This window comes from Nocardia abscessus NBRC 100374 (genome assembly GCF_000308455.1).
GTDB lineage: Bacteria > Actinomycetota > Actinomycetes > Mycobacteriales > Mycobacteriaceae > Nocardia > Nocardia abscessus.
In genome coordinates this window covers 1-57,671 of the sequence record NZ_BAFP01000065.1, presented here as the reverse complement: position 1 = coordinate 57,671, position 57,671 = coordinate 1, and the positions used below count along the sequence as shown (strand labels likewise).

Here is a 57,671-nt window from a genome sequence, read left to right as displayed (position 1 = left end):
CGCTCACCCCCGAGTACGCCGACGCCCTCGTCGAAATTTTCCTCAAAGCCATGCGCCCGGACATCGCCGGGTGATGTCACCTCGAATTGTTCAATGTGCCAACACAAATGGCGCAGGACGTTTCAGGAGTCGATGGGCTGGATCGGTGCGGCCGGCACCTCCACCCTGTCCGCAGCAGCATTACGCGAACAGTCCACGGAGGTACCTTCCGTGGACTGTTGCGAACCGAACTCACTCCGGTCGACTACCTGCCTGCGAGCAAGGGCTCGCTACTGTGCGTCGCCGAACGCCAGCCAATCGACATTGACGCTGTACAAGACGGTGTCGCCCCACGCCTTCACCACGAGATCGAAACCCTGGCCCGTGACGTTTTCCGCGTCGACCGCCACCCGAGAATTGGCGCCGTTCCCGATGTCGACCATAGAAAGCCCCACCGTGACTTCCGGTGGCGAGTTGAACGATTCAGCGAATGTGATGGGCTCTCGCCACTCCCGCCATCCGGTACCGCTCGTGAGGGCCCATCCCGGCGAGACCAGGTAGCCCACATAGGATTTGCCCTTTTCGAAGTGGTTGGGGGTGGTCTCGTTTACCGTGACAGTGAAATAGTCGTTTTGGTCGATGTTTGTGCCGCTGCCCGGCGTCGGTGCGACGGTGAAGGTGTGCTGCCCGGCGGCCGCCGGGATGACGATCGCGACCGGGACCAGCGCTTTGTGCGAAGTGGCTTCGTTCGTATAGACCGACGCGGTGGCGATGACGGTCCCGTCCATCAGCAAATCGACGCTGATTTTCCCGGCGCTGCCGCGCCAGCCCGAGCCCGCGAACTGTATGTAGAGCGTCCCCCCGTTGCTGGTCATCGTTTGGCTGAAAGAAGATTGTGCGTTGTTTACCACAGGCGTGATTTGCATGGTTCCTACTCCCCTGAACGCGACTGTATACCCGCATATCCCCGGCGAGGGACTGCGTAGTTTTCGAAACGCTTGTAGAACCTGAGTCATGCGGTGGATCAAAGAAAAGCCAAACCAGCACTCGAGTGGCCACCAACTTCGGTGGAGGATCCCAGCTACCAGGTTAGCGCGAGAGGCGCTGTCTCGCAGCAGGTTTCATTAATAGCTCACCGGCGCAACCACATCTGACGGCAACGGCTTCGGCGCACCGAAGACCGGCGAACCAGCCGCGGGCGGTCGCGGTGATCGACGTTCGGATGGTGTGGCGCCGACCGATCTCGGCGTGGCCTCGGCCTGCCGAACCGACCTCGTCGCCGCCACGCTCGACCCGTCAGGCAGCGTCGAGACAGCCTCCGATGCGGGCGTCAATCCCGCGCGCCCGCGTCCGAGACGGTCGCGTTCTGGGCGAACCCGTCGGGAGGCAGGGAACCACCGACACCGGCGCCGTCGAGGAGTGTGGTGGCGGTGGCGACGGCGAGGCCGTCGAGGTGCTGCGCTTGGACGACAGATCGGGCGCTGGCCCCGTCGAAAACGAGGGTCAGTTGCCGGGCGAGCTGCGCGGGGTCGCGCGCGCCACCGCGCTCGGCCTCGTGCTGAAAGAACGAGGTCAGGCCATCCTTGTGTCGGCGAGCGACCAGGCTGCCCGGGTGTTCGGGTGACTTGAGTTGGACCGCCGCGGCGACATACGGGCAGCCGCGAAAATCTTGGACCGGCTCCAGATACTCCAGCCGTTGGAAAACGTGCAGGATCCGCTCGCGCGGCGATCGGTCGTCGTCGGCCGGTAGCAGGGCGGCCTGATAATCCGGGGCGATGCGTTCCAGGCTGGCGGCTACCAGCTCGTCCTTGCTGTTGAACAGTTTGTACATCGAGCGCTTGGACACTCCGGCCGCTTTGCATAGCGCATCGACGCCCACGTGGACGCCTTGTTCGTAGAACAACTGCGCGGCGGTGTCGAGCAACCGGTCGCGGGTGGAACTGGAACCGGAGGCTACCGGTGGTATCGGGTCGGTCATAGATCTCAGATTAGCCATCCCCTTGCGCTTTGGAAACCGATCTGTTTACCCTGGTGGAAACAGATCGGTTTCCAGAAGGAGTTCAGCCTATGACCAGCATCAAAGATTCGGTAGCACTCGTCACCGGCGGCAGCCGCGGCATCGGGAAGGCGCTGGTGGAACAGCTCTACGCACGCGGCGCCGCCAAGATCTACGCCACCGCCCGAGATCCCCGAACCATCACTCATCCGGATGTGCACCCACTCGCATTGGAACTCACCGATCCGGATGCCGCCGTAGCGCTGGCCGAGCAGGCGCCGGACGTCACGATCCTGATCAACAATGCCGGGGCCGCGCTGGGCTCCTCGTTCCTCGACTCCCCGATCACCGACATCCGCCGCGAGTTCGAGGTCAATTTCTTCGGATCGCTGCACGTCACCCGTGCTCTGGCGCCGATTCTGGAACGTAACGGCGGCAGCCACATCCTGACCATTCATTCTGCGTTGTCGTGGATCGCGGTGCCGGGCACCGATGCTTACGGCGCATCCAAAGCGGCACTGTGGGCGCAGACCAACGCGCTGCGCCTCGCGCTGCACTCGCGTGGGATCAGGGTTACCGGACTGCACGTCGGCTACGTGGACACCGATCTGACCGCCGGAGTCGATGCCCCCAAGACGTCCCCGCACAGCGTCGCGGCGCAAGCTCTCGACGGTATCGAGGCCGACGCGCTGGAAGTCATCGCCGACGACCTGACACGACAGGTCAAGGCCGGGCTCGCCGCCGACCCGGCGATCCTCTACCCCCAAGTCGCCGCGAGCAGCTAGCGGCTCGGATAACTGCCATCTCCGGTGGCGCATGAATCTCGTTACAGCACACCCGAAGCGATGTTCAGGAGCTCACAATGATCACATCACGCCCCGTAGCCCTCGTCACCGGCGCATCCTCCGGCATCGGAAGAGCAGCAGCCCTCGCCCTGGTCGAGTCGGGACTCCAGGTAATCGGAACCGGCCGCAACACCAGCTCTTCGACCCCGCCCGACGGGGTGACCTTCCTCGACCTCGACGTCACCAGTGACGACTCGGTCACCACTCTCGTCGCGAAGGTGATCGCGCAGTTCGGCCGGATCGACATCCTGGTCAACAATGCGGGCATCGGCTCGGCGGGCGCGGCCGAGGAAAGCTCGGTGCAACAGGCACAAAAGGTCTTCGATATCAACGTCTTCGGCGTCATCCGCATGACCAACGCGGTCCTGCCGCACATGCGCGCCCAGGGCAGCGGACGCATCGTCAACATCTCCTCCATTGTCGGATTCATGCCGCAGCCCTATATGGCCGTCTACGCCGCGTCCAAGCACGCGATCGAGGGCTATACCGAATCACTCGACCACGAGGTTCGTGAATACGGCGTCCGGGCCTTGCTCATCGAACCGGCTTGGACCAGTACCGCTTTCGATGCCAACAGTGTGGTGCCCGACCAGCCCTTGGACGTCTATGCCACGCATCGGCAGGTGTTCGAGGAATACATGGCCGAGGCGGTCAAGGCGGGCGATGATCCCGCTGTCGTCGCCAAGGCGATCGTCACCGCAGCCACCGACACCAAGCCGAAACTGCGCTACCCCGTCGGCCAGACCGCTCGGGTCGGCACCATGCGCCGCCTCGTGCCCGCCCGCATGTTCGACCAGCAACTCCGCAAGCTCAACCGGCTTCCCGCCTGACACCCCGCACCACAACAGGAAGCGAGCTCACCATGAGCACCTATCTGTCGGACACCACTGAGAACCTGACCGTGGACGCTCCGTCCGCCCGGTTCACCTATCGGCGCATGGGCCCACGCGGTGGCATCCCACTGATCTTGCTGAACCGTGTCCGCGCGACCATCGACTGGTGGGACCCGCAGCTACTGGACCACCTGGCCGCCGACCGCGACGTGATCATCTTCGATGACATCGGCGTCGGCTACACCACCGGTGAACCCCGTGACTCCGTCGACGGATTCGCCGACGGGGCAATCGAATTCATCGAAGCACTCGGACTGACACAGGTGGATCTGCTCGGCTGGACACTCGGCGGCACCGTCGCCCAGCGGGTGGCGCTGCGGCGGCCCGACCTCGTCCGCAAGCTGGTACTGGCGGCGAGTAATCCCGGTGGGCAGACGCCCGCCGCACCCGCTCCGGACGCGAAGGTGTTCGCCACCATGACCAAGCCGGAGGTCACCGGCGACGACTTGGTGTACCTGTTCTTCCCTGAGACCGATACGGGCCGCGCCGCAGGGCACGATTACCTCGCCAGGGTCGCGACCCGGCTGGCCACCGGTGGGCCCGGCGTATCCGAGGCAGCGGGCAAGGGCCACATCACCGCGATCGGCAAGAACGCCTCGATTCCCTTCGAGCAGGTGCGAGCGGACCTGGAGAACCTCGACCAGCCGGTCCTGTACGCCACCGGCCTGCGCGACATCATGACACCGGCAGTCGTGTCCTACACCGCCGCCGAACACACCGGCCACGCCACCCTGCTCGGATACAGCGATGCCGGTCATGCCTTCCTCTTCCAGCACGCCGAAGCCTTCGCTGTGCAGGTAGCCAACTTCCTGGATGGCTGACTACGCCGCGGCCTGCCTATCTCGCCGGGATCGCACTCTGGAGACCGCCCCCGACCTCGGTGATCTTCCAGCCCGAGTTGCGGTCGATGGTCAGCGAGTAGGTGACGGTCGTCTGAGCACCGTCCGGTGTCTGCGCACTGGTCGAGACCACTGTGAGGTAGGCGTTGACCTTGTAGATTCCGCCGGACTCGGAAATCACGGCCGCGGACAGCGGTGTCGCGGTCGAGGTCCACTGCAAGGGCAGCAGAATCTGCTCCAACTGCGGCGCAGTCGCGTCGAACTTCGCCGATAGTTGAGGGGTGGTAGCGGATCGGAGTCGGCCCAGCCACGCCCCGAGGTCGCGGTAATCGATCGTCGACGCGCCCACCGCGTAATCCGAAGCGACCTGTTCGGCGTGCCGGTTGTCGGCGGCTCGGGCGTCCCGGTCCGCGATGGTCGATCGCGCGGACCAGTACATCCCCGCGAAGGTCCCGGCCACGACCACGAGAACGCCGATCAGGATGGTGGACAGGCGAATCTGCAGGGTGCGCGGGTGTTTGTCATCTCCAGCGGGCTCTGTGGATTCGTCCGTCGCCTCGATCCGGCCTTTGTCTTCATTTGTCGCGGTGGTCATGTTCTGTCCTCACTGTGGATCGGGGCGTCCGAGCCTGCCGAGCTACTTGATGCCGATTCGGAAATGCACTGTGCCGTCGGCGCCGACGCCTTGTAGCGCTTGGTCGATCAATGCGCTGATGTCGAGGACGGGTGTTCGGTTCACCGCATCTCGCACCACGGGCTCCAGCGCCGGCCCCAGTGGCGCGACGCTCGGGCCGATCTTGTTCAGTAGGTCGGTCAGCTCGGCGAGAAAGGGGACGAGCCCGTCGCCGGTGAAGTAGTCGGCTACCGGCGTCTTTCGACGAGTGCCGATCCGGATTCGACGATCGCGCTCAGGGTGATTCCGAAATAGCCGAACTTCGGACCCGCATCGGCGAATGCCGGTCCCAGCCACTCCATATCGCCGCCTATGGCCTGTATATCGCTGAACAGCTGCCGAATGGATTCGGTACGGCTCAGCAGGACGGCTGCGAGCAGAGTGGTCGACCGCTGCAACGTCCGCATCGCGGTATCCGTTCCGGCCAGCGCGCGGTCGAACGTGTCCACCAGATTTGCGATCGCCTCGGGATGAACCTGATCCAGCAACTCGACCAGTTCGGCCGACAGCGCGGTGATGGTCATCGGCATCCGGATCCGGCTCGTCGCGACGACCTGTCCGTCCCGCAGATACGGCCCGCCACTGTCGTCGGGGGCGAAGGCGATATAGGACTCGCCGAGCGCCGACAGCTGTTCGACACGCACGGTGCTGGCCTCGGGTATCCGGTATCGGCTGTCGATCCTCAGTCGGACGAGCACACCGGTGGCTTGTTTGCGCACCGTTTCGGCCCTGCCCACCTGCACGCCGGTGAGCAACACCGGAGCGTTCGGACCGAGTCCACCCGAGTTGTCCAGGTACATATCGACCGTGATGTGGGTCCGTCGCGGATCGAGGTGGAGCACGCCGAGCGACATGTACACGACACCGAGGACCAACACCGCCGCGATCGCGGAGAGTGACACCCATGCGCGAAGGTTCATCGAACGGCTCCGATCATCCGCAGGGTGTCGACGATGCGCATGTTCTGTTCGGCCGGGGACAGCGTGGTAACCCCGGACGACGCGGCTACGGTGACGTCGACCAGGTTGACCTTCGGACCACGCTCGACGAACGGAATGACCCTGGTGTGCAACAGATCGACCAGTTGCCTCAGATTCGACGGCGAACTGGTGTCGAGCGGACGCCCGCCGAACAGCATGGGCACCACGGCCCGCGTGGTGCCATCGAGTGATTGCAGCAGTGGTCCCAGCCACTGGGCGCTGGGGGCGAGCGGCCCCAGCGCCGTCAGCACGAAGATGACGCCGATCTGCGCGTTCACCGAATCGGTGGTCTGCTGGACACCGTAGGGGGTGAGCAGCTCGTCGAAAGTCGAGAGATTCTGCCCCAGACCGTCGTCTACGGTAGCTCGCATACCGTCGAGCACCGCGTCGACCGACTCGAGATGGTCCCCCAGGTCGATCAGATCGGAACCCAGAATCGCGGCGATCCGCGCGGTGTCACGTGGGTCCTCGGGCAGGACGGCATTCATCTCGCGGACGATGCTCTGGATATCGTTCACCACGCCGCTGCCGACGAAGGTGGACAGCCCGGCCAAGATGTCCTCGATCGGCGGCGACTGCGTGGTATCCGACAGCGGGATGGTCGCACCCGGCTCCAGCTCACCCGAGGTCGTGATCTGCGGTTCGGTGAGGGAGATATGCACATCGCCCAGCGGGGTTTCCTGGCGCAGTTCTGCGGTGGTACCCGTCCGCAGCCGCACCGACGCGCGGATGGCGACGTCGGCGACGACGTATCCCCGGCGCGCGGGCCGATTCGGCGTAGCCGCGACAGGATCGACGAGGGTGACCTCGGTCAGCTGACCCACGCGGACGCCGTCGGCGATCACCTTGGCGCCTTGCGGCAGGTTGAGCACATCGGCGAACTCGATCCGGAGGTGATAGGTCGGCCCGCCGACTCCGGCTCCAGGCAAAGGCGCATCGCCCGGCTGGAAGCCGCATCCGGCGGCAGCCAGCGCCACCGTCAGTGCGACGAGCGCGCGCGTCCCGGCCCGCTCGGTGACGAAGGGAATTCGCTTCATTTGCTGCTCACCGCCGCCAGAAGTAGGGGTATGGCAGGCACCGTCACGGCGCCATTCGCGGAGGTCTGGCACCGCTGCGTGGCGATCGCCTCCAACGCCGCACAGATCTGAGCCGCGTCCGATTGCGCCAGTGCGAGTTTCGGCGGTGCATAGCCGATGGTCAGTTGTCTCGTGGCCGGGTCGATCGCCCCGGCGAATCCACTGGCGATGGCCGGTGTGCTGCGAATGATCTCGGCGAGCGAGCCCACGCCTGCCGCGATCATGGCGGCGAGATCGGGAATGGAATCCAACGCTCGCAGCGCCGGAGAACCGACCATCATGATGACATCGTTGAGCTGTGGTAGCAGATCGGCGAGCGCGCGACGAGTTCGATGATCGGTGGAAACGCGAGAGTGTTGATATCACCGAAGGTCTGCGGCAGCCCCGTGATCGAGGCCTCCACCTCCGACCATCCGCCGCGGGCCCGGTGCGCGAGTTCGGCGAGGGCGTCGAGCAGTTGTCCGAGATGGCCGATCGCCGCATCGGGAGCCGCGAGTGCGTCGCCGAGTCGACGGATGATCTCGTTGATCTGGTCACCGGTTCCGGCGGTGGCACGGTCGAGCGCGTCGAGGCCGGCGCCGAAAGCGTTGCGTTGCGCGGGATCTCCGGCGCCGTTGAGCCGATCGGCGAGCCCCGCGAGGGCATCGAAGGTCTGCGACAGGCTCTTGGGTGTCAGAGTCTTGGTGATGCAATGCCGCGAATCCCAGCCTGGGCCTGACGGTTCGGCACCGATGAGCGCAAGTTTCCGATCGGAGACCAATGTGTCACTGACCGTCACGGCTCCGATGTCCGGTGGCAGTGTGCGGTCGGCGCGCACGGTGAAGCGGACACGGGCCGAGGTTCTGATGGGCTGGACGTCGGTTACTCGGCCGACCTGCACACCCATGATGGTGACCGCGCTGCCTTCGTACAGACCGATACTGTCGGGCATATCGGCGCAGTAGTCGCGCATCGGCAGGTGCGGTGTACTGAGCCGCAACCCGATCGCGGCGGCCGAGACAAAGGTGAGAACAACTGCGGTGGACATCATTCCGCGCGATCCCAGGAACCGTGTCAGCATCAGCATCCGCCTCCCGGCACCGGTACGCAGACTGTGGGCAGCTGGACTGTCGCGCCGGTCTGGTCGACGGTCACGCCGCCATCCACGGGCAGCAGCGGAAGCAGTCGCTGCTGGAGGCCGCGCAGGGACTCCAGGAGTGCGCCCAGGCGCCCGCCGAGCTCTTCCAGCCTGGGAATCGCGTCAGCGAGCGGCTGTACTCGCTGTTTCAGCGATTCGTCCCACGCTCGACCCAGTGGGGTGAGGCTCTGCAGAACAGCCGCCAGATCTTGCAGTGCTCGGGCGACCTCCATCTTGTTGTTCTGCACGATCGTGTCGAGGGTTCCCAGCCTGGTCAGCAGCCGCGCCAGCACATCGGAATTCGCGTTCAGGGCGGTGACGTACTCGTCGGCAATGGCCAGGGTGCGGGAGATGTCCGCGTTCTGCCTGTCGAGTATCCCGACCAGGTCACCGGCCGCCCGCACGGCGGCGCGCACGGAATCAGGACTCTTGTCGAGCGAGGCCGACAGTGCCGCCAGGTCCTGACGCAGGACATCGCCGTCGATCTGCCGAAGGGGCCGCACCGCGTCCTGGAACGCCTGAGTCAGGTTGTACGGCAGTATGACCCGTTCGCGCGGAATGACGGCCGTCCCGAGCGGCGCCGTACCGGCGGGTTGGACGGCGACGTAATAACCGCCGACGACGGTCAGCATACGAATGTCGAGCGTGGTCATATCGCCGATGAACACCTCGGCGGCGACGGTGAAATCCATCCGGACGCGATCCGGTAGCAGGGTCAGCGACTTCACCGTGCCCACGGGCACGCCGGCGATCCGGACATCATCGCCGGTGCGGATCGCGCCGGCTTCCGCCATCTCGGCGGAGTACTTTCGCTCGGGCGATGTTCCGTGGACGTAGACCGCACTGATCGCGACTACCAGCAGTACCACCGTGCATAGGCCCGCGACCCCCCAGCGGAGATCAGTGTCATGCGAGTTCCGGCTCACGCCTCCGGCAGAACGGTTCGCCATGGGCCGGCGGAATATCAGCGCTGGCATAAGACGATCCTCTGTCCGGCGATCAGTACCTCCAGGGGTGCGGGCGCCGCGGCGGTGCCGTGCGCACAGGTGAGATCGACCTCGGGTCCGGTCTGGGGAACCGCCAGGGTCAATGCTTGGATCAGGCCCGGCAGGCGCTCGAAAACCGCCACGGCTTCACGCGGTTCGGGGAAAGCCCGGCGCAGCGCCGCATCGAGGTCGCCTCGATGGTCACCGGCGATTCCGAGAGTCGTCAGCATGCTCCGAAGTGGCTGCAGTACAGGTGGTATTGCGATCGAAAAGTCGACCAGTCCGGGCAGCTTGTCGGTGATGGTGGTGAACAGGTCGGTCAAATTCTTCAGAAGTTGGATCGCATTGCCCGATTTCCCACCGAGATGCTCGGCGATCTGGGCCAGGTTGCCGACCAGCGTCGACACCACGGCCTGCCGGTCGGAGGCGTAACGGCTCAACTTCTCGATGGCGCCCAGCGCCGGGCCGAGCCCCGTGCCGTCGCCCTCGATGACGGCGAGCATGCTTGTGGCGAATTGATTGAGATCATCGGGTGAAAGCTCAGCCAATACGGGCTGCAACCCCTTGAACAGAGTGGTGATGTCGAAGGCCGGAATCGTCTCCGCCGTACCGAAAACAGTGTGCGGGTCACGCCGCTCGCCCGGTTGGTCCGGCTGTTGGATGTCGAGATAGCGGAAGCCGGTCAGGTTCTGATAGCGGATGGCGACCCTGCTGTCGACGAACAGCGGACGGTCACGGGTCACCGTGAAACGCACACGTGCGAGCGCGCCGTCGAGTTCGACGGCCCGGACTTTACCGACCCGAACACCGTAGACGCGGACGTCGTCGCCGGGACGCAGGCCATTCGCATCGGTGAACAGTGCTGTGTAATCGGATGTTTCGCCGTCGATGGGTCGTTCGACCAAGCGCAGGACGCCGGCCAGCACGAGACCCATCAGCAAGGTGGCGACAGCGACCCTCGCCATCAGGGAACGAGTTGTCATCAGCGCCCGCCCGGTACTGCTTGTGGCCCGAGCACCGACGCCAGCGGTGCCGCCAGCACCGGCACCACATCCAACTCCACGCTCGCGTCGAGCACCGGCCCCTCGGGCGTGTCGTGGAACGCGACACCGAGCCGGGTCAGTAGTTCGCTCAACTGGCGGGTCGATCGATCAGGTGTGCTGATCGATGCCGAGAGCCGGTCGAGAACCACCATGAGGATGGGCGGCAGATCGCCGAAGTGTTGTCGAGCGGTGCCGAGCAACCGGGTGGCCACGGGCAGCAGTTGATACTGCACGTTGGTCCACATCTCGCTGAACCGTTCGAGGTTCTCCGGGGATCGCAGGTACTGGTTCGTGTAGGCCGCATCCAGCACGTCGACTGCACCGGTGAGCATCGGTGGAAGTCCGGTCAACGCCGAACCGAACTGGTCGAACAGGTAGGACGGCGGCAGTTGCTGCGTCTCGGCGAACGAGCGCACCGTGGAGCCGACGGCCTCGAGCAGCGGTGTGAAGGCACTGAGGTCCCGCGACGTTCTGTTCAGCAGTTCGACCAGTTTCGGCGTCAACACACTGTCGGTGAGCAGGCCCGTCGACTTCAGCAGGGCTGCGAGCGTGGCGTCTCGCACGGAGTCGTCGGCGGTGAGATCGACTGTCGATCCGTCGGACAAAGCGGTACCGCCACCGCGGGCACGTAGTTCGAGGGCACTGACTCCGAAGAGATTGCCCGGCGCGTAGTCGACGCTCACCGCGTCGGTCAGTCCGAACAGCTGAGAACCGCTCAGGGTCACATCGATTCGCTGGCGGCTGTGTCCGGCGAAGTCGATCGCGCTGACCGATCCGACCCGCACGCCATCGAGTCTGACGTCCGTCCCGGGCCCGATACCCGCACCGACATGGCCGACCAGCAGCGTGACATCGATCTCGTCCGCCGGTCGGCTGTCCGGCGCCATGCGCCAGGCCCCGACCACTATTACCGCGAGCAGAATCGCGACCGCGCCGAGTATGCGGGCGCGGCGTGGTCCGACGTCCGTTCCGGGCAATGTGTAGGCAGGCATGAATTCACCCCGTGAATGAAACGGGAGATTGAAATCCCCACAGCACGATTGTCGCGACCATGTCGAGCGCGATGATGGCGACGAGACTGGCCCTGATGGCACGTCCGGAAGCGATACCGACTCCTTCCGGGCCGCCGGTGGCGAAGTAGCCCTGATAGCAGTGGATCAGCACGACGGCGATCGCGAACAGCATCACCTTGATGGTCGCGGCAACGACATCCCAACCGGCCACGAATTGATCGAAATAATGGTCGTATGTGCCGGATGGCGTGCCGTGGATGGTGGTCACGATCAGTTCGCAGGAGAAGTAACTGAGCAGCAGCGCGACGACGAAAGCCGGCGCGACCGCGACCACCCCGGCGATAGCCCGAGTGGTCACGACGAACGGCACCGATCGGATACCGAGCGATTCGAGCGCGTCGATTTCTTCGGAGATGCGCATGGATCCGATCTCCGCTGTCATCCGGCAACCGGCTTGCGCCGCGAATCCGACTCCCGCCGCGATCGGCGCGAGCTCGCGGGTGATGCCGAAGGCCGAGATGAGACCGCTGAGCTGACCGAGTGACAACAGATCGAGCGTGCTGAATGCCTCGATGCCGATGGAACCGCCCATCGCCGCACCCAATAGGAGCATGAGCGGCACCACGCCGCCACCGATGATCACCGAACCGCGCCCCCAGGTCATATCCGTGATCACCGTGATGGTCTGGCGTCGGTAATGCACCATGGTGTAAGGCACGGACGACAAGACCTGCCAGGCGAAGCCGATCACGAATCCGATCGACTCGATCGGCCCCAGCGGACGGACTCGCCGAAGCCTCCGACCTGCCCACCGCAGCCCGGCGGGGAGGTACGGCGATGCGGTCATCACGCCATCCTCACCGGGAAGAACATGGTGACGACCTGCGTGATCGCGATATTCAGGACGGCCACCGCGGCCACCGACATCACGACCGCGGCATTGACCCCGTCCGCCACACCACGCGGTCCGCCCTTCGCCTCGAGACCGCGCTGGCAGGCGATCACCACCACCAGGAATCCGAAGATCAGCGCTTTGACCACGGAAACCCAGACGTCGATCGGTGTGGTGAACGAACCGAACGACTCCCAGTAGCTACCGGGTGTGACATCCAGCGCGGACACCGCGACCGCGAAACCCGACGCGATGCCGACGAAGATGATCAAGATATTGAGCAGCGGCGCGACCAGCATCATCGCGGCGATACGCGGAACGACCAGCCGCTGAATCGGATCGACGCCCATGACCCGCATCGCGTCGACCTCTTCCCGAATGGTGCGTGCCCCCAGATCGGACGCGATGGCCGCGGCGCCCGCCCCGCCGAGCAGCATCGCGGTCGCCATCGGCGCGCCCTGCTTCACCACACCGAGTCCACCAGCGGCACCGATCATCGAGTCGGCGCCGAGCTGCGAGACGATATTTCCGACTTGCGCGGAGACAATGACACCGAACGGGATCGCCATCAAGATGCTCGGCACTGCCGTGACCCGGATCAAGAACCATGCCTGGGCAAGGGTTTCGTGCACCTGAAAACGCAGCCGGATCGCATCCGTCGATCCGATGCGGATTGCGTCGGCGCCGATTCGCAGTGCTCGGCCGAGAGTGGCCAGGCTGGAAATCACTGTATCGGTGAAGTTTCGGCGGAGTACCTGAGCTGCTGTCGCTTCTTCCCTAAGGGCAGCCGTCATCGGCACTCCTCCGTTACGCATGGCCATACCGATTCTTTGTGCTCGGCGAAATGTGGATCCGGGCGCTTGCGCGCACCCCTGCCGATCGGTGCGGCTTCGCGGACCGCGCGTGCTATGCGGGTGACGCTACCAGATGACCTAGACCACATTCCAGACATGGTTCCAGAAATATGATCAGTTGGTATTCCAACTTCTCGAGGCAGTGGTCGACCATGCTGCGGCGGACCATAATCTGCCGTTGCGAGCACTCCTTGGACACGTCGAGGCCGCAACGGCCACCCCAGCGCAGACGGCAGCCTCGATACTGACTGCCGCCCGCGATCCCGTCCTTTCGCGGCGAACTCCCGGCTGCCGAGGGGAAGGTAGCCGAGAGCGTCCGCCGGTTCTCAGGCCGAGGTCGCGACGACCCCGGGCCGGGTGATCAGCGGCAGATCGAGGGTCGTCCGAATCCCCGGCGGTGCGGCGACCACTGCGGGGATCGAGTTCACGATGCGCCCGGCGGCGGCGACGATCGCCGCGTGGTTGTGGTCGCCCTTGCGGCTCGCGGGACGGACATCGACGTGATATGAAGGCTCGCCGACGATCTCGACGCGGTAGGAGCCGCCGCTCTGCGCCGGCTGCGGCCATTCCGGGCAGAGATCCTCCCGGAGTCGGGTGATGTGCTCGATCACGATCACGGGCTCGCCTGCGACAATCCCGCGCACCTCGAAACGCAGAGCGGCCAGACCTCCAGCGGGGATGTGCCCCGCCGCGATATCGAAACCCTCAGGCGCTGGGACCCGTTCGTAGCTCTCGGTAATGGCATCGACGGTGACGCCGAGTCCGGCGCCCAACTGCCGGATCGCGGGCCCCCACGCGAGGCCGAGGATTCCCGGCTGCAGCAGCATCGGCACCTCGTCGAGCGGCTTCCCGAAGCCCATGACGTCGAACATGACCGTCGCCCCGTCGTAGGTGGCGTAGTCGGCGATCTCCATACAACGCACACGCTCGACGGTCTGACAGGTTCCCGCCAGCGCCAGTGGCAGCAGGTCGTTGGCGAATCCCGGGTCGACACCGGTGATGAACAGGCTCGAATTACCCTGCTCCGCGGCAGCTTCCACTGCGGCGATGTACTTGGCGGGCAGAGCCTGCCACGGATACTGCAACATCCCCGGCGCCGAGCCCACCACATCCACACCAGCGGCGAGCAGCCGCCGGCAGTCCTCCATCGCGCCCCGCAGCCGCGTATCCCCCATCGCGCAGTAGACAACACAGTCGGGTCCGGTCGCCAGCAGCGCATCGAGATTTCCCACGGCGGTGATCCCGGTGATGGTGTCGAGCCCGGCGAGTTCACCCGCATCCCGGCCCACCTTGCTCTCCGTCGACACGCACACTCCGGTCAACTCGTAGGTCGGGCTGTCGATCAGACCGGCCAGGGCCAGGCGGCCGACGTTTCCGGTGCCCACATGGGCTACACGAAAAGACATGGATACTCCTCGGGGTACGCGGGCCGAGTGGGACAGATGACCACCCGCCAGTCCGTTCATAGTTCCAGACAGTTGTCTGGATTTCGGTACAGTCGGATGCTAGCGTGACCGGCATGGGACGTGTAGACGGCAAAGTCGCGCTGATCAGCGGTGGCGCGCGTGGAATGGGCGCCGAGCACGCCCGACTGCTGGTTTCCGAGGGCGCCAAGGTGGTCATCGGTGACATACTCGACGACGAGGGCGCGGCGCTGGCCGCATCCCTCGGAGACGCAGCGGTTTTCGTTCACCTCGATGTCGCCGAGCCCGACCACTGGGACGTCGCGGTGGCCCGGGCGGTCGAGGAATTCGGGACACTGAACGTCCTGGTGAACAATGCGGGCATCGTCAACGGTGGACCGATCCAGAGGTTCGATCTCGACAAGTGGCGCCGGATCATCGACGTCAACCTCACCGGGACGTTCCTGGGCATGCGAGCCTCAGCGGAGGCGATGATCAATGCCGGCGGTGGCGGTTCCATCATCAATGTCTCGTCGATCGAGGGCCTGCGCGGTGCACCCTGGGCGCACGGCTATGTGGCATCGAAGTGGGCTGTGCGCGGCCTGGCGAAATCGGCGGCACTCGAACTGGCGCCGCACAACATTCGCGTCAACTCCATCCACCCCGGCCTGATCCGCACCCCGATGACCGCGGGGCTGCCCGAGGACCTGGTGACCATCCCCCTCGGGCGCCCAGCCGAGTCGAGGGAGGTCTCCACCTTCGTACTGTTCCTGGCCAGCGACGAATCCTCGTATGCGACCGGATCGGAATTCGTGATGGACGGCGGCCTGGTGACCGCGGTACCGCACAAATCATCTTGAATCCCAGCATCCCGACCCGTAATCGGATGTGGGCCGCCCGGTCGCGGTGTCAGGCGAGCAGGCGCCGGGCAGACCTCTCCAGTCGGTCGGCGACTTCCGCGTAGGTCAGGTGCCCCATCCCGGCTTGCAGCATCGCTCCCGAGTACAGCATTTCGAGGCATTCCAGGTCCTCGGCGTTCTCGCTACCCAGGGCCTCGGTCAGGCGTGAGCGGATCTCGCCGCCGATGCGTAGGCGCAGATGTGCGACATCGGGGTCGTCGCCGAGCAGCGCTTGGCTCATCGCGGCGGCCAGCGCGGGTTCATCGGCAATCAGCATGGCCGCCTGTCGCAGCACCGCGATCGCACGGGTGGCCGCATCGGCGTCGGGCAGGTCGGCGGGCGTCGTCGCGACCAGTTGTCGCCAGTACACCTCCGCGATCAGATGCTCTTTCGAGGAGAAGTAGGTGTAGGCGGTGGCCGTGCCGACCCCGGCTTCGGCGGCGATCAACCGCATCGTCGTACCGGCGTAGCCCTGGCGAGTCAGCACCTGCACCGCCGTCTTGGTGAGCCGGTCGACCGTCTCGGCCTGTTTGCCGCTCAGGCGGCGGCGCGTGGCTTCGGTGTGGGTCGACATAGGTGCGGACATGTGTCCGAATGCTACACCGACAGTTGTCCAGAACAATTCGACGCGCGCCCTTGTGCCCTTCTTCCGTGGCAGTTGGACAGTCGGTGGCCGACCGCGAGCGTCACCGAGTTCGGCGGAGTCGTTCGTCATAGATCGCGCGCGCGTCCCGGTCCACATCCTCCAGGAAGACGTGATCGATCCCGAGTCGGCGGATCATGAACTCACCGATCGGCCGGGGGGTCACTTTGTTCGCCGCCGCAAGCCAGCCGGCCAATCGGGTGACCGTGACCCTGCGGCGCGGCCGCGCCACCAGGTCTGCGACGGCACGAGCGACATTATCCGGCTCCGCCAGCAACCCGAACGGGGCCCGGGTTCCGGCAATCATCTCCGTGCGAGTGAATGTGGGCAGCACCGCCGAGAAATGCACACCCCGGCCGCGGTATTCGCGCCGCAAAGATTCGGTGAAGCTCGAGACCGCCTGCTTGCTCGCGCAGTAGGTGACCATACCCGGAGTCGGATTCTCACCGGCCAGTGACGAGATATTCACGCAGTGCCCACGCCCGCGCGAGAGCATGTGCGGCAGAACGAGTTTCGTACCGAGCATTACCCCATAGACGTTGACGTCCAGAATCCGGCGGGTGATGTCATCGGACTCGTCGGTGAATGCGCCGATCGGCATGACCCCGGCGTTGCTGATCAGCACATCGACCGAGCCGACCAGCTCGAGCGCCCGAGCCAGGAACGCCTCGAACGAGGCGGGATCGGTGACGTCGAGCGCGAAGCCGCCCGCGAGGCCCAACACGGTGGCGGTCTGCGCGGCGGCCTCGGCGTCGATATCGCCGATGACAACCATCGCACCACGCCGACACAGCTCCGCGGCGATCGCTCGCCCGATCCCGCGTGCGCCTCCGGTGATCACGATGGCGCGTCCCGCTACCGATTGTGTGCTCATCGAACTTCGATACCTCCTGCAAGCCAAGAGCCGGCCGCCGTGGCGGTATCTCGGACGACCCACTATGGCCTTGATCTCACTGCGAAAACCTGGCGCTTGTACTGCTGTCCAGAATATCATCCATACATGTGTCCGATATAGGGTCCACATCGGGGCAACCGAGTTCGAAATCTCTGGTGACGGCGCCGAAACCTTTGAACGACTCCTCGATTCGGCGCCGCGAGCACTGTCTCGAACGGGCTTTCCGAAGTTCCACGTGGTGCGCGGCCGCCGAAGATGCCGACATCGCGACAACCACCGTGTACACCTACTAAGACTTCAAGGAGCAACTCGTGGCCGAAATCGTCTGGCGGGCGGCGTCTTCATCCGAAAGCCTCGATGCCGTCGAGAGCATCGAATCCGTCGCAACACCCGACGTAGGGATCACGACCGGATGGGAACGGGACGCCGAAGCCCACGGCACATTCACAACATTGACGAAGTCATGCGCCGACGACGCAGCGGCCGAGTCGGGCGATTCCCACGACATCGCCCGACTCCGTGATCGCATCACCGACGAGATAAACCGCCGTGTTCGTGCGGCACTGGGACCCGACGCCGACCCCGCCGCGGTGCGGATCCTCGAAGATCTGTACGCGGAGGCGCTGATCGACGCCGAAGTCGGCTACGCCTCCCGCGCTCGTAACGCGGGGAATGCCGGATCTCTCGTCCTGCGCATCCTGCGCCGGTGACCCGCAGACGGGCCCGGGCGGCGGTGATGCGGCCGGACTAGACGTCGCGGTGTCGCGTGGCCGCCCGGTTACCCGTAGCTGACCTGCCAGTGTTTGATGCCGTTGATCCAGCCCGAACGCAAGCGTTCGGGCTCGGCGAGCTGGGTCAGGTTCGGCATGACGTCGGCGATGGCGTTGAACATCAGATCTATCTCCAGGCGGGCCAGATTCGCGCCGACACAGAAGTGCGCCCCGGTGCCGCCGAAGGCCAGATGCGGATTGGGGTCGCGGAGCACATCGAAGGAGAACGGATCGGCGAACGCTTCCTCATCGAAATTGGCGGAGCTGTAGAACAGTCCGACGCGCTGCCCCTCGCGGATGAGTTTTCCCCCGAGTTCGGTATCGGCGGTGGCGGTGCGCTGGAAGGCGGTGACGGGCGTGGCCCAGCGGATGATTTCGTCCGGGGCGGTCCGGGGGCGCTGCTGTTTGTACAGTTCCCACTGGTCCGGGTTGTCGATGAACGCTTTCATGCCGTGAGTGATGGCATTGCGGGTGGTCTCGTTGCCTGCGACGGCGAGCAGAATCACGAAGAAGCCGAATTCGTCGGAGCCGAGGGCTTCGCCGTCGAGGTCGGCATTGACCAGTTGGGTCACGATGTCGTCGCCCGGCTGGGCGCGACGCTGCTCGGCCATGTTCCAGGAGTAGCCGAGGATCTCCATCGACGCGTTGGTCGAGGCGTCGGTGGTGACGGCGTCGCCGTATTCGGGGTCGTCGTAGTTGAGCATCTGGTTGGACCAGTCGAACAGTTTGCGCCGGTCCTCTTGCGGCACCCCGAGCAGTTCGGCGATGGCCTGGAGCGGTAGCTCGCAGGCGACCTGTTCGACGAAGTCGCCGCCGCCTTGCTGTTTGGCGCTGCGCACGATGCGTTCGGCACGGTCGGCCAGTGCCGCGCGGAGCCCTTCCACGGCGCGCGGACTGAAGCCCTTGGAGATGATGCGCCGGATCTTGGTGTGTTTGGGTGGGTCCATATTCACCAGCAACGCGCCGGTGAGTTCGATCTGATCGAGGGTGATCTGTCCGGGTAGGCGGATGACCGCGCCCTTACGCTGCGAGGAGAACAGCCCGCATTTGCGTGAGATCTCCTTGATGTCCTCATGTCTGCTCACCACCCAGTAGCCGCCGTCGCGGAAACCGCCGGAGCTCTCATCGGACTGCTCGTTCCACCACACGGGTGCGGTACGGCGCAGTTGCGCGAATTCTTCGACGGGATTGCGGGTTTCCCACAGTGCCGGATCGGTGAAATCGAATCCGGTGGGTAGCGATGGCGCTGACACAGCGTCCTCCTGGAGGGCCGACGTCGTTGTGAACAGAGGGTGTGTGAAGTGGGATCACCGCCGCCGACGGCGGTAACGGACGCGGCACGGCTGGGCCAGCTGCACCACCATCTTGGAATGGTCGTTGCGGTAGGTGTCCGATGGCTGCGCCAACTCGAACTCCCAGTCCCGCAGCAGGATCGAGAAGATCGCCTTCAACTGCATGAGCGCGAATGCCGCGCCGACGCAGCGGTGGCGGCCGGCGCCGAAGGGAATCCAGGTCCAGCGGTTGACCAGATCCTCCTGCCGCGGATCGAGATAGCGACCGGGATCGAAGGTGTCGGGAGCCGGGAAGTCCTCCGGAATCCGGTTCGACACCGCAGGGGTTGCGGCCACCATCTCACCGGCGGCGATGCGGTGTCCACACACCTCGAATTCGTCACGCGCGATACGCATCAGGATGATCAGCGGCGGATGAAGGCGCAGCACCTCCTTCAGCGTCGCCTCCAGATTCGGAATCTGGCGCAGTGCGCCGTGACTGACCTCGGAACCGTCGGCGTACAGTTCGTCCAGCTCGGCCACGACGGTGTCCATCAGCTCGGGATGGCGCAGTAGCTCGATGATCGTCCACGCGGCGGTGCCGGAGGTGGTGTGGTGCCCGGCGAACATCATCGAGATGAAGATGCCGGTGATCTCACTGGCCGAGAATCGCGGGGCGCCGTGTTCGTCCCTGACCGAGATCAGGATGTCGAGCATGTCGCGGTCGTCCTTGCCTGTGGCTGGGTTCGCTTCGCGCTGATTCATGATGCCCTGCACCAGTTCCACCAGCTGCGCGCGCGCCTCGTCCCGGCGACGGAAGCTGTCGATCGGTGCGTAGGGATCGACGTAGGCCAGGGCGTCGGTGCCCTGCTCGAGCTCGTGGTACAGGTGCGCGAAGCGGGAATCGAGCTGGTTGCGGAATTTGACACCGATCAGGCAGGCCGAGGACGTGTAGATGGTCAGTTCGGCGAAGAAGTCGAGCAGGTCGATCTCCCCCTCCTCGCCCCAGTGCGCGAGCATCTGATCCACTTCGCGCGCGATGGTGCTCGCGTGCCCGCGCATGTGCTCGGCTCGCAGCGCCTGGTTGTGCAGCATCTCCTTGCGGCGTTCCGGCGGGGCGTCGAAGACGACGCCCTCACCGAAGATCGGCTTCATGAACGGGTAGGCCGCCCCCTGGTCGAGGTCCTCGTCGCCGGCGCGGAAGAAGAACTCGTTGGCTTCGGCGCCCGACAGCAGGATTACGTCGCGGCCGGCCAGTTCGAAGGAGCCGACATCGCCGCATTCGGCGCGCACGCGGCGCATCAAGGCGATCGGATCGGTGCGGAACTCCTCGAGGTGACCGTGCTCGCCCCCACCTCCGGACACTTGCTGCGGCTTGACCAGTGCCATGGGAATCCTTTCAGGGGTATCTGTCCAGACATGATATGGACACATGTCCGGACGGTACTACAGTCAGCAATCCGCGACAAGCGCCGCGAACAGTAAGGCCAGAATTTGGCACATCTATCGGGCGCGTGCGGTGGCGACCATGTACTGGACACGAGTGAACTTGACGCGAGGGCGGTCGAGCGCCGCGCCGTTGGCGCGTTCAGCCGCGTCGATCAGCGACCAGCCGGACCTGTCCACGAGGTCCGGGCAGCGGCGTGACAGCAGTGCGAGCAAGTCTTCGCGGTCGCGCCGGGGTGCGACCAGACCTCCGGCAGCGAAATCGTCGACCAACCCAGCGACGGTCTGCTCCGCGTCGCCGCGGTTGGTGCCGATCACCCCGCGCGCGCCACGCTTGATCCACCCGGCGACATAGACACCGGGCACCACTGTTCCAGCGCTGTCCACCACCCGGCCGCGCTCGTTGGGAACGATGCACGCGCCAGGATCGAACGGCACATCGGGTACCGGCACGCCACGATAACCGACGGCACGCAGCACCAAGGAGGTCTCGGCGGATGAGGTGCGCTCGGTCGCCACCGCCACCGGACCCTGCGGCGACTCACGAAGCTCGTTGTGGGCCAAACGTAGTAACTCGACTCGCCCCGCCCCGTCCAGCGCGACCGGTGTGACGCGGAACCGGAAGTCGATGCGGCGGGACGCGCCGGTGGCACCGCGGGCGGCGTACTCCTTCGCCAGGGTCAGCTTGAGGCGGGTCGTCGGATCGGTGGCCGGATCCGACAATGCGGCGGCCACGTCGTCGTCGATATCGGCGGGGTCGATGACGACATCGGTACCGGGCAGTTGCCCGAGCGCGAGGAATTCCGGGCCGGTGTAGGCGGCTTGCCGAAGACCACGCCTGCCCAGCAACAGCACTTCGCGAATTGCGCTCTGCCGCAATGCTTCCACGGCGTGATCGGCGATATCGGTACGCGCCAGATGATCCGGATCGGCGGTCAGCACCCGGGCGACGTCCAGCGCCACATTGCCGTTACCGATAATGACCGCGCTCTCACCGGACAGGTCGAAGTGGCGGTCGACGTAGTCGGGATGCCCGTTGTACCAAGCCACGAATTCGGTGGCGGAGTGGCTGCCGGGCAGGTCCTCACCGGGTATGTGCAGTCGGCCATCGGCGGATGCGCCGACCGCGTAGATCACCGCGTGGCAGTACTCGAGCAGTTCGGTGTGTGAAATATCCCGTCCGACGTCGACGTTGAGGTGGAACCGGATCGAGTCGCGTTTGAACGCCGACGCGAACATGGCGGTGACACCGCGCGTCTCGGGGTGGTCGGGCGCGACGCCGTACCGAGCCAGTCCCCACGGCGCAGGCAGGCGGTCGAACATCTCGATCTCCACATCGCCCCGGCCGAGCAGGTGTTCGGCCGCATAGCACGCCGCGGGGCCGGTGCCGACGATCGCGACGCGCAACCGGCCGGCTTCGCGTGACAGTCGTGCGGGCGCGGTGGCGGCGCTCATATCAATGTCGAGCGGATGGTGCTGGAAATAGGCGGCATTGATCTCGGCGTATCGCAGCAGGTCCACGGGCAGCTCGTCCGCACCGTAGATCGCGCCCACGGGACAGGCATCCATGCAGGCCCCGCAGTCGATACAGGTGCCGGGGTCGATATGCAGCATCTCCGCGGTCGCGAAACCGGGATCGTCGGGCCGCGGCCGGATGCAATCGACGGGGCACTCCGCGACGCAACTCGCGTCGTTGCAGCACCGCTGTGTGATGACAAAGGCCATGAGCACACCTTCCATGGACAGTAGATCGGACAACGTCGCACCCACCACGGGGCGACGTACCGGCTCAGTCGCCGTGCGCGCTGACAATGCGGTGCACGATCGCCGCACTCAGCCGATCGGGCACCTCTTCGGGAATCCAGTGACCAACCCCGTCCAGCGCCAGGAACTCATAGGGCGCATCGACATGGCGTACGCAGCGTTCGGCGGCCCACCTCGACACCGCGATGTCGTCGGTGCCCCACACGAAGGTCGACGGCACCCGCACCGCCGAAATGTCATGCCAGTCCTGCCCTTTGGCGCGATACCAATTCAGCGCGGCGGTCATGGCACCCGGTTGGGACAGCACTTCGATGTGGCTCTGTGCGATTTCCATGGGAACAGCCGCGCCGAATCCGATTCGCAATGCCGCGGCGGCGTCGGCCAGTAGCATCTCTTCGCTACCGGGCTCTTCCAGCAACGCCATGTACCGTGATTTCTCGATTTGCTCCGGATCCGATCGCATCGCTTGCGCGAACGCGGCGGGATGCGGCACCGACACCGCGGTCAACGAGGCCACCCTGGTGGGATACGCGGCGGCGACGCTCCACGCGACGATGGCGCCCCAATCGTGCCCGACCAAATGCACCCGTTCGAGACCGAGCGCATCGCACAGTCCGATGATGTCCGCGGTCAATTCGGCCAACCGATACGCATCGACCGCCGCGGGGCGAGCGCCCGGCGAATAGCCGCGCTGGTTCGGGGCATAACTGGCGATCCCGAAACCACTCAGCCGCTGCGCGACCACAGACCAGGACGCCGCGCTCTGCGGAAACCCGTGCAGCAGTACTGCGACAGTCCGGCCCGCGGTGCCCGGACTGGCGACCTCAGCGTGAACGTCGAAGCGGTAGTCGCCCACGTCGACGGAAAGCGTCGGCGTTGTCGTCGTCATGAACAGCAGGCTAGTGGGCGGAGAGAATGTCGTCCAGACAGCTGTCCATACATTGATTGCGCGACAACTCGCGCTACACCGCCCCCACCATGACGCATGACTCGACGGTTGCCCGCCGAATCTGCCCATAGTACTGTCCAGACAGCTGTACAGCGTTGTGTCCACGCGGGCAGCTACGACGTGGCTGACATCGAATGGCCGCTCGAAGAACGATGAAGGAAGCCGCCATGCGCATCGCCCTGTTGTCCTACCGCAGCAAAACCCACTGCGGTGGGCAGGGGGTCTATGTCCGCCGACTCAGCGCCGGGCTGGCCGATCTCGGCCATCAGGTCGAAGTGTTCTCCGGTCAGCCCTATCCCGAGGAACTCGATCCGCGCGTGCGCCTCACCGAGGTGCCGAGCCTGGATTTGTACCGGGAACCCGATCCCTTCCGCACGCCTCGACCCGGCGAGATCCGCGACCGCATCGACCTGCTGGAGCTGGCGACGATGTGGACGGCGGGCTTCCCGGAACCCCGGACGTTCAGCCTGCGGGTGGCCCGGTTGCTCAGCGGCCGGGCAGCGGATTTCGATGTCGTGCACGACAATCAGTGCCTGGGCTACGGGCTGCTCGACATCGCCCGGGATCTGCCGGTCGTGGCGACCATTCACCACCCGATCACCCGGGATCGTGAAGTCGACCTGGCAGCCGCGCCCTGGCGACGAAAACCGCTGGTGCGAAGATGGTACGGCTTTCTCGGCATGCAGCGGAAAGTCGCGGGCCGGATACCCGATCTGATAACCGTGTCCTCGTCCTCGGCCGCCGACATCGTCGACGACTTCGGCGTTGCCCCCGAGCGCTTGCAGGTGGTGCCCCTCGGCGTGGATACCGGACTGTTCCAGCCCGGCGACCGGCCCCGGGTGCCAGGCCGAATCGTGGCGGTGGCCAGCGCGGACAAACCGCTCAAAGGTATCGCCCACCTCCTGCACGCCGTCGCGCGGCTGCGCGTCGACCACGAGATCGAGTTACAGCTGGTCGCCACGCTCGAACCCCATGGCCCGACCGCGAAGTTGATCGCCGAACTCGGCCTGACCGACATCGTCGCGGTCAGCAGCGGGCTCTCCGACACCGCACTCGCCGCACTGCTCGGTTCGGCCGAGATCGCGTGTATTCCCTCACTCTACGAGGGCTTTTCGTTGCCCGCGGTCGAAGCCATGGCGAGCGGGACCCCGCTGGTGGTCAGCCGCGCAGGCGCCCTGCCGGAAGTTGTCGGCCCGGCGGGGCGGTGTGCCGACCTGATCGACCCCGGCGACGAAGCCGAGCTCACCCGAGTGCTCGGCGCCCTGCTCGACGCGCCGGACCGCAGGCGACGGATGGGCCAGGCCGGGCGCGCACGTGCCCTGGAACGGTTCAGCTGGGAATCGGTGGCAGTGCAGACCACCCGCGTGTACGAGCAGGCCATCGCTCGACGTGCGCATACGTCCAGTCACACCGACCGAGCCGAGACAGGAGATTTCGCATGCTGACAGTCGATTTCGATCGGCTCGGGATCGGACCGTCCACCCGGGTCATCGATGTCGGATGTGGGGCAGGCAGGCATTCGTTCGAGGCATATCGCCGCGGCGCCGATGTCGTGGCCTTCGATCAGGATGTCGCCGAACTCGCCGGGGTCGAGACGATGTTCGAGGCCATGGCCGCCGCGGGCGAGGCGCCGCACTTCGCGACCGCCACCGTGACCGCGGGCGACGCCCTCGAACTGCCCTTCCCCGACGACGAGTTCGATTGCGTGATCGCCTCGGAGGTGCTCGAGCACATTCCCTCCGATGCCCGAGCCATCGCCGAACTCGTGCGCGTGCTCAAACCCGGCGGCCGGCTCGTCGTGACAGTGCCGCGCTGGCTTCCGGAGCGTTTGTGCTGGCTGTTCTCCGAGGAATATCACAGCAACGAAGGCGGACATGTGCGCATCTACCGGGCGAGCGACCTGCGCACGCAGGTCTGTACCCGAGGTCTGCACTATCTCGGCCGCAACCACGTGCATGCCCTGCATGCGCCCTACTGGTGGCTGAAATGCTTGGTGGGCGTGTCGAAGTCCGATCACCTCCTGGTTCGCGCCTACCACCGCTTGCTGGTGTGGGACATGATGAGCAAACCCGGGCTCACCCGCGTCGCGGAATCGGTACTCAACCCGTTGATGGGCAAGAGCGTAGCGCTGTACTTCGTGAAGCCGGCGGTGCGATTTGCCCAACGTTGACCTACCCGCGGTACGAGGTGTGATCACCGCCCGCGAGACATTGCTGACCGCCCGATCCATCGCGGACGTGCAACAGACCTCAGGTGCCATTCCCTGGTTCTCCGGTGGGCACACCGACCCCTGGGACCACATCGAATGCGCGATGGCGCTCACCGCGGCAGGGCTGCTCGACGAGGCCCGGCGTGCCTACACCTGGTCGGCGCAGACCCAGCGCCCAGATGGCTCGTGGCCCAGGCAGTTCCGCGACGACACGATCGAGGATCACGCTACGGACACGAACTTCTGCGCCTACATCGCCACCGGTGTCTGGCACTACGTGCGCAGCACCGACGACATCGCCTTCGCCCACCTGATGTGGCCGGTGGTCTCGGCCGCGATCGACTTCACGATCGGCATGCAGCAAGGTCGTCACGGCGAAATCTTCTGGTTGCGCGACAATGGTGGCGTGGTGGCCGAGGCGCTGCTCACCGGCTGCTCGAGCATGTTTCACAGCATCGGCTGTGCGCTCGCCCTAGCTGCGCGACTGGGCCTTTCACAACCGGCCTGGGAAGCCGCGAGAATACGTCTGGGGCACGCCATTCGGCGGCATCCCGAAGCGTTCGCCGACAAGAATCGGTACTCCATGGACTGGTACTACCCGGTTCTGGGCGGAGCGGTTCGCGGCGCTGCCGCCGCAACACGAATCGCCGATCGCTGGGCCGACTTCGTCGTCGGTGACATCGGAATCCGTTGCGTCGCGCATCAACCCTGGGTCACCGGCGCGGAGACGTGCGAGCTCGTGCTGGCCCTGGACGCTCTCGACGATCATGAGCACGCCCGCCGCCTCTTGGCGGCGATGCAGCATCTGCGCGAATCCGACGGATCCTATTGGACCGGCCTGGTCTTCTCCGACGGCAAACGCTGGCCGGAGGAGCGCACCACCTGGACCGGTGCCGCGGTGATCTTGGCCGCCGACGCGCTCTCTCGGACCACCACCGCCAACGGCATATTTCGCGATACCGCGGCGACGGCTCAGCGGCGAGCCGGCGTCGGTATCCGTCCGACGGTGCCCGCGACCCGCTCGAGTATCCGCAACGAACCCGTCGCCGAGACGTCTCGGAACTCTCCGCTGTCCAAAGCTCGCTGGTAGATCTGAAACGGCGCCCGGCCCCCGTCCCTGGGGTCGGGAAACACATCGTGGATGGCGAGGGCCGAACCGATCGCGACCCAGCCGGCCCAGCCCTCGAAGTCACGATGCGCGGCCGGTTCGGAATGACCGCCGTCGATGAACAAGAACTCGATCGGCGTGCGCCACATCCGTGCCACGCGCGCCGACTCCCCCACGATCCCGATCACGGTGTCGGCCAGACCGGCCTGGACGATTGTCCGGCGGAAGGCCGTCACTGTGTCGAAGCGTCCCGTCACCGGGTCGATGAGCGAATCATCGTGGTACTCCCAGCCGGGCTGGTGTTCTTCCGAACCGTGATGGTGATCGACGGTGTACACGGTCGAATTTCGCTCGCGAGCTGCCGCGCCCAGCAGCACCGAAGATTTACCGCAGTACGTACCGATCTCGACTGTCGCCCCACCGCCGCAGAATCGCTGTGCCGCTTCGTACAGCGCGCGCCCCTCGACTTCGGGCATGAAGCCTCGCGCAGCGGCAGCGAGCTCGAACAACTCCGCCACCGACAACACATCCGGATCCGCCAGAACCATACCGCCAACCGCCTTTCGAACGGACGCGACCGCCGTCTCGCCGAACGGAGAGATGGACACCTGTCTGGACAGTACTACGGTAATGTTCCGGCCACAATGGCCGCACCGTAGCGAGGCTGATCAAGCACCGCGCAACCCACTCGGACACCTCCGCCGGATCCACCGCTGAGCGGTTTCACCGCAGCGCGCCGGGCACGAGATCATCGATCGCGGTAGCGCTGCGGTCGAGCATGGTCAGGAACATCGCGTCGCCACGCTCGGTGGGCAGGGCGGCACCACAACCGAACACCACGATGAGCGGGGCTTGAATCAGCGACGACACATAATCCCGCCTGCATTGCTCAGCGGTGTATCCGGTGACGCCGTAGTCGACGAGCGCTCGGTGGTAGTCCTCGATGATGCGACGCTCACCGGCGCGGCGGTCTTCGATCGACAGACTGGTCGCAAGCAGAAAAGCTATGTCTCGCAACGGCTGTCCGACGGTGATCGTCTGCCAGTCGATGATGGTCACCGCCCCCTCCGGGGAGAACATCACATTGTCGATGCGCAGGTCGCCATGGATGAGCGCGAAGTGGCGTAGCGGGGCCACCATCCATTCGCCGGCGCAGGCGACCAGCCACTCGACGGCCTTGCGTTGCAGATCGGTCAAGCGGGCATCGAAACGCTCGGTGAAGGCCAGAGCCATCGGCGCAAGCACCGACTCCATCAACTCCCGGTCCTCGTTGGTCGGCAACGCCAAACCAGCGGTAGTCAGCAAGGTGTCGTCACACCAACGCGGAGCATGTAGTCCTGCCGCCGCGACGGCAACGGCTCGGGCTTCCTCGATACGACATCCGGCGATCTGGTCGCCCTGAACCGCGGGCGCGAGATCATCGAGCAGCAGCACGAACTCACTGCCGGACGCCGACATCACCGCGGCATGGCAACGCGGCACCGGCACCCGGAAGGTACCGGCCAGCTCACGGTAGAACCGCACTTCGTTGCGGAACGCGCCTGAACCGAACCGACGATGATCGTCCGGTCGGGTCGCGAGCTTGGCGATCATGGTGGCGGGCAACACGGTCGGGCTGCGGTAATCCAGCGTGAGGCGATAGGAGCCGGCCATCTGGCCCGAGCCCACCGGCACGGCGGATACGCTCGCGACGACCGCCTCGTGCCCGTGTGCGTGCAGCACTGCGGTGAGCCATTCGGGAGTGAGATGCCCGACGTCGGTCGGTATATCGATCGGTGCCGCCGGCACCCCGTGCGGGCTTGTCACGAAGCTGCTCCTGATTTCACGACTTCGACAGCGGCCACCCCGGGGTTGGCCGGAAGCGTCTGCCGACGGGACCGGATCTCGCGGTACGCCGCGACGACCGGCGCCAGTTCGGAGGGCGTGACCGGATGCTCGGACAACGCGTAGTACCTCACGTCCTACCCCGCGGTATTCGAGCGACCGGACCTCCGGCCAGTGATCAGCTGACGCAACTCCTCCGCCGTCCACGGCGGCGCATCCTGGTGGTCCCGGTAGCCCACGACGGTGGGCGTGGGGCGTTCGAATCGGCCTACGAATCCGCCTGCCGCGATATAGATCTCACCGGTGATATCGGCAGCGAGATCACTGGCCAAAAACTCATAGAGCGGCGCCGCGTACTCCGCGGGCGGAGCGTCGAGCGAACTGCGCATCACCGCCTCATCGAGCAACTGCCGCCGATAGAGTTCGAGAATACGAGCCTCATACGCGAGTCCGGAGGAAAGGCGGGTCTTCGCTCCAGGGCAGACGACATTCGCCCGCACTCCGTATTCCTTCAACTCCGCCGCGATCGCCAACGTCAAGCTGGTTACCGCCCCCTTCCCTGCCGCGTACCCGGTCCCGCCGTAGTCGCCGAGGTAGGCGAAGGAACTGGTGTTGATGATCGAACCTCGCCCCTTCTCGACCATCCGGGGGGGGCGGCTGCGCGACAGGTGTTGAACACCGTGGTGAGATGCGCCTCCAGTAGCGCACCCCAATCCCAGGGCGTCACGTCCAGAATCGAAGAGGCCGGGGGTTCCGCGACTCCTGCGCAATTGACGAGAACATCTATCGCGCCGAACTTTTCGACACATTCCGCCACTGCTTGCGTCGCGATGCCCACATCGGCCGCGGAGCCGGCCACGCCCACCGCCCGATTTCCAGAGAGCGCGATCGCCCTGACGGCCCTGTCCACGGCGGCCTCGTCACGTCCATTGATCACAACGCCCGCGCCCCTTTTGGTGAGTAGTGCGGCGACGGCGAAGCCGATCCCCCGGCTACCGCCGACGACGACCGCCCCCGCCCCCACAACGATCGCTCGCCACTCATTTTGCAATCCGCTCACTTCGACTACTTCCTTACCACATCGCCGCGGGGGCGCAGGCTGCCCGCTGTGTCAGCTTGAACCGGACTCTACCAGACAGTTGTCCAGACATGATTACAGACAATGTGTTGTTGCAAGGGAAGTGTCTGCTTTTTCTCATACCGCAGCTCGGATCGTCGCGATCACACCGGTCGGCAGCTGATGTCAGCGGCCGGCGGGACTCACGTGCCCGAGGTGGCGGTCGTAGCATTCATGCGGTGTCGCCGAGTTCATCGCTTCCCTCGTTCCGCCGGTCCAGGCGTTCCCCTGTCGCTGTGCCGCACATCCCGGTGCCGACGGCGCGGGCGATCGTGGATTGCGGGGTCTATGTCGATGGTCACCGGCTGCCCGGCCGGTTCACTCACGCCGAAGCGTTGGCGGCGGTGCGTGAGCGGGGTGAGGGGTTCGTGTGGATCGGGTTGCACGATCCGGACGCCGCGCAGATGGACGACATCGCCCGCACGTTCGGGCTGCATCCGTTGGCGGTGGAGGACGCGGTGCACGCCCGTCAGCGACCGAAGCTGGAACGCTACGACGACACCTTGTTCCTGGTGATGCGTACCGTCGCCTATGCCGAGCACGAACTGCACAGCGTCAGTGAGATCGTCGAGACCGGCGAGCTGTTGATCTTCACCGCGCCGCAGTTCGTGGTCGCGGTCCGCCACGGCGAGCACTCCGGCCTGGCCGGTGTCCGCCGCGATCTGGAGGCCGACCCGGAGCGGCTGCGCCTGGGGCCCGGTGCGGTGTTGCATGCGATCGCCGATTACGTGGTGGATTCCTATCTCGAGGTCACCACTGCGGTGGAACACGACGTCGATGCCATGGAAGAAGAAGTGTTCACCCCCGGCTCCCAAGTGGCGATCGCCTCCATCTATCAACTCAAACGCGAAGTCGTCGAGCTGCGGCGCGCGGTCAACCCGCTCGCGTTGCCGCTCGAGACGCTCGGGAAACCCGAGACACCGCTGTCGAAGGAGGTGCGTCGTTATCTGCGGGATGTGGCCGATCACCACACTGTGGCCGCCGAACGCATCCACGACTTCGACGACGCGTTGACCGCGTTGATCGGCGCCGCACTGGCCAAGACCGCGCTGCAGCAGAACACCGACATGCGCAAGATCTCCGCGCTGGTGGCGATGGCCGCCGTACCCACGATGATCGCCGGTATCTACGGCATGAACTTCGAACACATGCCCGAACTCGAACAAGTCTGGGGATACCCCGCCGTCCTGGCCCTCATGATCATTGTCTGCACCGTCTTGTTCATCGTGTTCCGCCGCAAACACTGGCTCTGAAGAAGGGATGGGGCGGCGTGCGCTGGCACGGTGTCCTCGGGCTACCCAGCAGCTGCCTGGCCGACGCGGAAGCGGACTCGGGCCCAGCGCCGAAGCGACACGACGCTCGACCGGCCGCTGCCGGTCACCGCGTCCTGGACTGACCGGAGGTTCCGATCCGATCGTGCGAAACCTCAGTCGGCAGCGGGTGCCGACTCGAGAGGGAGCCCTCGAGCTGGTGCTGACGCCCCCAACGGTGCGGTTCCATTGAGCGAAGCTCTGCCGCTCAAGCGTGCGGCAAGTGTTTCGAGTTCTATGTAGAGGGCCGGTCGTTGGATCCGTTTCCGCTCCGCCGTCACCCACGACGAGTACATTTCCGCGACGCGCTTGAATCGGGAGCCCGAAGTGCGTTCCAGCAGCGTGTAGTCGAACACGTTCATATTGACGGCGGTCGCAAACGTCTCGTAGAGGCTCATGAGTCGGCGCAGTTTATGGAAGTCGTCCGAGTCGGGTACCAGTGCGGCCTCCAGGAAGGCTGGGTACCGCGTGTCCGATTCCAGGATCGGGACCTCGTTCTGGAGCTCGTGCTGCTGTGGAAGCGTCGTCGCCATGAACTTCAGCGTTTCGGCTTGTCGCACCCGACGGTTCTCCTCAGCGGCCTGTTCTGCGGCCAGGACGGCCTGCTTTGTCGATTGATCGAGCGAACGCCGTGCGTCATCGACTTGCTGCCGCAGCAGCTTCAGCTGGCCGATCAGCAGAAATATCGCGGCCCCGCTGACGAGTAGGCTACATGCGGACACAATCAGTGTGCATCCCTCGAACACAGTCACCCGCCGGAGTCTGATTGCCGCCGAATTCTGCAGGAAGAGGCAATCGGCGTGTCGCCGAGTGTCCGACTACGAAAGAACCAACCAGTCAGTCATTTTGACCTTCCGGTGGGTTTTTCTGGATCCGGACCCGTCATCGACCCGGGGACCCCGACCACGGCGTGGACCTCGGTGGACCGTCCGGTGGTGGTGTCGAGGGTGGGAACGCCTCGGGTATCCGGAGTCCGCTCTCGACGACCTCCGCGCGCAGAAGTGCGAGATCTTTCGTGTTTCTCGTCCATATCGTGCCGACGCCCATCCTGAGCAATTCGCGCATCCGGACGGAACCGGTTCCGCCCCAAACCGCGAGGGGCATTTCCGCCTCGGCGGTCTGCCGCACGAAATGCTCGGACAGCAACAGGTACGGGATGGCGACACCGGTAGCCCCCGCACGGCGCGCATCATCGAAGAGGGCGTCGATCTTCTCGGCTCCGGGCCGCAGCGCGCGAGCCATCCAACCGGTGGCGGCGCGCATCCCCTTGGTGACTACCGTCAGCGTGTTGACCATCGCCACGCGCTGCCAGTCCGGTGCCAGCTCCGCGGCTGCCGTCAATACCCGATGGTCGAACGCGTGCAGCTCCCCTCGTCTGCGGTGCCGCTCCAGCGTGGCCGCGATCTCCGTCACCTTCGCCCGGACCTCCGACTCGGACCAGGCGGGTCCCGCGGGCACCTCCACCGACAGCACCGCATCCTCGAATGCTGCCGACCGGCACATCACTTCCAGGGCAGCCACATCCGCGGCAGTCCGGCCCACCTCCACGACGATCGCATTCACCCCGATCATCAGGGCGTCGGCACACGCCCGCCCCACATCCGCGAGCCCGCCTTTTCCGAGTTGCATCACGAGCCTCGGCCCCACCCCCGCTACGGCGGACGGACCCACTACCGCTCGGGCTGCCTCGACCGGAGCCGACCGCGGACCGCCGGCGTGGGCAGCCCGGCGCGCGCGTCGACCGGCCCGATGAGATCGGTGGGGGCGGCGCGCCCCGGCTCCCCCGCACGCACCGGATCCGTTGGCGCGTCATCCTCGGGCCGGCTGCCGATGAATCCCTCAGGCCCGGTGCTTCGTCGCTCACCGCCCCGCGCTTCGGCTTCCAAGCCGGGGTAGAAGCGGCTCATGAACGCCGTGGCGATATCACCCGGAGCGTCCAGTCCGGCGAGGAGACGCAGCGCGTAATCCGGACTGATGCCGAATTCACCCCGGGGGTTGTGCGCGCGCTCTTTCTGACTCAAACCGGTCAGGCCCACACCTGCGCGCGCCGCCAGCTCCGTGCGTGACAGTCCCTTGCTCGTGCGAGCGGCGATGATCCAGTCCTTGGGATGGCGAAACCGGTCGGACCGGGGATCGGGAAACTCGCCGTCTTCGTGCGGGAAATACTCTCGGAGAACTGCCTCGGCCACCTCGCCGGGAGCGCCCAGACCTTCCAGCAGACGCACCGCCATATCTCGCGTGATCGTCACGCCACGCTCCAGCGAACCGATATAGGTCGCCGAATTCGGCACGCCGATGCGAGCGGCCAATCCGGCCTGAGTCAGTCCGTGAGCCAGGCGAGCTGCCTTCAACCACAGCCGGAACGGCTGAGTGCCGTTCGGGGTCGGCCACGCTGCGGATGGAGCCGAGCCGTCGGGCGGATCGTGTGCCTCACTGTCGGAGAGCCGCGACCATGGCGTCGCCCGCGGCGTCTCCTCCGGTACCTGCGTACGTGAAGACTCACCCGGTTCGGGTGGCCTGCTTCCGATGAATCCGTCCGGCCCGGTCATGTCCTCGCCTGGAGCGGAATCACCCTGCGAACCCGATGGTTTCGGCGGCTGATCCGGCTCCGCGCGCGCCTTGCTCCACGGCGTCGGCCGGTTCTGCTCACTCGCGGTGACCTCGCCGGATTCACGATGGTCGAACGCACCGCGCAATCGGGCGACCGTGTCGGCGAGAACGTCTGCCGCGGCCGCGGTTGGCAACCCCAGCCGCTCGGCGGCGCGAGCCAAGGGCATGCCCTCGACCAGGTGAAGCATGACCAGCCGCTCCGCGGTTGCGGGGTCGGCCATGTCGGCAAGTGCGGCGCGGACAGTGATCGCGAAGTCGGTGTCGGAGAACCCCGCGGGAACCGGATCGGCTACATCCCGGTGCATGGACCCGTCGTTGCCGCTGATCGGCGCGTCCAGCCGCAGAGTGGGTCGAGCCAGGATTTCCCGAGCCAGCGCGACATCGGCCACCGTCAATCCCGCTCCCCGAGCGATCTCGGTGTCCTCGAGCGCCGCACCCGCGGAAACCATCCGGTGGATCTGCGCTTCCACCGTGCTCACGAGCTTCCGTGTGCGATTGTCGAGATCGGGGAAGCGGAGCGCTAGACGGTACCGGAACACAGCTGCGCGGCAACCGGCCCACGCATGAGCAGCGAACGACGCGGACGGCACGTGGTTGGCGATCGCGCTGAGCATCCCGATCCAGGCGGCCTGTACCGCATCGTCACGAATATCCGGCGGCTCCCGACGCGCCACCGCCTTCGGAACCCACGCGAATCTCTCGAGAATCTCCTCCTGGACCTCTCTTTCCTCGGGCGAACCCACCCGAGTCACGACATACCGTTTGAACAGTTCTTCTTCGTCTCGATAGCCGGACCGCTCGTATCGATCCGCATAGAATCGCTCGACGATCTCCAGCAAGAACTCGCCACCGACGCCCTGCGCTCGACACAGTTGCCGCAATTTGCTCAGCCGCGGAAGATAGCGATTGTTCTCGATACTGGAAAGAGTGCTGCGAGGCATCCGCGCTCGCCGAGCGAACTCGGTCGCCGACATTCCTTCGTCGTTACGTAGCGCCGCGATCCAACGCCCCAGTGATTCGTGGGAAGCGGGATCGATATCGGCGGTGATGTCCGGGTAGAAGTCCCGCACCGCCTGGATCAGCGAGCTACCCGAGACTCCCAGCGCCCGGCAGATTCGCCGCAACGTGCCGAACCGCGGTCGTCGATTCTCGGTCTCGACCTGACCCAGGTACTTCGTGGACAGGCCGGTCACTCGGGCGAGTTCGGCGCGGCTCATGTCCCGGTCGTGACGCAGTGCGGTGATCCACGTGCCGAGGTCGTGTGCCGCCGGCTCGAGGTCGAGATCTATGTGCGGATAGAAGTGCCGGGTCGCCGCCCGCAGCAGTTCGTCATCGATACCCGATACCGCACAGATTCGCCGGAAGACCGCGAACCTCGGCACGTAATTTCCGGTCTCGATATGGGCTAGATGACCCCAGCCGGGCCCGATCGCTTTCGCGAGTTCGGTCCTGGCCCAATCCCGGTCGTGACGCAGAGCCACGATCCAGCTGCCGGGCGACGCGGGATCATGCGCGCCCGGATCGAGTTCGAGTTCGAGATCCGGATAGAAATGGTGGGTGGCCACCCCCAGCAGTTCCGGCGCGACTTCGAGGGCCCGGCAGATCCGCCGGAAGATAATCGAGTTCGGAGTGTATTCTCCGCCCTCGATTCCGGCGATGAACCCTGCCGACGTGCCCGCGGTTCGCGCCAACTCGGCCTGGGTCATGTCCTGGCTGTGCCGCTGTGTCATGATCCAGTTGCCGGGTGAGGCTGGATCGTGCGCAGTCGGTTCGAGATCGAGCAAGATATCCGGATAAAGGCTTCGCGCAGCCTGCCCCAGCGCCTGCTGCCCCACGCCCAATGCTCGTGCAATCCGGAAGAAGAGGTTCGGTGGCGGGCGATCCCCGTTCTCGATCTCCCAGATCCGCGTCGGCGTCACTCCGACCGCGCGTGCGAGGTCCGCTTTGGTCATCCCCCGGCTGTTGCGATGCGCGGCGACCCAGCTACCCGGCGAATTGTGCGCAGCAGCATCGGTTTGGAGTTCGACACCCGGATAGAACCGCCGAGTAGCTTCGGTCAGCGCCTCGCCCGCTACTCCCAGCACGCGGCAGACCTGCTGAAAAGTGCCCAGTGAGGTCCGTCGCCCGTTCTCGATATTGGACAGTGCCGCATTGGTCAGGCCGGCCGCTTGCGCGACGTCCTTCTGCTTCCTTCCCTGTTCGAGCCGCTGCCCCGCGTCATCAGCGGCGCCTGGAACAGCAGGTAGACCGCGTCGGCGAAACGCCGCAGCACGTCGACAGACGGTTGCGGCGACCGCTGGTCGAGAGCTGCGGCCAGTTCGGCCAGGGCAGCATCGAAGATCGTCCGCTGATCGCCGGCCTGCGCGGTCTCGATCACGAACCGGCCACGTTCGAGCGCGTACAGGACGTTCCCGTCGACACGGGCGCCACCGGGCAGCTCCACGACGTTCTGCAACACCTTGCTGCCCGGCGCCTCGACGTCCATCCGGCTTCTGACGAGACGGCCGATCGCGAGCGTGGTCCAGAACGCCGGTGTCCCGACGCCGCCGTGCCACTTCCCGGTCTGCGGATCGCGGCGAACCCCGGCACGCAGACCGACCAGGTGACCCACCATGTCCGTATTGGGCGCGTCGTCGCTCAGCCTGGTGCGGAAGTAGTCGGGATGGCTTTCCCCGTGTTCCCCCACCACGCTCGGGTCGCGCCCGACGGCCCACACCTGCCGCATGTAGCGCTGTTGCGATATCCAGAAGTACAGTTCCGCCAGCACCCTGCGACGCACCGCCGGAGTCGGCGCCGAATCCCACCGGCTGACAAGCTTTCCCAATCCGCGATTGGCCACATACGCCTGCCAGAGCGAGAACATCCGCAAGGCCGCGCTTCTGCCCGGATCGTTGCTCCTCATCCGCAACCCCGGCACCGGGAAATGCTCGCTACGAAGCGGTCCCCGCCCGGCTCGCACCTCCTCGTTGAGCAGGCGTACATCGCTCGTCAACGCCGAATCCGGCCGCGAGTCGAGCGGCGCGGGCGTGCGCTCCGGTGGTCTGCTGCCGATGAATCCGTCGTTGCCCGTGTCCGGCCGGCTCCCGACGACAGTCACGGATCCCGGCCACAGCCGCAGCACGGTGCCGTGCCGGTCGATGGCCAGTGTTTCGCGCAGGTTCGGTATCGGGTGCCGACGCAACGCCAGAGCCAATTCGCCCGGGTCGGCCGTCGAGTCGGCCAGGTTCACCACGATTCGCTCGGCCTGGCGTTTCACATACACCTTGCGGCGGATTTCGAAGCAGATATTGCTGACCTTGCCGGTGGCCGGCGAATAGCAGTCGAAGAGCCGTCCCTCGATACGGAAGTCGGGCAGACGCGCGCCGGATTCGACGGGGTGCTGCTCTACTCGGAACCCGGCCCGAGCGAGGACGATCGCCGCCTCGTTCTGCCGCCGCAAGCCCCGCTGTTCTTGCAGGAAGCCGGGCGGCCCCTGGCCGGGGCCGAGGACCGGGACGACGGCCTCCGATCCGAATGGCACCGCGTCGGGATCGGGATCACGAGACGGCCGGGTCAGGTCGGCGTCGCCTGTTCCCTCCGGGTGGGCAGCCGAGGCCGAGATGGGTTGATTCCCCTGCGCCGGGAGAGCGATGACGAGGTCGGGGGTGATCTGCGGTGGCCGACCGGCGGTGACGTACTCGTGGATCGCCCACTGCGGCGTGCCGACCGCCGCGCCGTGGATGTCCGTCTCGGCGAACCCGACCGCGAGGGCCTCGTGTTCACGCAGCTGAGCCTTGGTTTCGTCGGCGAAGGCGTACACGGGCAGTCGCGCGAGCCAGGTCTGCTCGAGTTCTCGGATCAGGCCCAGTTCGTCGAGCCGGGACCAGGTCTCGTGCAGAACTTGTCGCAGGGTCACCGACAGGAGTTCCACGGCATCGATCGCGTGGACGAATTCGTGGACAGCATCGTGGTGGAACGGCCGGTCACCGATCGGATTGAAACCGCGCTCGCGCATTTCGATTCCGCGTTCGACAGTCCATGCCGGCCTGCTCGCATTGCGCAGGCTGAACTGTATTCCCAGGGTCCGAAACGTCGATTCGGAGTCGCGCTGGGCGAAAGATGCGGCGCCCGCGTTCTCGTCACCCAGGTAATCGATCCACAGTCCCCGGATGTTGGTACGGCTTGGGAATCTGGTGAGCATTTCGTCCAGCGCCCCGAGGATCTCCTCGACGACGTGGGCGGGAACATCCGGATGTTCGAATCCCACGATCGTGATGTGCGGGTAGTCGAGGTTGAACGCCTCGACCAGCCGCGCCTTGGCCTGCGCTTCGACCTGGAGCCCGGCGCGATGCGATATCTCGTCCGGCGTGCGCGCGGCGCGCCACTCCACCTCCGCCAACGCGTCCATGTACCGGCCATGTATGCGATGCAGCGCGGGCTTGTACTCGTTGGGTACCGGAAGACCCGAGATCCACGATTGCAGGTACGCCACCCGCTCCCGGATGGTCGACAGCTCCGACCTCGGCAGGTCATGGTGCTGCCACACCTCGCGGCCGTCGACTTGCCGCACGAACATCGCGGCGAATGCACCGGTCGGCGTCGCGTCGATCGCGGATGGGGCGCGACCACCTCTCACCTCGTTGTCCGGGCCCGCACTCCACTCTCGCGCGGCGCGGTTCGTCCTGGTCACCGCGTCGAAAAGGCCGAGCCGCGTGGCCGAGCGCGAGCCGAGAATCTCCTGATCCAGTGCCGGCAGGCTGTTGCCCGGCTGTCCGGGAACGATCTCCCGATAGACGGTGTCGTCCTCCAGGATCAGGCAGGTACGCCCGACCGGCGCATCCATGATCGCAGCGACTTTCCGCTGCAGCACCTGCTCGAGAGCGGCGACCGGGTCGGCGTACGTCTCCGCGAACACCCGGGTGCCGTTGCCGAAGGTCACCGACTCGACCCGCACTCCCGGCGCATCCTCGACCAGCGAACGCTCCGCTGGTCCGGATGCCCTGCCCGCGAGCACCAAGTCCTGGAAGTCGGGACCGGCGGACGAGCTCTCTTCCCGTGGCCGGCTGCCTATGTAACCACCTGGCCCGCGCATCCCGCCGACACGGGCCGTTCCGAGGTCCTCCGCCCGCACGGCGGGGTTCCCCGAAACATCGTAATCGACAACGGGTTTCAGCCGTCGCACATCGTAGCCCGCGGTACCGAGTTCGGCGCGCAGCTCGATATTGCGCAGCAGCATGTCGGTCAGGGCGTCGTCGTGACGGCCCTCCTCCGCGATCACCACGACGGTACGACTCGGCAGCAGGACCGTATTCGGCGTCACCCACCGGGCACCGGGGTGGCGCCGCACCACATCGGCGGCGACCGCGGCGACGGCGGTGTGATCCTGCGCGTCCTGCTCGGCCCACCACCGCGCGACCCACTCGGCCAGCTGCTCGACCCGCGCGACCTTCGCTTCGATCGCCTGCTGCCAGCTCAACCAGTCCGCGGAGACCCCGGCGTCGCCCGGACGGTGCGAGCGCGTACGCCGCATCGACGCGTGTTGCCGGGCGGCATGCTCACGCAGGCGGGCGATTTCGGCGGACCAGCCCGCCCGATTCAACAGCTCCGGAAACTGGACTCCGGTCTGGTGCGCCAGCGTGCGGCAGCGCACCTCCCAGAGGCGGCTCGGCCGAACGAAGGTCACTTCGGCTTTGTGATAGTCACCGGGTTCGCCGTCCAGGTCGCCGACGACGACCTCGGTGAACCCTCTGCGGTCGGCCATCTTTCCGGTGAACGTCGCGCGCGCCGCGTCTTCCGGTGACAGTCCCCTCCGGATGCCCGCGTTGAATGTGTCGAGATTATCGGTGAGATGTAGGCGATCCCGCACCCAGTAGCCCTCGATCCCGTGGACGATATCGCCGAGTTCATCCCACATTTCGTCGAACATCACCCCACCGCCCGGTGTGCCCTGGGATGTCTTCAAGACGGCGTGCAGGTTTCCTGCCAGACCGACCTCGCCCGACGCGCCGAGAGGGACACGCCTGTCGTCGACACCGCCCTGTTCGGCCGCGTAGAAGTTCCGGTACCGCTGTACCGGCGTCGATACCACCCAGCTGGTCAGCCGCAGCATGGTGCGCTCGTACCACTGCCCGAAGCCACGGTTCTCGAATTCGGCGGCGAGTGCGCCGAGGCGATGCCACAACGACAGAATGTCGGCCACGAGGGCGTCTTCGGGGCGTTCGCCGAGCACGGTCATACCGACCGGCGAATCGAAATACGTGGTCGGCACACCCAACACGGACGTCAGCCAGCCCAGTTCGGGTGTGCCGCCTTGCGCGGCTGCCCTCTCCGCATCAGCAGCAGTGAAACCCGCCGCAATGCGCTCGTACCAGGTCGGCTCGCGGTCGCGTCCCGCCGGTGGCCTGCTACCGATGCGGCCTGCCACGGAGTCCGCGGCCGTGCCGCGCCTTGCCGGCTCGTCCTGCGGCATCGCCGGGCCGGAGCCGACGTTCGAGGGCTGCGTATCCGGTTCACTCGTATCGGCCGGGACGGAGCTGTCCGGTAGGGAGCCGTCGCCGGGCGGGCGATGACCGGCGAGCGCGAACTCGTCCCGCCGCAGCGGTGGGGCCCGGCTCGACCAGAGCGATGGTGGGGGAAGTCCGGGGTTCTGGGAGGTGACAGCAGAACGCTGTGTTGCCGAAACGCGGGCGAGGGGTTGGCCTTTGTGGTCGAACTCGATGGCGAAAACGCCGCGATCGGCCTCCTTCAGTCGTTCGATGAGCGCTTGCTGCGCACGCCGCCACTGCGGGAACGGGACAGCCTTGTTCAGCAGCTCGGGCCGCCCCGCCAGATCCGCCGGGGTGATCGGCACCTGGCCCGGAGCGGCCGCAATGTCCACGACGACCAGATTCGGGGCGTCGCGCCGATCGCTGTCGTTCACCAGCAACACCAAGTGGCTCTCGACTTGCCCCTTGTTCATCCACTTGTAGACCAGCGCCTGGCTCCCGCCGGGGCACTCTTTCAGCGATTCGGCGGCCTCGTCCAGCGACCCGAATGCCCGGAAGGCGCCGCCGAAGGCCCGCTGCGTGTCTTCGGCGTCATGGCCTCGCAGTGGCATGTCGTCGGGCATGTGGTAGGCGTGCTCGTTATCGGGGTACAGCACCCGCATCACTGTCACGCCGTTGTTGACGCAGCTCTTCGGGCTGCGCTGGTGGATGGCGACGATGAGGTCGAGCAGGGCGGTGACGGCCAGGTAAGTGGAAGCGGCGAAAACGAGGAGTTCGGTGGCCGGGTCGTCGGCAATTTCGGTGGGGGCGAGAACGCGGGCGGCCGCGTCGGCGAGCACGTCGCGGGCGGTGGCGGCGTTCACCTCGGTGGCGGGAACGCCCAGCCGGTCCGCCAACTCTTCGCGGGCCGTATCGACGGTGGCGCCGACTTGGCGCACGCCCTCCGCGCCTGCGACCTGGGGAGGTTCCCAGCCGAGTTCGGCGGCCAGCCGGTTGCGCTGCGGAGTCAAATGATTCAGCGCTTGCTCGTCGGTGAGGGCGTCCGACCGAATCACCGCCGCGGACGGGGCGTAGTCGAGGTGCTGGTTCAGCGCTTCCACAGCAGCGGAGGAGACGCCTGCTCGTTCCAGCAGTCGGCTCAACGGGTCGTCGTCATCGTCGGTGTCGAACATCGCGGCGGCGGCCTGGACCGATGCGGGAATCCCCAGCCATCCGGCCAGCCGCGCGAACCGGTCCCCCCGCAGGTGCGGTTGGACGGCGTCAGGCCCGGCATGCAGGGCCTCCATCGCGGCACGGTCCATACCCGCCCCGGCGTCGCCGGTGTCCGACCTGGTCTGGCCAACGCCCGCCGCAGTATGGGCAGCGCCCGGCCCGGTGTGCAGGACGCCCGCGGCGATGGTGTTCTGGGGCGAGGTGGCCGAGGTGGCAGCGAGATCTCCTGTGGCCGGGGGCGCGTGGGCCTGGTTGGCGCGGCGCATCGCACGCTGCAGATACGTGCGGTCGGCCGCGTCGTTCTGCAGGGGGGAGGTCAGGCTGCGCATCTCCCGCTCGGCCGCGGCGACATCGGCCGCGGTGGCCGCGACCTTCGTCCGCGCTTCCTGCACGGACTTCCCCGGTTGCGCCGCATCCGTATCACCCACCTGACGGGCGGTTTCGGTGTATTCGGCGGTGGCCTCGGCGTGCTTGGCCACCGCGGCTCGGTAGTGGGTGACCGCGACCCGCGCACTGTGCTGCTGCGCATCGCTGTAGAGGCGATCGGAGGCGGCGACGTTGAAACAGAAGCTCCCGTTGCGGCCGTTGCGTCCCGCACGCGCCGACCACTGATGGTCCTCGTCCGGATTGGTCGGCGAACGCCCCAGCATGTGCGCGTGCACCCCGCCCAGCTGATCGACCTCGTCGCTGATCGACACGTCGAAACCCCGGCCGAGCATCCCCGTGCCGACGGTCACCGCGCCCCGAACACCCGCGGTGTCCTTGACCGACAGCAGGTGCTCCTCGGCGGCATTGTTGTCGCGGTGCTCGGCGAACCACCGGGCATCGATCGCATCGTGCTCCACGTCCGCCTTGGTCAGCATCAGCGAGAACTTCCGAGCCAGATCGTTGAACGGGCAGATCACCAGTACCGGCCGCCCCTCGGCCTGCAACTGCTGCACCCGGACCACTGCGTCCCGCAATTTCTCCGGCTCGGTGAGGAATATCCGATCCTCCTCCCCCACCAGTTTCGACCGGCCGAAGTCCTCCACCTTCGCCAAACCACCCTCGACCGGGAAATTCTCCTTGATCTCCGCCGCGGTCCGCTCCAGCGTGCCCGACATCAGATGCAGATGTTCGTACCCGCCGAGCACGTCCTCCACGGTGACCTGCTTCGATCCCGTCCCATCGGAATACACCGGGGCACCGAACATCGCCTCCACCATTTTGTGGCGTCCTCCGAACCACCGGCTCTCGGTGCCGATCTTCGGATCGCTTCGCGGCTTCCCGTACTCGTCGAGAATCTGGAGCTTCTTCTCGAAACCTTCTCCGAAAACCTGGAAATCCCGATTCAGTTTCAACCGGCCCGCCTTGACGTCCAGGAAAGCACGGGCCATCTCGGTTTCCTCGGCGGTGAATTTCCGCCCGGCGTAGCTTTCCCACAACCGGCTCACCGTGTCGAGGCACTGCTCGGGTTGCTCGCGCAGCAACCGCGCCGTCAGCGTCCGTGCCGCCCCGACCTCCTCCGCCGACATCGCCCGTACCGCTCCGGCCTGCTCCGCCGTCAACGGCCCATCGTGGAGTGCCTCTTCGAGATGCACCGACAGATCCTTCGCCGCCGTGATTCTGCTGCGCAAGACGGCTTTCAAGAAGTCACGCACCCGGTACACCCCGGCGGCCTCCACCTCCGAGGCGATCTCCCGCTGCCCCTCGGACTGATAGTGCACCGTCTGGTTGTGCACGAGCACCGCGTCCGCCTCATCGATGGTCGCGGTCTTCCCCGGCGGCGGCCGGTCGAACAGCTCGGCGGTCGCGCGCTCGTCGTAGGTCATGTAGTACACGGTCGGGCGTTGCGCCTCGCCCGGCGGATTGTGCGGATCCCAGCGCGCGACCTCGTACCCGAGACTGCGCAGCACCGGTGCGAATTCCCGGACTCCCTCGTTGGCCAGCACCTCGGTCGTGGTGATCACATGATGCACCCGCACCGATTCACCGCTCGCCAGCTCCACCGGCTCCCCGCGCGACAACTGCCACAACGTATCCAGCGCACCGACCATGGACTTGCCCTGCCCCGTGCCCATCTGACGCATGAACCCGTGCTCGCCGAGCAGGAACGCCTTGATCTGATTCCACCGCGGCGTCTTCCCGGTCCCCTCCCGCATCGCGTCGATGTACCGCAGCAGCGACTCCACTCGATCGCCGTGCTCCATCGCGTGCCTGCGCTGCTCCCACGACTCACCGGCCAGCTCCTCCTGCCGCAGCCGATACAACGCCAGCGCCTTCTTCGCCGCAGCCTTGAACTGCGCCTGCCGTTCGGCGGTAAGGTCCTGCTTCGTCGCCGGATCCGCCGAAGGCAACCCCACGAGTTCCTGTGCCAGCTGCTCCGCCCGACGGTCGGGTCCGTCCTGCACGGACGGGCGAGCGTCAGCGGGCACCGCATCCTCGGAGCGCTCCACCGACGGCTCGTGCGCCGGCGGTAGGTCCGCCTGCTTCGGCGCCGTAACCCGCGCCGGGCCCTCCCCGCCCGCACCATGGCGGCCGGACGCATCGCCCGCCTCCGCCGGCGGATCGACCTTCGCCGGTCCCGGCCCCGGCCGCGCAACCGCGGGCTCGTGTCCAGTCGCCCCGTCGCCGACCGGAGCCCGGGCGCTCCGGCTGCCACCGACCGCGGGCGCGTCGTCCTCGCCGTGATCCGCCGATCGCTGCGGGTCCGAACCGGAGTGGTTGCCGCCCGCGCCCGACAGGACCGCGCCGGCAGCCACACCACTCCCAACCTGCGCACCACCACCAGCACCGGGAACAGCGCCACCGGCCTGCGCACCGCCACCACCGCCGACACCGTGCGCACCGCCACCGCCTTGCCCATTGCGAGCCTGCGCACCGCCGCCACTACCGGCCTGCCCGCCGTCCCCGGGTTGCGCATTGCCGGCGCCACCGGTCTGCGTACCGCCGCCCTGCGCAGGATGACCGGTCTGCGCAGCGCCACTCCCGCCCTGCGCATTTCCACCGGTTCGTGCAGCGGCGCTGGAGGGCTCATCGCCACCGGCGGGGATGTCTACGGGGGGCGGCCCATCGCCGGCGCGATCTGCCGATGCCCGGTCACTCTGCCGCGCAGCTGAATCAGGCTCCCCCGATTGCCCATCCGGCCCCGCCTGACCGCTCGCGTGTCCATCCGCCGCCGGAGCCTGCTCACCCGATCCCGAATCGGCGAGACGCCGCGTCAGGTCTCCCGACTCGTCCGGCTCGGGCTGCCCATCGCCTTTCCCTCCTGGCGGACCCGACGAAACCAGTTTCTCGCCAGGCTGCGATGCTCCGGCGCCCGTAGCGTGGCCGGGCGTGGCCGAGTTCGCGGACCGTGGGGTGTCGGCGTTGCTGCCCACCGGAACAGGCGAAGCGGGCGTCAGCGATTTCGTACCCTGGGGAGCCCCCGCCAGCCGCAGCACGGCATCCTTGCTGAGATTCACCGTGGAAGGATCCGGAGGGATGTAGGCCCCGCTGCCGTCGACCACTTTTGCGAGGGGGGAACCGAGATTCTTGTGGGCGCCACCATGGACATCCACGACTCCGGCGAATCCGCCGCTGAGCAGCGACGCCAGGACGTCTTCGAAGTGTTCCGGCCAGCCCGTGATCAATGCCGCCGCACCCAGACCGGACACCGCGCCCGCGACCCCCTGCACCAACCCGAGCGCCGAGCGGCTGGTCTCCAGACGCGGAAAGACCCTGGGCGCGATCGTGCCCGCGGCTATGCCGCCCATCGCACCTCCGGCGCCCGACACTGCTGCGGCTTCGACCGACTTCAGATCGATACCCCTCGGGTTCTCCCCGTTCGGGCCCTTGACGGTCGTATTCCGGTCGCCGGAACCGACTTGCATAAGCTGTACCCCGAGATCCACGCCCGCGGGCAGCGCGGCGGCCTTGGCTACCGCGAACGCGAACTGGTGCGGTCCCAACGCCGACAGCCGTGCCGCCGTCTTCGCCGCGCCCACCTTGTAGGCCTGCTCCAGACCCGCGCGCATCAGCGCGACCTTGGCTCGGCCCTCGATCAGCATCGACTCCACCACGGGAGCCGCCGCAAGCTCGCCGGCCGGACCGCCCGCGGCGGCTGCCGACAGCGTCGCGATGATGCGCCAGGCCAGTTCGACGCCGAACGCGAACATCACGCACAGTGTCTTCTCCGCATCGTTGGCGGCCGCGTGTGCTTGATCGGCCAAGACCAGCGCTTCCTCCCGTAGCCTGGCCGCGCCCTCGTGGTGCAGACGCAATATCTCGCGCACTCGGTCACCCAGCGCCCCGAGCGAATCCTCTTGCACCAGAAGTTTTTCCGCATCCTCCGCGTGACCGTTCATGGCGGCGGCCTTGGACCGCAGCTCCCCGGCCATCCACCGCATACCGGACACGTCGGCGCGCGGCAGGTCGCCGCCGAATACCACCAGTTCGATCGGGCGCCGCACCACAGGGGGCAAACCCTCGAACAAGGTGCGCAGTTCCACGACCGGGTTCAGCGACAACGAACCGTCCACCGGCACCGCCTACCCCCGCTGCGACGTCACGTCGACCAGCAACGCGTGCAGGGCTCGCGCCTGGAGGCTCGCCTCGTCGCCGCGCAGCACGACATCGGCGAACGCGGCACCGAGTGCCCGGCTCACGTCGAAACCGCCTACGTCCGCGGCGTCCCCGGCCAACTCGGCACGCCAGCGCCGGTAGCCGCTCACCACCTCGGCGAGTGTGCTGTTGCGTCGCCCCTCCAGACGCAGGTACTCCGCGATCAGGACGCGCTGTGCCTGCCTGCGTGCGAGACCGCCACCGGCGAAATCCAGTGCACGGCCGAATTCGCGGAGCGTCGCCAGGTAGATGCCCAGCTCCGCCGACTCGGCGTCGGACTCCGCCGTTCCGGTCGCTCGCCCCGACTCCTGCGCGGTCCTCTGGTCGAGGGTGATCGACCGACCGCCGCCCGTGCCCCGCGTATCGCGTGGTTCGACAGTCCACCACACCGGCGCCGATTCGGCATCGAGTTCCATCACCGCGACGACGTCGAGGGAGATCACCGGGTAGTCGGTGAGCACCCGGTCCACAGCGGCAACGAATTCTCGTACGACCGCCACCTGCAAGCCAGGGGTGTCGAATCCGGCCACCCGCACGCCGTGGTGCTCGGCCAGCGTCCGCGCCAGCCAGCCGACCATGGGATGGGTAACCGAGCGCGCGCCGGAGCGGCGCCGATCGCGCCCGCGCGGCGATTCGTCCGCGGGCTTCTGCTTCCGCGGCGGAGAATCGAACCGAGGACTCGAGGGTCTCGGCTGGGCACCTGCGGGTGGTCCGGCCGTTCTGGGCGGCTGCCCGGACCACGGGGTGTCTCGCCGTCCGACACCGCCCGGTGGGCCGACCGCTGCCTGCTGCCCGGCTGGGGCACGAGGTGAATCCCGGGTGGCGGCCGGGGGGAACACCGCCGGAGGGCGGCGACCGGGTTCTCCGACAGGCTTGCCGGAGTTACTGCTGCCCGGTCCGTCTACTCCCCTGGCCGCATCTCGGCCTGCCCGATCCGAAGGATCCCGCTGCGGACCGCCCTCCGGCGTGGGGCGTGGGCGTCCCGCGGACGCGTCCGGTGTCTGCGACCCGCCGGGAACGGATCGTTCGGTAGGGTCGGCGCGGTTCGTGGGATACGCCGGGTTCGGGGGATACGCCGGGTCTGCCGCTGCGGGAAAGGGCGCCACGGGATCGGACGTCACGGGCTGTGCGCCCGCGAGCGGGGACGTGCCCGCACTGCCGTCCGGCCACGGCTGCGCCGGCTCTCCGTTCGGCGCCAGGTCGTCGGCAGTAGCGCCGACCAGAGTGGCGCCGAACCTGTCCTGCGCTTCGAATTGGCTTGCCGCGTCCACCATTCCGGCGGACACACTGTGCAGGCTCTCCTGCATTGCCCGCAGATTGGCAAGCAACTGATCGGCATGCGGCTTGAACTCCCCGGCGAACGCGACACCCAGATCGTCGTCGCCCCAGCTGCCTTCGGCACGCGCCAGGGAATCGCGCAGTCCCGCATGAGTTTGCCCCACGCGATCCCCGAGTTCGCCCAGCCGCGCTCCCCGGTCCCGCAGGCGGTCCGGATCCAACCGAACTTCACCGTTCACGCCGCGATCCCCCTCCGGTCAGGCTCGGTCGTTGCCGCGCAGCCGGAACCGTCGCTCGAAACCGGTGACGAACACCGACAATGGCACAGACGTGGTCGAGCGCTCCACAACGCCATCGTCGGCGACATAGAAAACCGCACGGTCCAGAGCAATTCCACCGTCCGGCACCGGCGAACGCACCACCCAGCCCACGCTGACGCGATCGGCCCGCAACGTCGACAGCGGGTACCCCGTAGTGTCATAACCCTGTCGTCGGATGTGATCCCGGACGAGGTCGAGCGCGTCCGCTTCGCCGATCCCCTCGGCGTGGTTCGCGTCCAGGTCCGCCAGCACGAACTGGAACATCGCACCATCGATGTCGATGTCGATGTCGTCACCGAAGACCTGCACGATCGCCTCGCGAGTCACCGCACCGGCCTGTGCGGCCGACACCAACAACTCGACCGCGTCCGACGTACCACCCAACCGGTCGTCCAGCAGGTTGCCGACGACGCTCGCCACGGTGCCTACCGTCCACACTGCGGGCAGCGCCGGTGCGCACTCCGGGATCGGCGCGGACTCACCCCGGTACCACTGACCGGCCTCCCACCAGTAACAAAACGACAGCAAACCGGTTGCCGCCCGCGGATTGAGCGCCGGATCGGCCACCCAATCCGGCGCTCCCGCAAACAATTCCGGCATCGCCGCACCCGCGTTGTACGCGGCGTCCAGGACCGACGCGTCCCACACACCACCCGACAGCACGGCCCGGTCACCGGGCAGCAGCGTCAGGGTCGAACCGCTGCGTCCCGCGCCTTCGAAGATGCCCACCGACGGACCGATCCGCGGCCCCTGCCCCGACCCGACCGCCACGAAGGCCGCCGCCAGCACCGCCCACCGGGCCCACAACACGGCCAGCTCCGGCAGTTCGTTGTCCACGGCCACCGCCCGCACACCCGCACGCCGGTCCGCACGCATCGCGTCGGCGGCGGCGCGCGGTGACCGCGTCCGACGTTCGCCACGCCCGAGGTAGGCCGCCAGCCACACCGGCAGCCGATCTCGCGGATAGCGTTCCAAATCGGCGAGATAGGCCTCGGGTGCGAACAATTGCTCGCCGGGGAACGGCACCGCACCGTGATCGGCGGCGGCCTCGACATTGTCCGCATCGATGCGCACCAGCAACCGCCACCACGGCCCGCCGTCGGTCCGCGCCGACACCTGCCGATGCAGGCGCACCGCATCCCACACCGCATCCGGTACGGGGCACCGGACCGACCGGATACCGTCGTCGGCCACCAGCACCGCCGATTCGGCGACCACGGTCATCGCGAACCACGCCTCCAGCCGCTGCGACCCGGACGGCGCCACCGCACGCAGACCGTGCGCGATCCGATCGGCCAACCCGGCGAGATCCTCATCCCCCGCCTGCGTCACGGCACTCTCCGTGCTCCGGGAACGACAGACGGGCCCAAGCCCCGGAGGCGCGTATGCGCGACCTCGACCGCGAGCAGTTCACGAGCAGTTCCCCCAAATCGCCTGAATCGGTTCGTCGTCAGGATTCGGAATGTCCCAGGCTGAAGATTTCGCACTTCGCGTCCCGGCGCAATGCCGATATTTACCAGCCATGGTAAGCCCGTCGGGTCGGTGATCCTCCCCACAGTCGATCCCGGCCGTTCGGCCGCCATCCCCAGGCTCGGTCTCGACCTCGGTCGGGTCCGAAGACTCGTCCGGCACGGCGCCCCTCGGCAGGGTACGGGCTATCCCCTGGTGCCTATACCGAACAGCTCTTCGCGCAGCTGGGCCGGGGTTTGCCCGAACTGCCGTTGGAATGCCTCCCGGAACCTACGTGTCGTGGTGAAGCCGACCTCGGAGGCGATCCTGTCCATGTCGATGGGCAGTGGAGTGGACAATCGCTGACGTGCGAGGTCGAGGCGGACCTTGCGCAGCATGGCGCCCGGTGTGCGGCCTTCGGTCGCCTTCAACACGGTGTGCAGCGTCTTCAGGGACATCCCGCACATTTCGGCGATGACTTCCGGCGTCACCGTGGGGTCGCTCGCCTTCTGTTCTATGAGGATACGTGCGCGTCGAGCGTCCTTCGCGCGTTCGATTTCCTTCTCGGTTCCTGTCAGCGTGACGGCTCGTTTCGGGGTGAGTCCCCCCTCGAGCAGCGTCAGCGCACTGGAAAATGTGTAGGTGAAATCCGCTGTGGTCCACTGTTCTCGGCTGTCGGCGAGTTGACGGACCACTCTATCGAGCGCGCGCACCACGGGACGCGTCTCATCCAGCGCGAGCGGGGCGTCTCCGGGGCGGACGAGGCGGACCGATTTCTCGGGGACGGTCATGATCAACGCACGAATTGTCTCGTCGTGTGTCATGTACACAGGGCTGCCCCAGTGAAAGAGGCAGATTTTGCCCGGGCGGAATATTTCCTTGGAATCACCCTGTGCGAGTTTGAAACTCCCTTCCAGCGGGATGAGGAGCCGGTAGCCGTAGTCGCCGTCGCAGCGCACATCTCGTCGCGAGCGCTGGTAGTCGAGGGCGCTGGATTCGAATCCGACGATGTGGAATTCACCGACGCTCTGGCCGAGCGCCGATGAGCTGAAGTCGTCGTCGTGGAAGGCGAGCCCCACTGTCCCCTGCCAGGTATGGAGCCAGTCGTGCCAGCGCGCGGCCCGGTCGGCCTTCGACTCGTCTCGGCGCATGTCGAAAGGGACCTGCCGGTATTCCGGATCGGTCATGCGGAAACCCCTTTCGCACACCGCCGCAAGCTACGAAACCGACCACAAACCTACAAGAAGGTCGTCGAGGTGCCGAGTCGCGGTGACGGGGGATCCGGTGGTGTGGTCGATCACTGAGGGGGTGCCGGCCCCAGCAGCGCCCGCAGCGATCGCCTGGTCTACGGATTGCCGCCCGGACGGATCGGCGGGCTCTTGGGGAAAATGACCGGAAGCGAGGACAACGCCCGGTGGAACGGCCCCGGCCGCCATTGCAACCGGGACGCAGGCACTGCCAACTTCATCTCGGGTAGGGCATCCAGCAGCTGGTCGATCGCGTCCTGCACGATCAGCTCGGCGACCGAGCGTGCGGGGCAGGCGTGCGGGCCCGTACCGAACGCCAGATGCGACCGGTTGTCGGTGACATCGCCCGTCCGGATGGCAGGGTCGTTGTTGCAGGCGGCCATGCTGATCAGGACCGGCTGATGGGCCGGCAGCCAGGAGCTGTCGATGAGAACCGGCTGCCGCGGATAACTGATGCAGTAGTTCGACATCGGCGGATCGTTGGACAACACCTCGTCCAGCGCATCCCGCGTCGGCTTACTCCCGTCGAGCACCCGGCCCGCGAACCGCTCGTCGGTCAAGAGCAGCAGTATGGTGTTCACGATCAGATTCAGCGGCGGTTCGATTCCGGCGCCGTACAGCAGCACCAGCTGGTGCAGTATCTCGTCGTCGTCCAGCCCTACCGGATGCTCGATCAGCCAGCTGGTGACATCCGCGCCCGGATAGATGCGTTTGAACCGAGTCAGTTCCACCATCGCCTCGGACAGCATCTGATTGCCGCGCTCGGCATCGACGGTGTCGAAGATCGCCGCCATCCCGATCGCCGCGCGTTGGCTTATCAGGGAAGGGCTGCCGAGCAGCGCATTGAGTGTGCCGAAGATAACGGGCAGCGCGTACTGGCTTACCAGATCGCAGTGCCCGTCCTCGCGAAACGAGTTGATCTGCGGGATGGCGATCTGCTCGATGGTCGTGTGCAGCCGGTGCGGATCGACCTTGCCGAGCGCACTCGCTGCCGCCGACCGGTACCGCGTATGGTCTTCGCCTGCGCTGCGAATGGGGTTGGGCCGCCACTCCATCATGGGCCGGATCGGACAGTCGGCGGGAATGTCGCGTTCCCAGATGCGCGGATCGGCGGGGAAACGCTCCGGGTCGTGGAGGATTCGCAGTGCAGTGTGATATCCGATCACCAGGGTGGCCGGGACACCTGGCGCCAGGTCTACTGGGGCCAGCGAGCCGAAACGGCGGCGCATCTCCCGGTAGAACCTGTGCGGATCGGCCGCGAATTCTTCGGAGTAGAGACGCACTCGCGGAGCGTCGAAGTCGCCCGGCGACGCTATCGGGAGGGTTTCGGTGTCGGAAATCATCACTGGTTCCTATGGGGTTGTCGAAGTTGCCGCCGACCGCGGGGTCGTGAACCGGCAGGCCGGGGGTTGCCTTCACGTCGGCCCCGGGGCCGCTCACGAATGTGAGTCCACCGGTGGCGCGTGGGCTGACCCAAGTCCGGACAGGTCGATGTCCTCCTGTGTGGAGACTGCCGAAATCGTTTCTCGCACAATAGGTTCCGGCAACGTCCGGTCTCTACCGTTTTCTTGTAAGTTTGCGGACATTTTTTGTAAGGCGCATGGTCGGCCCGAGACCGTCGGCGTGCCGCTACACCGTGGCGCCGCTGGGATCTACCGGCGCTGGCACAGTTGAATGGGGAGCGGTATCCGGATGGACGACGGCAACAGGAAGGTTCACGTTCATGGCGATCGATGGTCTCGGACGGTTCGGAGTATGGCGCGGCTACCGCGGGTTCACCCCCGAGGACGCCGCTGAACTGGAAAAGCTCGGTTACAGCGCGCTGTGGCTCGGTGGATCGCCGCCCGCCGACCTGCCGGTGGTCGAGTCTTTGCTCGAGGCGACGGAAACACTGATCGTCGGCACCAGCATCGTAAATATCTGGACGGCCCCGGCGAACGCCGTCGCCGAGTCGTTCCACCGGATCGAACAGCGCTTCCCCGGTCGTTTCCTGCTCGGTATCGGCGCGGGCCATCCGGAAGCCGATAAGCCGTACGAAAAACCCTTCGACGCGCTGGTGCGATACCTCGACGAGCTCGACGCGGCCGGGGTGCCGAAGGACCGGATGGCGCTTGCCGCGCTCGGGCCGAAGGTGCTCGAACTGTCGCGCGACCGCACCGCGGGCGCGCTGCCGTATCTGGCCCCGCCCGAGCACACCACGCGGGCGCGCCAGATCCTGGGCTCCGCCCTGCTGGTCGCGGAGCAGAAACTCGTGCTCGACGACGACCCACAGCGGGCCCGCGAGGTCGGCAGGCAGATGGTGGAAATGTACCTCGGCCTGCGCAACTACGTCTCGAACCTGCGGCGTCTCGGCTTCTCCGAAGAGGATGTGACCAAACCGGGCAGTGACCGTCTGGTCGATGTGCTCACAGTGCACGGCAGCCCGGTGGAGGTCACCGGGCAACTGGTCGAGCATCTGAAAGCGGGTGCCGACCACGTCGCGCTGCAGGCGTTGGGCGAGGACTACCTGGGCTCGCTGCGCCAACTCGCGCCGCTGCTGACGGCGGCCGACTGAATCACCGCGGGGACGGTACGGCCGTACGGCCTGCGAGATGGGCAGGTAGCGGGAAGCCGTTGGGTCAGAGCGCCGGCCGTTCCGGCGAATACGTCACCGCAACGGCCCCTCTCACTTGCCGCTGGTGAGGGATGTCGCGAGGGAGGTGAGACCCAGGATGCGGTGCAGCTCTTCGTGACGTGGCCGCATGACGGTTCGAAATGTCTCCGTGGTCGCGGCGGGGCCGGCGTCGGGATCGATGGCGAGCATTGCCCGTTCCTTGAATGCCGCGCCCGCCAGACTGACTCGGTGCTGCGCCGGGTGCAGGTGGCCGGCCGCGTCCGACGGGTGGTACGGGCCCCAATGCACCGTCACCGAACCGTCGGAGTGCGGGTGGTCGATCGCGCGACCGCCCGGAACTCCGGTGAGGTGTTCCGAAGCGTTGGATGCGATCACGTGCGGGTTGACCTCACGGGTGATCGTGGTGGGCTCGCTGCCGGGTTCGAGGACGACCGCGCCGAGGATCTCCAGTCCGCGCACGCCACTGGGATCCGGAATCGACACCACCACATCCCATCCCGTGGCGCGGAGGTCGAACAGCCAGCCACCGGTGTGACGGACGACCTCCGCGGCGGAGCCGCCGACCACCAGCAGGCGATAGCGCAATCCGCACCGGCGGAAGTGCGCCCGCCATCGGTCCAGCGAGTAGAGGACGGAGCTCTGTCCGGGGTCGCGGCCGCGCTGTGCCTCGCCCTGTTCCTGCCTGGGTCTGCTTCCCTTCCACGGATTGCCGGTCATCGCCGCGGCAGGCCCTGCACGCGCTGGGCGATGACAGTGTGCAAGCAGTGCTCGGACCGGCCGCTGGAGACGTGGTCGGTGGTCACCACATCGGTAATGAGTTGCACGATATTCCTCCGGCGGTTTTCTGTCCGGGCGCGGGAGGTTCTCATCCGACGCCGGACACGGATTTGGTGGTCAGGTATCCGGCCAGCCCCTCGCGGCCGAACTCGCGGCCGATGCCGCTGGCCTTGACTCCGCCGAAGGGCGCTACGGGGTCCATGCTGTAGGCCTGGTTGATGCCGAAGCTTCCGCTGCGGATTCGGCGCGCGACCGCGAGCGCTCGGTCCGGTTCACTCGACCAGACAGAGCCCGACAACCCGTAGTCGGTGTCGTCGGCGATCGCGATCGCGTCCTCGTCGTCCTCGTAGGGGATGACGGTCAGGACGGGGCCGAAGATCTCCTCGCGGGCGATCCGCATCCGAGGGTCGACATCGGTGAACAGAGTCGGGCGGACATACCATCCCCGGTCGCAGCCGGTCGGCATGTCCGTGCCGCCGACGGCCGGATGCGCGCCCTCGCGGATTCCGGTGTCGATGTAGTCGCGCACCCGGGCCTGCTGACGCCGGGACACCAGCGGACCGATGTCGGTCGTCTCGTCGAAGGGGTCACCCACGCGCAGCGCCCACACCATCTCGCTCAGTGCCTCGACGTACTCGTGATACCGGCTGCGGGGCAGCAGAATCCGGGTCTGCACCACGCAGGCCTGCCCCCCGTTCATGAGCGCGGCCACCTTCATCCCCTCGGCGACATGCACGGGGTCGGCGTCGTCGAGCACCACCGCCGCCGATTTGCCGCCCAGTTCGAGGCTCACCCGGCGCAGCGCGGGCGCACACGCGGCGGCGACCTGGCGGCCCGCGGCGGTGGAGCCGGTGAACGACACTTTGTCCACACCGGGGTGGGCGACGAGATACGCACCGATATCGCGGTCGCCGGGCAGGATGCTCACCACTCCCGGCGGAAGACCGCTGTGCTGCAACAGATCGGCCATCAGGTAGGCGTCCAGGGGCGTTTCCGGGGAGGGTTTCAGCACCACGGTGCATCCGGCCAGCAGCGCCGGGATCAGCTTGGCGACGGTGAGGAACATCGGCATGTTCCACGGCACGATCGCCGCGACAACGCCGACGGGCTCGTGACAGACCAGGATGTCGGCGCCGAAGTATCCGGGCCGGGTCTCCTCCCACGGATAGTTCGCCGCGATGTCGGCGAGCGAGCGCATCATGACGCCGGGGAGCCGGGCGTGCGCGGAGCGCGAGAATCGTAGGGGTGCGCCCATTTCCGCGGTGATCAGTCGCGCGAGTTCGTCCTCGCGCTGGGTGTAGCGGTCGATGAGGCCGCGGACGATGCCGATGCGCTCCTCAGCGCCGAAGCGCCGCCACGGGCCGTGGTCGAAGGCTTCCCTGGCCGCGGCTACGGCAAGGTCGACGTCGCGGATGTCCGGCGCCGCGAGCCGCGCGATCACCGTTTCGGTGTGCGGTGAGACCACCTCGAAGGTGTGGTCGGTGCTGGGCGCCCGCCATTGGCCGCCGATGAACAGGCTGGTGTGTTCGCGCATCGGACAGTCCGGGGTCAGGGCCGGTAGGCGGCGATGTCGCGCAGCAGCCGCACGACCGGTGGCGGATCCACTTGCAAGCCCACCGGCGCGGACATCTCCCCGGAACGGGACTTCTGTCCGAGTGCCGCGCGCACGGCCTCGAGGTCGTCGGCCTCGATTTCGTAGAGGGCGATGTAGCTGGGGTCGCCGTCGACGGTGGCGAGGCGGCGGGCGGCGACGACGCCGTCGAGCTTGCACATCTCGGCGAGGTGGGTGTTCTCGTACCAGTCGTGGTAAGCGGCGGCCTCCTCGGCGGAGTTCGGACGCGATTCGACGAAGAGAATTCCGGTGGGCATCTGCCTTCTCCTGGCGGTGAGGGATTATCGGGCGGGCACGGCGGCGGCGATGTCGGCGGTCGTGTTCTTGTGCACGACACCGCCTTTCATCACGAACCGCACTTGTTCGGTGACGGTGATGTCGCGGGTGGGATCGCCGGGAACGGCGATGATGTCGGCGAGCAGGCCGGGGGCGAGCCTGCCCCGGTCCTCGGCGCCGACGAGTTCGGCGCTGGTGACGGTGGCGGCGCGCAGCGCTTGGGCGGGGGTCATCCCGCGATCGACCATCGCCCACAGCTCCTTGGCGTTGTCGCCGTGCGGAACGGCGGGAGCGTCGGTGCCGCAGGCGATCTTGACTCCGGCCTCGATGGCTTTGCCGAGCATGCGCCGCGCCTTCGGGAACACGGTCGCGGCTTTTTCCCGCAGGGCGGGCGGCGCCTTGGACACGTCCAGGCCCTCGGACAGGTAACTGGTCGGGACCAGGAACGTGCCGTGTTCCACCATCATGGCGATGGTGTCGTCCGTGGCCAGCGAACCGTGTTCGATGCAATCGACGCCGGCCTGGATGCAGGCGCGGATACCGGCGTCGCCGTGCGCGTGGGCGGCCACCTTCAGACCGGCGCGATGGGCTTCGTCCACGATGGCGCGCAGTTCCTCGTCGGAATACTGCTGGGTGCCCGGAGCGGTGCTGTGCGACATGACCCCGCCCGACGCCGAGATCTTGATGACTCCCGCGCCGTACTTGATCTGATACCGCACCGCGTGCCGCACCTGGTCGACGCCGTTGGCCAAGCCCTCCTCCACCGACAGCGGCATGATGTGCGGGGCCAGGCGCTGGAACATGGTGGGATCCAGGTGTCCCCCGGTCGGTGTGATGGCGTGGCCCGCCGACACGATCCGCGGGCCGGGAAACCAGCCCTGCTCGATGGCGCGGTGCAGGTCGACATCGAGCAGGTATCCACCGGTCTTGACCATCAGCCCGAGGTTGCGGACGGTGGTGAAACCGGCCAGCAGCGTCGTGCGGGCATTGATCGTGGCACGCAGCGTGCGATACACGGGATCGTCCTGCACCCCGTGCATCGGGCTGGGCAACCCGGAAGGATTCTCCGGGCCGCCGATGAGCAGGTTGATCTCCATGTCCATCAGCCCGGGCAGCACGGTGGTGTCGCCCAGGTCGAGCACCGTGGCGTCGGCGGGTTCCACGGTGGGGTCCACCGCCTCGATGTATTCGCCGCGCACCACGATCACGGCGGGAGTGTGTACCTCGCCGGTCACCACATCGACCCAGCGGGCGGCCCGCAGCACGATGGTCTCGGTACTCATGGCCGTGGCTCGATCAGGCAGTCGAGCATCGCCGCGCCGGAGTCGGGGACGCGAGGCTGGCTCCACACCTCCACCGGGAACGAGACCATCACCATCGAGTACAGCAGCCACAGCAGGCGCCGGGCGTCGTCGGGCAGCTCGTCGAGCGCGAACTCGTCGAGGTATTTCAGCGCCGCTTCGGCGCGCGGGGTGATCGCGTCGTAGAAGCGCTGCATGTCCTCCATCGAGCTGGCCAGACGCCGGGCGTAGCGTTCGGGTTCGGTTTCCAGGCACCAGATTTCGGCGAAGGGTTCCAGGTCGGCGAACTCCGCAGGCAGCAAGGCGCTCATCGGGTGCCCACCTCGGTGTGCTCGTCACGGTAGGACTGGACCCACTCGCCGGCGACCTTGTGCAGGTGGCGCAGCAGAATCTCCTGGTCGTTGAGGGGGAATGTGGTGACGGCGCGCGATTCGAGCATGGTCTGCGTGGCTTCGAGGGTGTTGCCGTCCTGCAAGGCGTACTCCTTGAAGGTGACCGCCGCCATCTCATGGGCGACTCGTTCGCGGGGGGTGCGCGCGGGCACGAAGTACAGGTTGCCCTCGAAGATGTGACGGTTGTGTGTGGTCGGCCAGTAGTGGTAGGTCAGGTACCAGCCGCCGGACCAGATGAGGATCACGAAGTTGGGCCACAGCTGGAAGGAGTCCAGCCCCCACGGGTCACATTTCGCCGGGTTCAGCCCCGGCGGCATCGGGCCCAGTTCCGGCTTCTCCCATGGCCCGAACAACCCGCTGCGGGTGATGTCCTCCATGGGCTTGCGCATGGTGGGGTCGAGTTCCCAGGCGACCACGCCGGAGGTGCTGACCAGCCGGTGCGGACCGTCGAGCTGGTAGTGCGGCGCTTCGAATCCGGCCTGCTGGGCGGCGGTGGAGTAGTTGTCCGGCGTCTGCTTCGCATGCAGCACCGGCGCGTGATAGAACTCCTGGAAGGCGTCCATGTACAGCTTCCAGTTGGCACCGACCTCGGCCCGGTAGTAGTAGCGGTCGGTCATGCGGTCGAAGGGGTAGCCCTCCAGCGCGGTGACCATGGGGCCGAGGAATTCTCGCAGTGTTTGTGGTGGTTGAGCGGCGAGGTTGACGAAGATGAATCCCGCCCACACCTCGCAGTGCACCGGAGCC

46 protein-coding genes and 2 pseudogenes (1 of these 48 running past the window's edge) are annotated in these 57,671 nt (G+C 66.6%); 11 read left to right on the top strand and 37 right to left on the bottom strand.

Annotated features, from left to right (window positions below; genetic code table 11):
* On the top strand, positions 1-74 hold the 3' portion of the coding sequence (locus ON19_RS13225; protein ID WP_043690865.1) for a TetR/AcrR family transcriptional regulator. 532 nt of this gene lie to the left of the window's left edge; only the last 74 of its 606 coding nucleotides appear in the window; its start codon lies off the left edge, out of view; its stop codon occupies positions 72-74.
* 195 nt (positions 75-269) lie between these two features.
* Here the strand turns inward: ON19_RS13225 and ON19_RS40170 are convergent, their stop codons facing one another.
* Both ON19_RS40170 and ON19_RS13215 read right to left on the bottom strand, forming a co-directional pair.
* The gene (locus ON19_RS40170; protein ID WP_157229690.1) at positions 270-905 is read right to left on the bottom strand and encodes an H-type lectin domain-containing protein; all 636 of its coding nucleotides are present in this window, start codon (positions 903-905) and stop codon (positions 270-272) included.
* Positions 906-1,309: 404 nt separating this feature from the next.
* Positions 1,310-1,957 carry a TetR/AcrR family transcriptional regulator gene (locus ON19_RS13215; RefSeq protein ID WP_051168818.1) on the bottom strand — a complete coding sequence of 216 codons (648 nt, stop codon included), beginning with the start codon at positions 1,955-1,957 and terminating at the stop codon, positions 1,310-1,312.
* 89 nt (positions 1,958-2,046) lie between these two features.
* Here ON19_RS13215 and ON19_RS13210 point away from each other — a divergent pair, with 89 nt between their 5' ends.
* From ON19_RS13210 to ON19_RS13200, 3 genes are all read left to right on the top strand, one after another.
* On the top strand, positions 2,047-2,760 hold the full coding sequence (locus ON19_RS13210; protein ID WP_043690861.1) for an SDR family oxidoreductase: 714 nt from the start codon (positions 2,047-2,049) through the stop codon (positions 2,758-2,760).
* Positions 2,761-2,837: 77 nt separating this feature from the next.
* Positions 2,838-3,650 (top strand): oxidoreductase, encoded by an 813-nt coding sequence (locus ON19_RS13205; RefSeq protein ID WP_083899338.1) that lies wholly within the window; start codon positions 2,838-2,840, stop codon positions 3,648-3,650.
* A gap of 32 nt (positions 3,651-3,682) precedes the next feature.
* Positions 3,683-4,534: an alpha/beta fold hydrolase gene (locus ON19_RS13200; protein WP_043690860.1), complete on the top strand. Its 852-nt coding sequence runs from the start codon at positions 3,683-3,685 to the stop codon at positions 4,532-4,534.
* 16 nt (positions 4,535-4,550) lie between these two features.
* On the opposite strand, the gene ON19_RS13195 is transcribed toward ON19_RS13200, so the two are convergent.
* The 11 genes from ON19_RS13195 to ON19_RS13150 form a co-directional block, all read right to left on the bottom strand.
* Positions 4,551-5,147 carry a hypothetical protein gene (locus ON19_RS13195; RefSeq protein ID WP_043690857.1) on the bottom strand — a complete coding sequence of 199 codons (597 nt, stop codon included), beginning with the start codon at positions 5,145-5,147 and terminating at the stop codon, positions 4,551-4,553.
* 266 nt (positions 5,148-5,413) lie between these two features.
* Positions 5,414-6,145 (bottom strand): MlaD family protein, encoded by a 732-nt coding sequence (locus tag ON19_RS13190; protein ID WP_227954781.1) that lies wholly within the window; start codon positions 6,143-6,145, stop codon positions 5,414-5,416.
* Positions 6,142-7,242: an MlaD family protein gene (locus ON19_RS13185; RefSeq protein ID WP_063709426.1), complete on the bottom strand. Its 1,101-nt coding sequence runs from the start codon at positions 7,240-7,242 to the stop codon at positions 6,142-6,144. Before ON19_RS13185 ends, ON19_RS13190 begins: the two co-directional genes overlap by 4 nt.
* Positions 7,239-7,562, bottom strand: coding sequence for a hypothetical protein (locus tag ON19_RS43705; RefSeq protein ID WP_227954780.1), 324 nt, complete (start codon positions 7,560-7,562; stop codon positions 7,239-7,241). Before ON19_RS43705 ends, ON19_RS13185 begins: the two co-directional genes overlap by 4 nt.
* On the bottom strand, positions 7,559-8,341 hold the full coding sequence (locus ON19_RS13180) for an MlaD family protein (protein WP_227954779.1): 783 nt from the start codon (positions 8,339-8,341) through the stop codon (positions 7,559-7,561). The genes ON19_RS43705 and ON19_RS13180 overlap by 4 nt, the downstream gene beginning before the upstream one ends.
* Positions 8,341-9,348 (bottom strand): MlaD family protein, encoded by a 1,008-nt coding sequence (locus ON19_RS13175; protein ID WP_043690855.1) that lies wholly within the window; start codon positions 9,346-9,348, stop codon positions 8,341-8,343. Before ON19_RS13175 ends, ON19_RS13180 begins: the two co-directional genes overlap by 1 nt.
* Positions 9,349-9,362: 14 nt before the next feature.
* Positions 9,363-10,367, bottom strand: coding sequence for an MlaD family protein (locus ON19_RS13170; RefSeq protein WP_043690851.1), 1,005 nt, complete (start codon positions 10,365-10,367; stop codon positions 9,363-9,365).
* Positions 10,367-11,419: an MlaD family protein gene (locus ON19_RS13165; protein ID WP_043690847.1), complete on the bottom strand. Its 1,053-nt coding sequence runs from the start codon at positions 11,417-11,419 to the stop codon at positions 10,367-10,369. The genes ON19_RS13170 and ON19_RS13165 overlap by 1 nt, the downstream gene beginning before the upstream one ends.
* 4 nt (positions 11,420-11,423) lie before the next feature.
* A complete protein-coding gene (locus tag ON19_RS13160) occupies positions 11,424-12,287 on the bottom strand; it encodes an ABC transporter permease (protein ID WP_043690844.1) in 864 nt (287 codons plus the stop codon).
* A complete protein-coding gene (locus ON19_RS13155; protein ID WP_043690840.1) occupies positions 12,287-13,126 on the bottom strand; it encodes an MlaE family ABC transporter permease in 840 nt (279 codons plus the stop codon). The genes ON19_RS13160 and ON19_RS13155 overlap by 1 nt, the downstream gene beginning before the upstream one ends.
* 386 nt (positions 13,127-13,512) lie before the next feature.
* On the bottom strand, positions 13,513-14,592 hold the full coding sequence (locus tag ON19_RS13150; RefSeq protein ID WP_043690838.1) for an NAD(P)H-dependent amine dehydrogenase family protein: 1,080 nt from the start codon (positions 14,590-14,592) through the stop codon (positions 13,513-13,515).
* Between the two features lie 113 nt (positions 14,593-14,705).
* Here ON19_RS13150 and ON19_RS13145 point away from each other — a divergent pair, with 113 nt between their 5' ends.
* On the top strand, positions 14,706-15,449 hold the full coding sequence (locus ON19_RS13145) for a glucose 1-dehydrogenase (protein ID WP_043690887.1): 744 nt from the start codon (positions 14,706-14,708) through the stop codon (positions 15,447-15,449).
* 49 nt (positions 15,450-15,498) lie between these two features.
* Here ON19_RS13145 and ON19_RS13140 read toward each other — a convergent pair whose 3' ends face one another.
* Complete coding sequence (locus ON19_RS13140; RefSeq protein WP_043690835.1) at positions 15,499-16,074, bottom strand: TetR/AcrR family transcriptional regulator; 576 nt, start codon at positions 16,072-16,074, stop codon at positions 15,499-15,501.
* Between the two features lie 100 nt (positions 16,075-16,174).
* Positions 16,175-17,005 (bottom strand): SDR family oxidoreductase, encoded by an 831-nt coding sequence (locus ON19_RS13135; protein WP_043690832.1) that lies wholly within the window; start codon positions 17,003-17,005, stop codon positions 16,175-16,177.
* Between the two features lie 332 nt (positions 17,006-17,337).
* Between ON19_RS13135 and ON19_RS13130 the strand changes: the two genes are divergently transcribed.
* Positions 17,338-17,736 (top strand): hypothetical protein, encoded by a 399-nt coding sequence (locus ON19_RS13130; RefSeq protein ID WP_043690831.1) that lies wholly within the window; start codon positions 17,338-17,340, stop codon positions 17,734-17,736.
* Positions 17,737-17,804: 68 nt separating this feature from the next.
* Here ON19_RS13130 and ON19_RS13125 read toward each other — a convergent pair whose 3' ends face one another.
* From ON19_RS13125 to ON19_RS13110, 4 genes are all read right to left on the bottom strand, one after another.
* On the bottom strand, positions 17,805-19,049 hold the full coding sequence (locus ON19_RS13125; RefSeq protein WP_043690828.1) for a cytochrome P450: 1,245 nt from the start codon (positions 19,047-19,049) through the stop codon (positions 17,805-17,807).
* Positions 19,050-19,103: 54 nt separating this feature from the next.
* Positions 19,104-20,456, bottom strand: a complete 1,353-nt coding sequence (cyp51, locus tag ON19_RS13120; RefSeq protein ID WP_043690826.1) for a lanosterol 14-alpha demethylase — start codon at positions 20,454-20,456, stop codon at positions 19,104-19,106.
* 114 nt (positions 20,457-20,570) lie between these two features.
* Positions 20,571-22,238, bottom strand: a complete 1,668-nt coding sequence (locus ON19_RS13115) for a 4Fe-4S binding protein (RefSeq protein WP_043690883.1) — start codon at positions 22,236-22,238, stop codon at positions 20,571-20,573.
* A gap of 64 nt (positions 22,239-22,302) precedes the next feature.
* Complete coding sequence (locus tag ON19_RS13110; protein ID WP_043690824.1) at positions 22,303-23,166, bottom strand: alpha/beta fold hydrolase; 864 nt, start codon at positions 23,164-23,166, stop codon at positions 22,303-22,305.
* A 227-nt stretch (positions 23,167-23,393) separates the two neighbouring features.
* On the opposite strand from ON19_RS13110, the gene ON19_RS13105 reads away from it, so the two are divergent.
* From ON19_RS13105 to ON19_RS13095, 3 genes and pseudogenes are all read left to right on the top strand, one after another.
* Positions 23,394-24,671, top strand: coding sequence for a glycosyltransferase family 4 protein (locus ON19_RS13105; RefSeq protein ID WP_051168822.1), 1,278 nt, complete (start codon positions 23,394-23,396; stop codon positions 24,669-24,671).
* A complete protein-coding gene (locus ON19_RS13100; protein ID WP_043690823.1) occupies positions 24,665-25,396 on the top strand; it encodes a class I SAM-dependent methyltransferase in 732 nt (243 codons plus the stop codon). Before ON19_RS13105 ends, ON19_RS13100 begins: the two co-directional genes overlap by 7 nt.
* Positions 25,383-26,399 (top strand): annotated as a pseudogene (locus ON19_RS13095) (prenyltransferase); the annotation flags it as partial. The gene ON19_RS13100 and the pseudogene ON19_RS13095, both read left to right, overlap by 14 nt.
* Before the next feature lie 8 nt (positions 26,400-26,407).
* On the opposite strand, the gene ON19_RS13090 reads toward ON19_RS13095, so the two are convergent.
* The 4 genes and pseudogenes from ON19_RS13090 to ON19_RS13080 all read right to left on the bottom strand — a co-directional run bounded on the left by ON19_RS13090 (position 26,408) and on the right by ON19_RS13080 (position 29,427).
* Positions 26,408-27,091, bottom strand: a complete 684-nt coding sequence (locus tag ON19_RS13090) for a class I SAM-dependent methyltransferase (protein ID WP_043690822.1) — start codon at positions 27,089-27,091, stop codon at positions 26,408-26,410.
* Positions 27,092-27,266: 175 nt separating this feature from the next.
* Positions 27,267-28,349: a phosphotransferase gene (locus ON19_RS13085; protein ID WP_227954777.1), complete on the bottom strand. Its 1,083-nt coding sequence runs from the start codon at positions 28,347-28,349 to the stop codon at positions 27,267-27,269.
* A complete protein-coding gene (locus ON19_RS41835; RefSeq protein ID WP_157229689.1) occupies positions 28,346-28,501 on the bottom strand; it encodes a hypothetical protein in 156 nt (51 codons plus the stop codon). The genes ON19_RS13085 and ON19_RS41835 overlap by 4 nt, the downstream gene beginning before the upstream one ends.
* 3 nt (positions 28,502-28,504) lie before the next feature.
* Positions 28,505-29,427, bottom strand: a pseudogene (locus ON19_RS13080) (SDR family NAD(P)-dependent oxidoreductase).
* Positions 29,428-29,663: 236 nt separating this feature from the next.
* On the opposite strand from ON19_RS13080, the gene ON19_RS13075 reads away from it, so the two are divergent.
* Positions 29,664-30,737: a magnesium and cobalt transport protein CorA gene (locus tag ON19_RS13075; RefSeq protein WP_043690820.1), complete on the top strand. Its 1,074-nt coding sequence runs from the start codon at positions 29,664-29,666 to the stop codon at positions 30,735-30,737.
* A 173-nt stretch (positions 30,738-30,910) separates the two neighbouring features.
* On the opposite strand, the gene ON19_RS13070 is transcribed toward ON19_RS13075, so the two are convergent.
* The 8 genes from ON19_RS13070 to ON19_RS13035 form a co-directional block, all read right to left on the bottom strand.
* Positions 30,911-31,546, bottom strand: a complete 636-nt coding sequence (locus tag ON19_RS13070) for a DUF4760 domain-containing protein (protein WP_043690818.1) — start codon at positions 31,544-31,546, stop codon at positions 30,911-30,913.
* Between the two features lie 130 nt (positions 31,547-31,676).
* Positions 31,677-32,423, bottom strand: a complete 747-nt coding sequence (locus tag ON19_RS13065; protein ID WP_083899336.1) for a PI-PLC domain-containing protein — start codon at positions 32,421-32,423, stop codon at positions 31,677-31,679.
* Positions 32,424-32,464: 41 nt separating this feature from the next.
* Positions 32,465-35,488: a helix-turn-helix domain-containing protein gene (locus ON19_RS43700; protein WP_043690814.1), complete on the bottom strand. Its 3,024-nt coding sequence runs from the start codon at positions 35,486-35,488 to the stop codon at positions 32,465-32,467.
* 71 nt (positions 35,489-35,559) lie between these two features.
* Positions 35,560-45,579, bottom strand: coding sequence for a preprotein translocase subunit SecA (locus tag ON19_RS13055; protein WP_157229688.1), 10,020 nt, complete (start codon positions 45,577-45,579; stop codon positions 35,560-35,562).
* Positions 45,580-45,588: 9 nt separating this feature from the next.
* Positions 45,589-47,178 carry a hypothetical protein gene (locus ON19_RS41820; RefSeq protein WP_157229687.1) on the bottom strand — a complete coding sequence of 530 codons (1,590 nt, stop codon included), beginning with the start codon at positions 47,176-47,178 and terminating at the stop codon, positions 45,589-45,591.
* Positions 47,179-47,196: 18 nt separating this feature from the next.
* A complete protein-coding gene (locus ON19_RS13045; protein ID WP_227954774.1) occupies positions 47,197-48,591 on the bottom strand; it encodes a hypothetical protein in 1,395 nt (464 codons plus the stop codon).
* 323 nt (positions 48,592-48,914) lie between these two features.
* On the bottom strand, positions 48,915-49,895 hold the full coding sequence (locus ON19_RS13040) for a helix-turn-helix domain-containing protein (RefSeq protein ID WP_043690810.1): 981 nt from the start codon (positions 49,893-49,895) through the stop codon (positions 48,915-48,917).
* 158 nt (positions 49,896-50,053) lie between these two features.
* Entirely contained in the window at positions 50,054-51,298 is a 1,245-nt protein-coding gene (locus tag ON19_RS13035) for a cytochrome P450 family protein (RefSeq protein ID WP_043690809.1), read from the bottom strand.
* Between the two features lie 380 nt (positions 51,299-51,678).
* On the opposite strand from ON19_RS13035, the gene ON19_RS13030 reads away from it, so the two are divergent.
* Complete coding sequence (locus tag ON19_RS13030) at positions 51,679-52,509, top strand: LLM class F420-dependent oxidoreductase (RefSeq protein ID WP_043690808.1); 831 nt, start codon at positions 51,679-51,681, stop codon at positions 52,507-52,509.
* A gap of 111 nt (positions 52,510-52,620) precedes the next feature.
* On the opposite strand, the gene ON19_RS13025 is transcribed toward ON19_RS13030, so the two are convergent.
* The 6 genes from ON19_RS13025 to ON19_RS13000 form a co-directional block, all read right to left on the bottom strand.
* The gene (locus tag ON19_RS13025; RefSeq protein ID WP_043690807.1) at positions 52,621-53,286 is read right to left on the bottom strand and encodes a hypothetical protein; all 666 of its coding nucleotides are present in this window, start codon (positions 53,284-53,286) and stop codon (positions 52,621-52,623) included.
* Between the two features lie 148 nt (positions 53,287-53,434).
* Positions 53,435-54,880: an aldehyde dehydrogenase gene (locus tag ON19_RS13020; RefSeq protein ID WP_043690803.1), complete on the bottom strand. Its 1,446-nt coding sequence runs from the start codon at positions 54,878-54,880 to the stop codon at positions 53,435-53,437.
* Positions 54,881-54,894: 14 nt separating this feature from the next.
* Positions 54,895-55,215: a DUF4286 family protein gene (locus tag ON19_RS13015; protein WP_043690801.1), complete on the bottom strand. Its 321-nt coding sequence runs from the start codon at positions 55,213-55,215 to the stop codon at positions 54,895-54,897.
* A gap of 24 nt (positions 55,216-55,239) precedes the next feature.
* Positions 55,240-56,517, bottom strand: coding sequence for a metal-dependent hydrolase family protein (locus tag ON19_RS13010; RefSeq protein WP_043690800.1), 1,278 nt, complete (start codon positions 56,515-56,517; stop codon positions 55,240-55,242).
* On the bottom strand, positions 56,514-56,846 hold the full coding sequence (locus ON19_RS13005) for a hypothetical protein (protein ID WP_043690799.1): 333 nt from the start codon (positions 56,844-56,846) through the stop codon (positions 56,514-56,516). The genes ON19_RS13010 and ON19_RS13005 overlap by 4 nt, the downstream gene beginning before the upstream one ends.
* On the bottom strand, positions 56,843-57,671 hold an 829-nt coding region (locus tag ON19_RS13000), incomplete at its 5' end, for an RHO alpha subunit C-terminal catalytic domain-containing protein (protein WP_043690798.1). The genes ON19_RS13005 and ON19_RS13000, both read right to left, overlap by 4 nt.

Bases quoted from the DNA above. Each gene is read 5' to 3' on its own strand.
- ON19_RS40170 (WP_157229690.1), bottom strand. From the start codon at position 905: ATGCAAATCACGCCTGTGGTAAACAACGCACAATCTTCTTTCAGCCAA.
- ON19_RS13215 (WP_051168818.1), bottom strand. From the start codon at position 1,957: ATGACCGACCCGATACCACCGGTAGCCTCCGGTTCCAGTTCCACCCGC.
- ON19_RS13210 (WP_043690861.1), top strand. From the start codon at position 2,047: ATGACCAGCATCAAAGATTCGGTAGCACTCGTCACCGGCGGCAGCCGC.
- ON19_RS13205 (WP_083899338.1), top strand. From the start codon at position 2,838: ATGATCACATCACGCCCCGTAGCCCTCGTCACCGGCGCATCCTCCGGC.
- ON19_RS13200 (WP_043690860.1), top strand. From the start codon at position 3,683: ATGAGCACCTATCTGTCGGACACCACTGAGAACCTGACCGTGGACGCT.
- ON19_RS13195 (WP_043690857.1), bottom strand. From the start codon at position 5,147: ATGACCACCGCGACAAATGAAGACAAAGGCCGGATCGAGGCGACGGAC.
- ON19_RS13190 (WP_227954781.1), bottom strand. From the start codon at position 6,145: ATGAACCTTCGCGCATGGGTGTCACTCTCCGCGATCGCGGCGGTGTTG.
- ON19_RS13185 (WP_063709426.1), bottom strand. From the start codon at position 7,242: ATGAAGCGAATTCCCTTCGTCACCGAGCGGGCCGGGACGCGCGCGCTC.
- ON19_RS43705 (WP_227954780.1), bottom strand. From the start codon at position 7,562: ATGATGGTCGGTTCTCCGGCGCTGCGAGCGTTGGATTCCATTCCCGAT.
- ON19_RS13180 (WP_227954779.1), bottom strand. From the start codon at position 8,341: ATGCTGACACGGTTCCTGGGATCGCGCGGAATGATGTCCACCGCAGTT.
- ON19_RS13175 (WP_043690855.1), bottom strand. From the start codon at position 9,348: ATGGCGAACCGTTCTGCCGGAGGCGTGAGCCGGAACTCGCATGACACT.
- ON19_RS13170 (WP_043690851.1), bottom strand. From the start codon at position 10,367: ATGACAACTCGTTCCCTGATGGCGAGGGTCGCTGTCGCCACCTTGCTG.
- ON19_RS13165 (WP_043690847.1), bottom strand. From the start codon at position 11,419: ATGCCTGCCTACACATTGCCCGGAACGGACGTCGGACCACGCCGCGCC.
- ON19_RS13160 (WP_043690844.1), bottom strand. From the start codon at position 12,287: ATGACCGCATCGCCGTACCTCCCCGCCGGGCTGCGGTGGGCAGGTCGG.
- ON19_RS13155 (WP_043690840.1), bottom strand. From the start codon at position 13,126: ATGACGGCTGCCCTTAGGGAAGAAGCGACAGCAGCTCAGGTACTCCGC.
- ON19_RS13150 (WP_043690838.1), bottom strand. From the start codon at position 14,592: ATGTCTTTTCGTGTAGCCCATGTGGGCACCGGAAACGTCGGCCGCCTG.
- ON19_RS13145 (WP_043690887.1), top strand. From the start codon at position 14,706: ATGGGACGTGTAGACGGCAAAGTCGCGCTGATCAGCGGTGGCGCGCGT.
- ON19_RS13140 (WP_043690835.1), bottom strand. From the start codon at position 16,074: ATGTCCGCACCTATGTCGACCCACACCGAAGCCACGCGCCGCCGCCTG.
- ON19_RS13135 (WP_043690832.1), bottom strand. From the start codon at position 17,005: ATGAGCACACAATCGGTAGCGGGACGCGCCATCGTGATCACCGGAGGC.
- cyp51 (WP_043690826.1), bottom strand. From the start codon at position 20,456: ATGGCACTGGTCAAGCCGCAGCAAGTGTCCGGAGGTGGGGGCGAGCAC.
- ON19_RS13115 (WP_043690883.1), bottom strand. From the start codon at position 22,238: ATGGCCTTTGTCATCACACAGCGGTGCTGCAACGACGCGAGTTGCGTC.
- ON19_RS13110 (WP_043690824.1), bottom strand. From the start codon at position 23,166: ATGACGACGACAACGCCGACGCTTTCCGTCGACGTGGGCGACTACCGC.
- ON19_RS13105 (WP_051168822.1), top strand. From the start codon at position 23,394: ATGCGCATCGCCCTGTTGTCCTACCGCAGCAAAACCCACTGCGGTGGG.
- ON19_RS13100 (WP_043690823.1), top strand. From the start codon at position 24,665: ATGCTGACAGTCGATTTCGATCGGCTCGGGATCGGACCGTCCACCCGG.
- ON19_RS13090 (WP_043690822.1), bottom strand. From the start codon at position 27,091: ATGGTTCTGGCGGATCCGGATGTGTTGTCGGTGGCGGAGTTGTTCGAG.
- ON19_RS13065 (WP_083899336.1), bottom strand. From the start codon at position 32,423: ATGCAACTCGGAAAAGGCGGGCTCGCGGATGTGGGGCGGGCGTGTGCC.
- ON19_RS13040 (WP_043690810.1), bottom strand. From the start codon at position 49,895: ATGACCGATCCGGAATACCGGCAGGTCCCTTTCGACATGCGCCGAGAC.
- ON19_RS13035 (WP_043690809.1), bottom strand. From the start codon at position 51,298: ATGATTTCCGACACCGAAACCCTCCCGATAGCGTCGCCGGGCGACTTC.
- ON19_RS13030 (WP_043690808.1), top strand. From the start codon at position 51,679: ATGGCGATCGATGGTCTCGGACGGTTCGGAGTATGGCGCGGCTACCGC.
- ON19_RS13025 (WP_043690807.1), bottom strand. From the start codon at position 53,286: ATGACCGGCAATCCGTGGAAGGGAAGCAGACCCAGGCAGGAACAGGGC.
- ON19_RS13020 (WP_043690803.1), bottom strand. From the start codon at position 54,880: ATGCGCGAACACACCAGCCTGTTCATCGGCGGCCAATGGCGGGCGCCC.
- ON19_RS13015 (WP_043690801.1), bottom strand. From the start codon at position 55,215: ATGCCCACCGGAATTCTCTTCGTCGAATCGCGTCCGAACTCCGCCGAG.
- ON19_RS13010 (WP_043690800.1), bottom strand. From the start codon at position 56,517: ATGAGTACCGAGACCATCGTGCTGCGGGCCGCCCGCTGGGTCGATGTG.
- ON19_RS13005 (WP_043690799.1), bottom strand. From the start codon at position 56,846: ATGAGCGCCTTGCTGCCTGCGGAGTTCGCCGACCTGGAACCCTTCGCC.